The following is a 54,478-nucleotide window of genomic DNA, read 5'->3' as shown; positions in this document are numbered from 1 at the left end:
TCTCCGGAGCAATGGTGTTCCCGGTGCGGGCGGGAATGTTATAAAGAAAAAGCGGGACGCTCAGCGCGTCGGCGATCGCCGTATAGTGGTTAATCAGCTCTTCCTGCTTCAAGGGTACGAACCACGGGGTAATGGCCGATACCGCGTCAACCCCGAGGCGGGCGATCTGCTGGCCCAGCCGGCGAGTCTCACGGGTGGAAATCTCCCCGATATGCGCTACCACCGGCGCGCGTCCGGCGGCTTCTTCCACGCAGGTTCTGGCGACGGCGATCTTCTCCTCCTCATTGAGGACAAAAAACTCGCCATTGGTGCCGCCGCAGAAAATCCCGTTGCCTGCGGCGAGCTGGCGCTGCACCTGCTGGCGTAGCGCTGGCAGGTTAAGGGCTCCCTCGGCGGTAAAAGGGGTGACGATGGCGGTGAGTACGCCGCTAATGGCTCTCCTCATTTTCTTTCTCCTGTTAGGCATGTTCTGGAAACAGCGTTTGATAGATAGCCGCAATCTCTTCGCGGCTGACGCTGCAGGGGGCGTTGTTCATCAGGCGCTTGACGTTTTGCGCCGCTGCGCTGAGAGCAGGGATGCTCTCCCTGGGCACGCCGAGCGCGGCCAGGTTGTCCGGCAGGGGCAGTCGTTTCACCAGCGCCGCCAGCCACGCGACCAGCGCATGGGATTTCTCTTCCTCACTGAGCGTGCGATCTGCGTCGGGGATCAGATCCCAGACCTGAGCGAATTTTGCCACCGCGTAGGGGCGGACCACCCGCATGCAGGGCGCCAGCAGAATGGCGTTAGCCACCCCGTGCGGCAGGTGCCAGGTACCGCCAAGCGGATAGGAGAGCGCATGCACCAGATGGGTGCCGGCATGGTTGATCGCCGCGCCGCCGTACCACGAGGCCCAGAGCATCTCCAGCTTCGCCGTCAGATCCTGCGGCTGATCCACCGAGCGTTCGATATGCCGCACCAGCTTGTGTAAACCGATTAACGCCGCGTTGTCGCTCACCGGATTGGCGACGGTGGAGGTAAAGCACTCCAGCAGATGACACAGGGCATCGATGCCGGTCGACGCCGCGATGCTGGCCGGCATGCTGGTGGTCAGCTCCGGCAGCAGGGCGACATAGTCCGGCAGCAGCACCGGGGAGATGATCCCCACTTTGGTCTGCTGCTCGGGGATCGCCAGAATGGCGTTCGGCGTCGCTTCGGAGCCGGTGCCGGCGGTGGCCGGGATCAACAATGAGCTAATCCGTCGTTGCGGCAACTCGCCTGCCAGCATGGCCGTCAGAGAGGGCGCCTCAGTATGCAGGAGCACCGAGAGCAGTTTCGCCACATCCAGTACGCTCCCCCCGCCGATGCCCACGATCATCTGGGGCTGACTGGCGCCCAGTTGGCTGACAATCTGCGCCACATCGCGATGGCTGGGCTCTGCCGGTACTGTGTCAATGACCTCAACCTGACGCCCTTCGGCCGCCAGCAGGCGATGGATCGCCCGGGTCGCTTCCAGCGCGCCAACGTTCTGGTCGGTCACCAGCAGGATGCGGGTTTTACCTGACAACAGCGGGAGCAGGGCCGTTGAGGCGCCCGCCCCGCTGATGATTGTGCTGTGTATCGTCGCCACGCGTTTCTCCTTGGTAGTAATTGATTGAATTCAATCATTCATGAATCGTGTCACTCGTCTGGTGGGGAAAAGTTATAATTTATACGGCAGTTTAATAACTTGAGCTTGCTCACATTTAATCAAATATGATTGAATATAATCAGTTTCAGATTTTCATCGACCACAAGGCAGAACAATGAACGATGGTAATAACCAGGTGCTGGTGCTGGCAGATGACTTTACGGGAGCCAATGACGCCGGTGTCAGCCTCGCGGAGGCGGGCATGTCGGTGGAAGTGGCCTTCAGCGCCGGGCAACCATCAACCGCCCGGGCGTTAATTCTCAACAGCGACAGCCGGGCAATGAGCGCCGCCGCCGCGGCGGACAAGGTCACCGGTCTGCTGCGCGGCGCGGCAAGATTTGTCCCGCACTGGCAGGTAAAGAAGATCGACTCCACGCTGCGCGGCAACCTTGGCGGCGAACTGGAGGCAATGATGGCGGCGCACGGCTGCCGGCTGGCGGTGGTGGCCCCGGCGTATCCGGCGGCCGGGCGGCATACCCGGGACGGGCGCTGCTATGTGCATGGGGTGGCCCTCGATCAGACCGAATTTGCCAGCGATCCGAAAACGCCCGTGAGCCGGGCGGAGATTAGCGAAATTATCGCCATGCAGAGCCGTCTTCCCTGTCTGACGTTGAACGCTGCCCAGCTTCCGGAGGCATTAGCGACGGCGGGCGAGGAGAAGCGAGTGTTGATTGTCGACGCCTGGGAAGACAGCCATCTGGACCAGGTGATCGACGCCGTTGCACCCCATGCGCGGGAGACCCTGCTGGTCGGCTCGGCGGGACTTTGCGAGGCGCTGGCGCGCCGCCTGCGCCGCTGCGAGCAGGGGCCGCTACTGGCGCTGGTTGGTTCGATGAGCGAGATGGCGCAGCGCCAGGTCGCTGCGCTGCAGGCTCATTCCCGAGTGAGAAAGATCGAAATAGATGTCGAACAGGCCTTTAGCAGATCGCCGAAGGAGGAAGCCTCGCGGATCGCCGAGGTGCTGCGTGAGGGTCATCACTGCGTGGTGACCACCCGCCCGAATAACGCCGCCCGGCACGGGATTGAAGCCCAGTGTAACGAACGCGGTCTCAGCCGCGCAGCCTACGGGGAGCACATCTGCGCCTGGCTTGCCGACGTCACGGCGCAGGCGGTGGCGCTGTGCCCACCGGGCGCCCTGTACCTCTCTGGCGGCGATGTAGCCATCGCCGTCGCGCACGCGCTCGGCGCCACCGGATTTCAGATCCGTGGGCGGGTGGCGCAGTGTGTGCCTTACGGGCACTTTCTCGGCGGTCGCTGGTCACGGCCGGTGATGACCAAAGCAGGGGGATTCGGCACCGACACTACGCTGTTAAATGTTGTGAATTTTATTGAGGAGAAACTGAGTGTCTAACATGATTGCAGTGACAATGGGCGACCCGGCAGGGATTGGTCCGGAGATTATTATCAAATCCCTCGCCGAAGGGGCGCTGAGCGGCGCGCCGGTGGTGGTGGTGGGCTGCGCGCAGACGCTGCGGCGGATCCTGGCGCTGAATATTACGCCGCGGGCGGAGCTGCGCATCATTGACCATCCCGCCGAGGCGAGTTTTTCCCCAGCGACCATCAACGTTATTGATGAACCGCTCAGCGACCCGCAGGGGCTGCGCCCTGGCGAAGTTCAGGCCCAGGCAGGGGACCTCGCGTTTCGCTGCATCAGGCGGGCGACCGCGCTGGCGCTGGACGGCGCGGTCGCGGCCATCGCTACCGCGCCGCTAAATAAAGAGGCGCTGCATCTCGCCGGGCACGCTTTCCCCGGCCATACCGAACTGCTGGCCCACCTGACGCAGACCACCGATTACGCCATGGTGCTCTATACCGAGAAGCTCAAGGTTATCCATATCACCACCCATATCGCCCTGCGCCAGTTCCTCGATACCCTCAACCAGCCGCGAATCGAGACGGTGATTGGCGTGGCGGATCGGTTTTTGCGCCGCGTTGGCTATCAGCGTCCGCGCATAGCGGTTGCCGGCGTTAACCCGCACGCCGGGGAGAACGGCCTGTTTGGCGATGAAGAGATCCGCATCGTCGCCCCGGCGGTCGCCGCCATGCAGGCGCAGGGGATAGAGGTCACCGGCCCCTGTCCACCGGACACGGTGTTTATGCAGTGTCATGAAGGTATGTACGACATGGTGGTGGCGATGTACCACGATCAGGGGCATATCCCGCTGAAGCTGCTCGGGTTCTATGATGGGGTGAATATCACCGCCGGGCTGCCGTTTATCCGTACCTCAGCGGATCATGGCACCGCGTTTGATATTGCCTGGACAGGTAAAGCGAAGTCTGAGAGCATGGCAACCTCCATTGAGCTCGCCATGCACATCGCGCAGGAATAACATGAAGGGATATAACCGGTTAGAGCAGATTATGGACTTCCTGAAAAGCCATAATCTGGTGACAGTCGACCAGCTGGTGGCGGCGACCAACGCCTCGCCGGCCACCATTCGTCGCGACCTGATCAAACTCGATCAGGAAGGGGTGATCAGCCGTACACATGGCGGGGTGACGCTGAACCGGTTTATTCCTTCCCAGCCGACGACGCTGGAGAAAGCCCAGCGCAGTCCGCTGGAAAAGCAGGCTATCGCCAGCGCGGCGGCCGCGCTGGTGAAGGCCGGCGACGCGATTGTGCTTGACGCCGGCACCACCATGATTGAGCTGGCGCGGCAGATCACCCATCTGCCGCTGCGGGTGATCACCAGTGATTTACATATCGCGCTTTTTTTGTCGGAATTTAAGCAGATAGAAGTGACGATTATCGGCGGGCGCATCGATGACAGCAGCCAGTCGTGCATCGGCGATCACGGCCGCCGCCTGCTGCAGACCATCTGGCCGGACCTTGCCTTCGTCAGTTGCAACGGCTGGGACCTCGAGAAGGGGATCACCGCCCCAACGGAGGAGAAGGCTGCCCTGAAACGTGATCTGATGGCTAATGCCCGGCGGCGCATCCTGCTGGCGGACAGCTCCAAATACGGCGCCTGGTCACTGTTCAATATTGCCCCGCTGGAGTCGTTGACCGATATCGTCACCGACGCCCATCTGCCGGAGGCGACCCGCGAGGCGCTGGTGACCCTTTCCCCACAGCTGATCATTGCCAACTGACTTGCAGGCTGCCGTCAGGGCAGACGGGCGATATTGGCCTTGATCACTGTTATCGACTGACTGAACTTCGCCTGCTCCTCGGCGGCCAGCTGCAGTTCAATAATCTGCTCCACGCCACCCTGGGCCAGCACCGCCGGCACCCCAGCCGCCGCGCCGCTGACCCCGTATTCACCGTCAAGAATGCAGGAGACCGCCAGCGCGCGGTGGCTGCCGGTGAAGATATTGCGGCAGATCTCGGCGATGGTGCCTGCCACGCCATATTCAGTGCAGCCTTTACCCGCGTAGATCTCAAACCCCAGCTTTCGTACTTTTTCGGCCATTGCCTCGCGGTTGAGCGGGTGCCCGGTGCGCTGCTGGTAGAGGTCGGCGATCGGCGAGCCATACACCGAGGAGTGTGACCATACCGGAAACTGGGTATCGCCATGCTCGCCGAGGATAAAGGCGTCGATGCTCTGGGCGCCAATATCCAGCTCCTGCGCCAGCAGGCGACGCAGGCGGGTGGTATCCAGCCAGACCCCGGTGCCCAGCACCTGACTGCGCGGCAGGCCAGAGAGCTGCCATACCTGCCAGGTGATGATGTCGCAGGGGTTGGTGGCCACCAGAAAGATGCCGTTAAACCCGTTGGCCATCATCGTCGGCACAATGCTCTTCACAATCTTCGCCGTCGTGGTCAGTTCATCCAGCCGACTCTGACCGGGGCGCAGCGCACCGCCGGAAACGGTGATCACCGCGATATCGACATCAGCGCAGTCGCTGGCTTCCCGGGTGGAGATGGTCATCATCCCCGGCAGATAGGCCGCGGCATCGCTGAGATCCTGGGCATGGGCCTCGGCGCGCTGTTGGTTAAGGTCGACGAGGATCAGCTCCTCGCAAATGCTCTGGTTGAGGAGGGCGTAGGCCGCCGACGCGCCGACATTGCCGGCGCCAATAATCATCACTTTACGGGCTTTGGTGTGCATATTCAGATCTCAAGTACGAACGGCAGGGGATAAAATTACTGTGTTTCAGCGAGTTAGCGCAAGAGGTGGGCAGCAATATAAGTTAATGCTATGGCGGAAACGGGCCGAGGGCGCGCTACAGTGGCGTAAAAAAAGGAGTTCACCTATGTATACCGTTACCGACATCGCCCCCACCGACGCAGAATTTACCGCCCTGATTGCCGCTCTCGACGCCTGGCAGGAGACACTCTATCCGGCAGAGAGCAACCATTTGCTGGACCTCAGCCAGCTGCCGCCGCAGACGGTGATCGCCCTGGTCATCCGCAGCGCGCAGGGCGAGGCCGTTGGCTGCGGGGCTATCGTCCTCAGTGAGGAAGGTTTCGGCGAGATGAAGCGGGTCTATATCGATCCGCAGCACCGCGGACAGCAGCTGGGAGAAAAGCTGCTGGCGGCGCTGGAAGCGAAAGCGCGCCAGCGCGACTGTCATACGCTGCGGCTTGAAACCGGTATCCATCAGCATGCGGCCATCACCCTCTACACGCGCAACGGCTACCAGACCCGCTGCGCGTTTGCGCCGTATCAGCCCGATCCGCTCAGCGTGTTTATGGAGAAACCGCTGTTTGCCGATCTTCGTTCAGCAGCGCTATAAACGCCTCCAGCTGGCGGGTTTTGGCGCCCCGGCGCCACACCAGCCAGGTGGTTAACCAGCGCCACTCTTCGGCTAGCGGCCAGGCGGAAACCTGCTGATGACCGGGCATACTCTCCAGCATACTGCGCGGGATCAACGCCAGGCCCGCGCCGGCGATCACGCAGGCCAGCATCCCATGGTAAGACTCCATCTCGTGGATCCTGCCCGGGGTTGCTCTGTCGGCATGGAACCAGCTCTCAAAATGCCGGCGGTAGGAGCAGTTGGCGCGAAAGGCGTAAACGTTGGCCCCGTTCACTTCGCTGGCGCGGTCGATGGGCGCGTGGCCGTACGGGGCGACGATCATCATCTCTTCCGGGAACACCGGCAGCCCCTCCAGACCCGGATGCACCAGCGGGCCGTCAACGAACGCGGCGCTCAGGGCGCCCTCCAGCACGCCGTCGATCATCGTCCCGGAAGGGCCGGTGGAGAGCGCCAGGTGAATTTTCGGGTAGCGCTGATTAAAGTGGGCCAGGGTGGTGGGGATCCGTACCGCCGCGGTGCTCTCCAGCGAACCAAGAGAAAACAGTCCCTGGGGTTCATCGCCTGCCACCACCATCCGCGCCTCGTCCACCAGGGCGAGGATCTGCTGGCTGTAGCGCAAAAAGCTGTGTCCCGCAGGCGAGAGGCGCAGGCGCTGGTTCTCGCGGATAAACAGCTCTACGCCGAGGTCTGCCTCCAGCTGGCGGATGCGGGTGGTGAGGTTGGACGGCACGCGATGCACTTTCTGCGCCGCCTGGGTAATGCTGCCGGTGGTGGCGACAGCGTTAAACATCTCTAGCTGAGTCAGGTCCATACTATTCTTCTTTTGTGAATGCGTTGCTTAATATTATTCATTTTCAATGAATGGAAAGGTAAGCCAGAATACGGTTACTTCGCAAGCAACGAGAGAGAGAATAACGATGAATTTATCTGCAACGCACGCGGTTTCCGTCAACCCGACTACCGGTGAGGTGGTCTCCTCGCTGCCCTGGGCCAGCGAACGCGAGGTCGATGCGGCTATCGCTCTCGCCGCGGCAGGCTATCGCCAGTGGCGTCAGACGCCGCTCGCCGAGCGCGCTGATGCGCTGCGCCGCATCGGGGCCGCGCTGCGCGCCCGCGGGGAAGAGGTGGCCCAGATGATCACCCTCGAGATGGGCAAGCCGATCGCTCAGGCGCGCGGCGAGGTGGCGAAATCCGCCAACCTCTGCGACTGGTACGCCGAGCACGGCCCGGCGATGCTGGCGACGGAAGCCACCCAGGTGGAAAATAACCAGGCGGTGATTGAGTATCGTCCGCTGGGCGCCATTCTGGCGGTCATGCCGTGGAACTTCCCGGTCTGGCAGGTGCTGCGCGGCGCGGTGCCGATCCTGCTGGCCGGCAACAGCTACCTGCTGAAGCATGCCCCGAACGTGATGGGCAGCGCCCGCCTGCTGGGCGAGATTTTTGCCGCCGCCGGCCTGCCGGATGGCGTGTTCGGTTGGGTGAACGCCACCAATGACGGCGTTTCGCAGATCATCAATGATGACCGCATCGCGGCGGTGACCGTCACCGGCAGCGTCCGCGCCGGCAAGGCGATTGGCGCCCAGGCGGGGGCGGCGCTGAAGAAATGCGTGCTTGAGCTGGGTGGCTCCGATCCCTTTATCGTGCTCAACGATGCCGACCTGGATGAGGCGGTGAAGGCCGCCGTCACCGGTCGCTATCAGAACAGCGGCCAGGTGTGCGCCGCGTCGAAACGCTTCATCCTCGAAGCTGGCATTGCCGACGCGTTCACCCGCAAATTCGTCGACGCCGTGGCGGCGCTGAAGATGGGCGACCCGCGCGATGAGCAAAACTACGTCGGGCCGATGGCGCGTTTCGACCTGCGCGATGAACTGCACCAGCAGGTAACGGCGACCCTTGATGAAGGGGCAACTCTGCTGCTGGGCGCGGAAAAAATCGAAGGGGCGGGCAACTACTATGCGCCAACGGTGCTGGGCAATGTCACCGCCGGGATGACCGGTTTTCGTCAGGAGCTGTTTGGTCCGGTAGCGACCCTCACCACCGCTCGCGACGCTGACCATGCGCTGGCCCTCGCCAACGACAGCGAGTTTGGCCTGTCGGCAACGGTCTACACCACCGACGAGGCGCAGGCCCAGCGCTTCGCCCGCGAGCTGGAGTGCGGCGGCGTCTTCCTCAACGGCTACTGCGCCAGCGACGCCCGCGTGGCCTTCGGCGGCGTGAAGAAGAGTGGTTTTGGTCGCGAGCTGTCGCATTTTGGTCTGCACGAGTTCTGTAATGCGCAGACTGTCTGGAAAGACCGTCGCTAATCAACGTTAGCCCCCTGACGACCGTCGCCCACGTCTGCTATACTCGCCCACCAAATTTCGATGGTGGGCAAGGAGCTGCATGTGGCGGCGGTGATCAATAACGCAATGCTGGAAGCCATTCTGGCAGAAATCAGGCCGCTGATTGGCCGCGGTAAAGTGGCGGATTACATTCCGGCGCTGGCCAGCGTCAGCGGCGATAAGCTTGGCATTGCGATCAGTACGGTAGACGGGCAGCACTTCGCCGCCGGCGATGCGCATGAACGTTTTTCCATCCAGTCTATCTCCAAGGTATTGAGCCTGGTGGTGGCCATGAACCACTATCAGGAAGAGGAGATCTGGCAGCGGGTGGGCAAAGATCCCTCCGGCCAGCCCTTTAACTCCCTTTTGCAGCTGGAGATCGAGCAGGGCAAACCGCGAAACCCGTTTATCAACGCCGGGGCGCTGGTGGTCTGCGACATGCTGCAGAGCCGGCTCAGCGCCCCGCGTCAGCGGATGCTGGAGATTGTCCGCCGCCTGAGCGGCGTGGCCGATATCGCCTACGATCCGGTGGTGGCCCGCTCTGAGTTCGAGCATTCGGCGCGCAACGCCGCCATCGCCTGGCTGATGAAATCCTTCGGTAACTTCCATAACGACGTCGCCACCGTGCTGCAGAACTATTTCCACTACTGTTCGCTGGAGATGAGCTGCGTTGAGCTGGCGCGAACCTTCCTGTTTCTCGCCGATCGCGGTATCGCCCCGCACCTGGAGGCACCGGTTATCGCGCCCATTCAGTCCCGTCAGGTGAATGCCCTGATGATGACCAGCGGCATGTACCAGAACGCCGGCGAATTCGCCTGGCGCGTTGGCCTGCCGGCGAAATCGGGCGTCGGCGGCGGAATTGTGGCGATTGTGCCGCAGGAGATGGCGATCGCCGTGTGGAGCCCGGAGCTTGATGACGCCGGGAACTCGCTGGCCGGCGTGGCGCTGCTGGAAAAACTGACTCAGCGGATGGGGAGGTCGGTGTTCTGATGGTTGAGCAGGATCGGTTGTTTGCCCGTCTGGCGCGCTCGACGTTTCGTTCACGCTTTCGACTCGGGGTCAAAGAGCGGCAATACTGTCTTGATAAGGGGCCGGAGATCATCGACCAGCACGCTGCGGATTTTATCCGCCAGCGGCTGGCGCCCGCCGAACCGATGAACGACGGTAAGCAGACGCCGATGCGCGGCCATCCGGTATTTATCGCCCAGCATGCGACCGCCACCTGCTGCCGCGGCTGTCTGGAAAAATGGCACGCCATTCCCCACGGCCGCGCGCTGAGCGAGCAGGAGCAGCGCTATGTGGTGCAGGTGATCCATCACTGGCTGGTGCTGCAGATGAACGGCCCGTCTGTGCGGTAATCTGCATTTGATCGGCGCCGGAGTATGCCTGATAAATATTCTCATGTTATGATAATCCGCTAACTAATTATTAACATAATAATTGCCTGAAACAATTAGACGGATAATTACTGAATGTCTTCACTGTCGATTCGGTCATTTACGCTGTTTCGTGAAGAGCAGCCCGTGCGCGACGCACTGGTATTATTCACGTTAACGCTACTACTGCATTTTCTGGGGGCTATGCTGCGCCTGGTGCAGGAGCTCTCATTCTTCTGGCCGCTCAATGCCGTGATGGCCGGGATCTTTGCGCGCTATGTCTGGCTTAATCGCAGCTATTTTTATGCCGTCTGTTTTGCGGCAATGCTGGTTTATGACGGACTCACTTCGCGCTGGGGGATGGGCTTTGCCTCATTGCTGATTAATTTCTCCAATATTGTCTTTATTGTGGTGCTGGCGCAGCTGGTGCTGTGGGATAAGCGACGCGCCGACTCCATGCCCGGCCCGATTAATGCGCTTAATTTATTCTGTTTTTGCCTGTTTGCCGCCTTATTGTGCGCCGCCGTCGGCGCCCTGGGGTCGGTGGATGTTGAACGCGCCACCTTTATTCCCCAACTGGCAGACTGGTTTAGCGAACAGTTCTCGACAGCGGTGCTGATCCTGCCGTTTATTCTGACCCTGACGTTGCCTTCGGCATTAAGCGGTTTTCGTTTTCGCCAGCTGCTGCCCGCGCTGGCGCTGGTGCTGTCGATAGCCCTCGGCGTGGCGGTGGGCGGCGCCGGCAGCATTACCTTCCCGTTGCCGGCCCTGATCTGGTGCGCCGTTCGTTATCCGCTGCCGCTGACCTGCCTGTTAACCTTTCTCACCGGCATCAGCGAGATATTGCTGGTCGCCAACTCGTTAATTCACTTTTCGCCGGATGCGCGAATGCAGCCGTGGCAGCTGTTCTCCACCCGCCTCGGCATTGCCGCTATGCTGATTAGCCCGGTGATTGTCGCTTCCAGTGTCGAAGCGATTAACACGCTGGTGAAACAGCTGGCCCTGCGCGCCGATTTTGATTTTCAGACCCGGGTGTATTCCCGTTCCGGACTGAGCGAGGCGCTGAAGCGTCAGGCGTTGCCCGCCGATAAGCTGCTGACTGTGATGGTGCTGGATATCGATGGCTTCAAACGGGTGAATGATGCTCTGGGCCATGAAGGCGGCGATTGCGTATTGACCCAGTTTGCCCAACAGGTTCGGCAGCTGGTGGACGAGCAGGGGATGGTTGCCCGCATTGGCGGTGAAGAGTTTGCGGTGGCGGCGGTCGTCGACAGTACCCAGCAGGGCTATTTACTGGCGGAAAAAATCCGCCACGGGGTGGAGTCGCAACCCTTCGGCCTGGGGCAGAATCCAATCCATCTGACCATCAGCATGGGGCTGGAGACGCGCGAGGTGGGACACGCTCGCATCACGGAGCTGTTTAACCAATTGCTGATGGCGGCAGACGAGGAGATGGTCAAAGCCAAACAGACCGGTCGCAATCGCATCTGTATGCCAGCGCTAACCGAAAGTGCACCATAAGAAAATCCTATACGGAATCCGCTTGTGTTAATTTTTGGTTAAAAACATAGTGATGTGGTCAATTACAGGGAGCTTCCATGACCACATCCTTTTCACTGCGCACGCTGTCGCGTGACGATATTCTGCACCACCTCCCGGCATTAAGCGATATCCTGGCAAGCTGCGTCAACGGCGGCGCCTCGGTAAGTTTTATGCTGCCCTTTAGCGCGCAGACGGCCACCACTTTCTGGCAACAGACCGCCGACAGCGTGGCGGCCGGCGAGCGCATCGTACTGGTGGCCCTCGACGCCAGCGAGCAACCCATCGGTACCGTGCAACTTATTACCCGCCAACCGGAAAACCAGCCCCATCGTGCGGATGTCGCCAAACTTTTGGTTCACCAAAATGCCCGTCGCCAGGGGATTGCCAACGCGCTGATGAGCGAGCTAGAGCATGTTGCCCGACAGGAAGGGAAGACGGTGTTGGTGCTGGACACGGCAGCCGGTAGCGGGGCGGAGCAGTTCTATGTCCGCTGTGGCTGGGAAAAAGTGGGGGAAATCCCGCGCTATGCGCTGATGCCTGACGGAGAGATGACCGCCACCTCACTGTTCTATAAGTTTTTGCCCTGACGGCCGCTATTGCAGAATGCTTTGATCAAAACGGGGTTTCACTGGTAGAAAAACCTGATAACTTATTGGACCAATTACTCAGGTTGTATGACTACTATTAGAGGGAACCCATTGTGAAAACATTAAACCGTCGTGATTTCCCCGGCGCGCAGTACCCTGACCGTATCATCCAGTTTGGTGAAGGCAATTTCCTGCGCGCATTCGTTGACTGGCAGATAGATCTCCTCAACGAGCATACCGACCTGAATGCGGGCATCGTGGTCGTCCGTCCTATTGCGACGGATTTCCCGCCTTCACTGAGCACCCAGGACGGCCTTTACACCACCATTATTCGCGGTCTGAACGAGCAAGGTGAGGCGGTGAGCGACGCGCGCTTGATCCGCTCGGTCAACCGGGAGATCAGCGCTTACGCTGACTTCGACGCTTTTTTACGTCTGGCGCATAACCCGGAGATGCGGTTTGTCTTCTCCAATACCACTGAGGCGGGCATCAGCTATCATGCCGGGGATCGTTTTGACGACGCGCCGCCGGTCAGTTATCCGGCGAAACTGACGCGTCTGCTGTTTGAACGCTACCAGCATTTCGCCGGTGCGGCCGACAAGGGATGGGTGATTATTCCCTGCGAACTGATCGATTATAACGGCGAGGCGCTGCAGGCGCTGGTGCTGCGCTATGCTGCTGAGTGGCAGCTGCCGCAGGCTTTTATCCGCTGGCTGACCTCGGCGAACACCTTCTGTTCAACGCTGGTGGATCGCATCGTAACCGGCTATCCGCGTGATGAAGTGGCGGCCCTTGAGGCACAGACTGGCTATAAAGATGCCTTCCTTGATACCGCCGAGCATTTCTACCTGTTTGTGATCCAGGGGCCTGCCTCGCTGGCGGCCGAGCTGCGTCTCGATAAACTGCCGCTGAATGTGCGCATTGTGGACGATATCAAGCCGTATAAAGAGCGCAAAGTGGCGATCCTCAACGGGGCGCATACCGCGCTGGTGCCGGTGGCCTTCCTGGCCGGGATCGACACCGTGGGTGAGGCGATGAACGATGCGGAGATTTGCGCGTTTGTCGAAAAAGCGATTTATGACGAGATTATTCCGGTGCTGGATCTGCCGCGCGATGAGCTTGAGTCATTTGCCAGCGCCGTGACCGGGCGCTTCCGTAACCCGTATATTAAACATCAGCTGCTCTCGATTGCGCTCAACGGCATGACCAAATACCGCACTCGCATTCTGCCGCAACTGCTGGCAGGGCAGCAAAAGAGTGGGCAACTGCCGCCGCGGCTGACTTTTGCCCTGGCAGCACTGATCGCCTTTTACCGGGGAGAGCGGGAGGGTGAACGCTATCCGGTACAGGATGACGCCGAATGGTTGACGCGATATCAGACGCTGTGGGCCCGGCATCGCGATCGCCAGATGAGCACCCGCGAGCTGGTGACTGCGGTACTCAGCGTAGAGGCTCATTGGGAACAGGACTTGAGCCAGATCCCGGGTCTGGTGGAGCAGGTGACTGCCGACCTCGATGCTATCCTGTCCCGCGGTATGCGCGATGCTGTACAGCCTTTGTGCTGATAGCGGACGTCATTCACCCGGCTGCGGCCGGGTTTTAAAGCTACCTCATTAGTTACAACATACTTTTTATCATAGTTAACAAGCCGGTCTGTTACTCCGCTGCGAAAAAAGCCTTTTAGTGCCAAATCGCCCCTTCAGGGAGAGAATTGCCGCTAAGCCGCTTGAACATATGCCTGTGCAGGAAAATAATGGTTTGAACCCATTTTCCCTGCCAATGTTCGCAGGCTAATTCATTCATCTGTAAGGAAACTCGCATGGTCATCGATATCCGGGAAATACGGCCGCACGACAAAGCCGAATGGCTTAATCTCTGGGAAGGCTATACCCGCTTCCATGGCAGCCCGCAGCCGGAAGAGGTGACCGAATGCACCTGGCAGCGAATGCTGGACGAGAACTCCCCGGTGCTGGGCAGGGTGGCTGTGGTCGATGATACGGTGGTGGGGTTCGCCATCTGCATTCTTCACGAGGGAACCTGGGTCACCACGCCCATCTGCTATCTGGAGGATCTGTTTGTCGATCCTGCCTTCCGTGGACAAGGCATTGCCAGAACAATCATTAAGTCGCTGCAAACCGAAGGGGCAGACAAAGGCTGGTCGCGGCTGTACTGGCATACGCGCCGTGATAATCCCGCCCGTCATCTGTATGATGAGTTTACCCCGGCTGACGATTATGTGCGCTACAGGATCACGCTTGGGTCCTGAAGCGGTAAGAGGTTGTTAAGCTTTTCCCGCTATAACAGGGGAAACCGGCTCAGGAGAAGCAACGATGGAAAAACGTCTCGACACAGTGGTCAATCTGATTATGTTTCTTTCACTATTGGCTACGGCCTGGGATCTCTCACTGGTGCATCATCTCGCCTGGTAGCAAATAATATAGTGCTGAAACGCGGCGCCTCATGCGGCGCCGCCGGCGTTATTCAATAGACATCCTCCCTGCGCTAAAACTCCAGTCCTCCTGCTGATTAAACTGGATAACCACCATCACGTCCTGCGGGCTGACCGCCATCTCATCGGCTAACCGCGCACAGAGCCGACGATAAAGCCTCTGTTTCTGCGCCCGGCTGCGCGGTTTACCGGCGAAAATATGAAACAGCACGAAGCGGGCGCTGCGTCCGTCGCTGAGGTAGTTCGGGTCGTAAATGCGCTGCTCGTCGGCGGCCTGCTCGATAAACTGAAATTTATCTGCTGACGGCACGTCGAACTCTGCCACCAGACACTCATGAAAGAGCGCCGACAATTGAGCAAACTCCGTGGGACGCCAGGCCGTGCCAAGCGATATGCGGGTCAGGGGCATGGTGTCTCCTGCTCATTCAGACAGGTCAGGGCGCTGGCCGCCGCTGGCCAGCCGGCATAGAACGCCAGGTGGGTGAACAGCTCGACGATTTCGGCCTGGCTCAGGCCATTTTGATAGCCGAGAGCGATATGCCACGGCAGTTGCTGGGTTTTACCCAGCGCCGTCAGGGCAGAAAGGGTGATCAGGCTCCGTTCGCGGGGCGACAGATCGCGGCGAGCCCAGATATCACCAAACAGTACCGTTTCGGTCAGTTCGGCCAGTTTTGGCGCAATGGCGGCCAGGGTGTTGCGATTAACAGCGCTATTTTCCACAGTGACTCCCGTTATTGGGTGTTGAGATGGCAATCACTGTCGCATGCCGGGAAAGAGGTTGAATATCGCAATGTTCAGGATGTTTCATCCTGATAAGCAGGACGATTTTTCGCCCTGTTTTCCATACCCATTACCACGCTTACGAGCTCATTCCGGTTAGACGTCGATTTTTCGCGCCACGATAAACAACCTGGGGAATCGCAGGAGCACCTTTCCGTTACACTGTAACGGATAGTGTTCGGCCAGTAGTTCGACATAGCGTGTCAGAAATGCGTTTCTGGACTGCTCGTCCAGGCCGGCCAGATAGGGACGCAATCCGGTCCCCTGCAACCAGTCGCTTATCGCCTGATGGGAAGCGAGGGGATGAAAATAGGTGGTGCGCCAGATATCAACTTCACAACCCTGACGGGTCAGCATGTCATACCAGGCGTCCGGCGGGAGTAAGGGCTGGCGCCCGCGGTCCGGTAATCCCTGCTCGTCGGCGACCTTGCGCATCAGGGTATGCGAAGGTTCCTGCCAGTTATCCGGCATTTGCACGGCCAGCGTTCCGTTGACGGCCAGCTGCGCCACCAGATGTGGAAACAGCGTCTCATGATCCGCCAGCCACTGCAGAGAGGCGTTCGCATAGATCACGTCTACCGGTTGCGCAGGCCGCCAGCGGGCAATATCGGCGTCGATGAACTCACAGTCGGGTAAGGCCTGTGCCGCCTGAGCCAGCATGGCCGGGGAGTTATCGATACCGGTGATTGCCGCCAGCGGCCAGGCGGCGCGCAGCAGGCGGGTGCTGTTTCCCGGCCCGCAGCCAAGGTCGACAACGTGCTCAACCTGCAGATGGGCAATACGCGAGAGCAGGTCGGCCGCGGGGCGGGTACGTTCAGCGTCAAATTGCAAATACAAAGAAGGGTTCCAGTCAGCCATAGCGCGGTCCTGTGTGAGGGAAGACTGGGCAAAGCATAGAACGCCACAGGCAGCCTGTCAGCCGCCGAATGTTACCAGCGGTAACCCACTTCGTGACAGTGTCACAAAAAGAATAAACATCAGTGGGGTTTTCGCGTCTGGTCGGTACGCTCAGGGAAGCGGTGGGATGGACAGACACTGCGCCCGCTACGGGCGCAGTGTCTTATTCGGCGTTCTTGAGCGCTTCAGCGCGGCTGGCGGTGGCGTAAACAAAATCCAGCATCGGTTCGAGATCGGTGTCGTAACCGGCCTGAATGATTTTACCTCGCAGCCATTCAATTTCGCTGGTGATATCGGGCGGGAAGATGTTGTTATCCTGCGCCCGGCGCAGCCATTTCAGCAGAAAGTTATTCTTTCCTCTGATACCGCCCGATTTTTTCGACTTTCCGTGCATCTTCAGCGCGACCAGGACGCAGTAATAGAAATGAACGCGCTGATTAAAACTTTGGTGCATGTCTGTGTTTCCCGCCAGAATCAGGAATTCACCGTGTGGGTCAGTGATTCGGATTGGACTACGGCGCCGGGCTGGATCGTTGTGCGATCTCTGTTGTTCTCCGCTACCGTCCTTGCATCTGTTGTCAGACGCTGAGGAGGATGTTGGCATGGAAGCCGAATCGTCGTCAATTGCCGATTCGTTTTTTGCCCGCGGCGATCCGCGGGCCAGGCCTGACTACGTTCCTGAGACGGCTCGCTGTTGTCGCTGGACGCGTAAAATGAGCAGGAAAGCGAACACCACGACAATCGCCGCCAACAGATATAGCGTGGCGAGGTCGTAGAAGCCGGCGACCCATCCGGCCAGCGGCCCGGTGAGTCCCAGCGCCAGGTCAAGAAACGCCGAGTAGGTGCCGAGGGCGGTCCCCTGGTTTTGCTCTTCCACCTGTTTGACTGCCTCGACCCCTAGCGCCGGGAAGACCAGGGAAAAACCCGAGCCGGTGAGAAAGGCGCCGACGCCAGCCACCCAGGCTGACGGCGCCAGCCAGATCAGCAGCAGGCCGAGACACTCGATCACAAAGCAGACCAGCGAGACCGGGACCCCGCCATAGCGGGTAATGGTATTTCCCAGCACCAGGCGGACGCAGATAAAGCCGACGCTGAACAGGGAGAGGGTAAACGCCGCGCCCTGCCAGCTGTGCGCCGCAAAATAGAGGGTGATGAAGGTGGCGATAACGCCGAAGCCAACGGTACCAAAGGCCAGCCCCAGGCCATAAGGCCAAATTTTTCGTACCACTGCGTGAAAGGGCGCTCTGACACCGGCAGTCACGCTGACATCCTGGCGGGTGCGGGCAAACAGCAGGCCGATGACGGCCACCACCACCACCACCGTGGCAAATCCGCTAATGCCGAAATAGTGGTTAAGAGTGACCCCCAGCGGCGCCCCGATCGCCATGGCGACATAGGTCGCCACGCCATTCCAGGAGATCACCCGCGAGGTATGGATCGCGCCGACGGTTTTGATCCCCCAGAGCGTGGCGCCGGTCGCGGTAAAGCTCTCGCCGACACCAAGAAACACCCGGCCCGCCAGCAGCGCGGCGATGGCCAGCATCGGCGTCGCCTGCAAAAGCACCGCCAGCAGGGTGAATGCTCCGCTCAGCAGACAGCAGATGATCCCGAGACTGACCACTTTTTTCGGGCCCCAGATATCGGTATAGCGCCCGGCGTGCGGTCGACTGATCAGCGTTGAGATGTATTGCAGGCTGATCACAATCCCGGCGACAAAGGTGCTGTAGCCCAGCTGATAGTGAATGTATCCCGGCAGTACGGCCAGCGGCAGGCCGATGGAGAGATAGCAGATACAGGTGAAGACAACGATCGAAATGATGCGCAAATTGAGTTGCGTGGTGCTGACGGAAGTGCTCATAGGGATAAGTGATTAATACAAGGGATGTTTAGCATAGCGCGCCGCGAGGACGCTGGCGAGTCGCGAGGGCGTTTTATCTGTCACCGATGAAGTCGCCGTCTGTCCGAAGGGGCGCAACGGTCTGTACCGTCGATGATGTTGTGCATGCGCCCGCCATTAATCGGGTTTGCCGCTGGCGCCTGCGTACGGGCATGATGGCGTTAGCTTACCACCGCGTTCAGGAGAGAACATGTCCCACGATTTCGCTGATATTGACGTTTTGTTCATTGCGGGCTTCGGTCCCATCACCCGCAGCACGTCGCAAAGCCGTGACTTCTATTGTCAGGCGTTGGGTTTGCCGCTAAAGCCGATGCCGGGTAACGAGGCGTATCTCCTCAGCGAGCAGGATGCCATCGGCGGGGTGAAACATTTCGCGCTGTGGCCGCTGGCGCAGGCGGCGCAGTCCTGTTTTGGTCAGGACCAGTGGCCGGAGACGGAGCCGGTGCCGCAGGCATGGATTGAGTTTGAGGTCCGCGACCTTACTGCGGCGACGGCGCGGCTGCAGCAGCAGGGATACCGCCTGCTCGTCGCGGCGCGCGACGAACCGTGGGGACAGACGGTCACCCGATTGCTCAGTCCGGAAGGGCTGCTGGCCGGGCTCACGGTGACGCCGTGGCTGCGGGCGGAAGAGCCATAGCGCCCGCGCCGGACACGGCGCAGGGCATATAGGGGAAGTTATTGATTCTCCTCGTGATCGGAAGCGCTTCGTACTTCTCCCCAGGCGCGGTTTTGCAACACGGTGCGATAGCCGTCGCGGTCGACGAAAGTGATGCCATTGACCTCCCAGTAAGGGTTAAACGCCGTAACCCGCAGAAACCCGGCGGCGTCCATGGCGGCGCACTGTGCTTGCCATTCCGCCTGCTGTGGGTAATACAGCACCAGCAAATCTTCATCTCCTGGCGAGGGAGTGACGGGATGGTGGCGACAGTGGGTGAATTCCAGATGCCAGCCCGCGTCGGGCGCGCCGAGCATAATCCCGCTGAATCCTTCATGATCGGTAAAGCTGCCGAGTTGCTGAAGCCCCAGCCCGGCGCAATACATGCTGGCGGTGGCGTCTAGTTCACTGACCGGTCTGGCAATACGCATATGGCTGAACAACATAATGGCTCCCGTAAGCAAAAGCTCAAGTTGATACTGTACCGGTAAATCGGCCCGGCGTGTGTTAAGACGTGCCCGGGCGCCATTTTCTCTCTGTCAATACCATAGCGGATTAACGTCCGCCTTGCGCCGACATTCTCTCTTAATCATAATAAAAAAAGAATTATAAAATACTATTGTTCTTAATATGAGAATCATTGTGAGGTGGTGGATGAATAACAGATCGCGCCAGGCCATATGGCTGGCACTGGCTGGGTCGATAGTACTGATGATCGGCATGGGCTACGGGCGCTTTGCCTTCACCGGCGTGCTGCCGCTGATGCTTAATGAAGGTCTGTTGACCCTGCACCAGGGCAATCTCGCCGCGTCGGCCAATTACGCTGGTTATCTGGTCGGCGCGTTGCTGCTGGCGCGGGTACAGCCTGGGGCCGCCAGCCGACTGAGCATTATCTCCGCCGGGTTGACCATCGCCAGCCTGGCGCTGCTGGCCTGGGTGAGCTCGCCGTGGACCATTATTGCGCTGCGCGCCGTCGCCGGCGCGCTGAGCGCGATAACGCTGATTGCCGGTTCGCTGTGGCTGCTGGAACATATGGGCCATCATCACGGGGCGCCGTTGCTGTATGCCGGGGTGGGGCTGGGGATATTTATCTCTGCGGAGGGGATCGCCCTTGGACATGCCCTGAGCCTCACCAGCCAGCAGATCTGGCTGCTCTGCGCATTATGCGCCGGTCTGCTGCTGGCGCTGGCGATCCGTTGGCTGCTGACTCCGCCGGCTGCACTGGTGAGGGTTTCCCATGTTGAGACCTCCTTGCCTGAGGCCGGGAGCGATACGCGTCGCGCGGCGTGGCGACTATTGATGGTTTACGGCCTGGCGGGCTTCGGCTATATCATCACCGCCACTTATCTGCCGTTGTTTCTGTCCGGTTCGCTGCAGAGCGTTGACCCGGTCCATCTGTGGGCGCTGTTTGGTCTGGCGGCCGCGCCGTCCTGCCTTATCTGGCATAAGCTGGTGCTAAAGTGGGGGTACCGGCAGGCGCTGACCCGCAACCTGATCGTCCAGGCGCTTGGCGTGATCCTTCCAGCCTGCAGCGCTTCACTGCTGTTTTGCGTGCTAAGCGCGCTATTGGTGGGCTTTACCTTTATGGGCACCGTCACCATTGCGCTACCGAAGGCGAAAAGTCTCAGCCATCAGGTGAGCTTCAATATGATTGCCGCGATGACTGCACTGTACGGCGTGGGACAGATTGCCGGGCCGCTTATCGCCGGCGCGCTGTATCAGATCGCGGCTTCATTTAACCCGGCGCTCTATGCTGCGGCGCTGGCGCTGCTGATTGCCGCAGGGCTGGTCTTTACCGAACGCCGGGCTTAGCCAATCGCCACGCTTTGCAGCAGCTTGCGCCACTCGCTCAGAGCGGGGGCGTTCAAGCCGCTGCGCCAGATAAGCTGGGTGGTCGCCTCGCACAGCGGTTCGCTAAGGCAGTTTTCGGGAAGCGTCATCTGCGACAGCACGCTCTGCGGCAGCAGGCAGGCGTAGCGTCCGGAAGCCACGCAGGCGAGCATGCTGTGATAGGAGTTGACCTCATGCACCTCGACGGCCGCCTGCTGCTCCGCCAGCCAGCGTTCGCCCAGCGCGCGGTAGCTGCAGCCGCTGGCGAATGCCGCGAACCGCAGCGGGCCCGGGGTCTGCGGACGGACCAGCATCAGCGTTTCATAAAACACCGGGGTGCATGCCAGCTCGGCGGGACAGGCCGGTTGACCATCGGCCCCAGGCGGCAGGCAGACCAGCGCGGCATCGAGGGCGGCGGTTAACACTCCCTCGGTTAACTGGCGGGTCGGTTGGGTGATGAGGGTGATATCCACCTGCGGGCACCGTTGTTGAAAGCGGGTTAGCAGCGGCGGCAGCCGGCTGGCGGCGGTCGCCTCCATCGCGCCCAGACGCAGACTGCCGCCTGGGGTTGTCGGATGCAGAGCCTGCTTTGCCTCTTCCGCCAGGCTCAGGATCCGCCGGGCATAGCTGAGAAACTGTACGCCTGCCGGGGACAACACCATTTTTTTGTTGCCGCGAACGAAGAGCTCAACGGCAAGCTCCTCTTCCAGCTGCTGAATGCGGGTCGTGATATTGGACTGTGCGCGGCCCAGCCGTTTTGCTGCCTGGGTGACGCTCTGCGTTTCTGCCACCTGAATGAAGATCTCTAGTGTGCTGTGGTTCATATTTTTCTTCTCAATACGATAATGATGTTGATCTTACCATCTTTAAAGGAGATGGTAAGCCTCCGGCACCGCTAATGCATGAGGAAACCATGAGCAACCCGCTGCTTTCGCTTATTGATATTGATTATCCCCTGATTCAGGCCCCGATGGCGGGCGTCTCCACCCCCGCGCTGGCTGCCGCGGTAAGTCATGCCGGCGCGCTGGGCTCGCTGGGGCTGGGTGCTTCAACCGTTGCCCAGGCGGAAGCGATGATAGTCGCCACCCGCCAGCTGACGGACCGTCCGTTCAATGTCAATCTGTTCTGCCATGCGCCGCCCCGGCGCGACGCCCGGCGGGAAGCCGACTGGGCAACAACTTTACGACCCCATTTTGCCCGCTATGGCAGTACGCCACCGGATTCGTTAAGCGAGATCTACCAGACATTTATCGGTCATGCGCCGATGCTGGAGCTGCTTCTCGACCTGTCGCCGGCGGTGGTGAGTTTTCATTTTGGTCTTCCTGAACGTGAGACGATCCAGCGTCTGCGACAGCAGCGGATTGTCACCCTGGCGACGGCAACCTCGCTCCAGGAGGCGCTGCTGATTGAACAGCAGGGGATCGACGTAGTGGTCGCTCAGGGCTATGAGGCGGGCGGGCACCGGGGGATCTTTGCTCCGCAGGAGCCTGATGCCCAACTGAGCACCTTCACCCTGGTGCAACTTCTGCGGCGTCGGCTAACCATCCCGGTGGTAGCCGCCGGGGGCATCATGGACGGGGCGGGGATCACCAGCGTAATGCAGTTGGGGGCGCAGGGCGTTCAGCTCGGTACGGCGTTTTTACTGTGTCCGGAATCCGCCGCCGACGCCGGTTATCGCGCGGCGATCAACAACAGCATTGACGGACGTACGGTGCTGACCTCCGCGATATCCGGGCGTCCGGCACGCTGTCTGGCGAATGCCTTCTGTGCGCTGGGGGAAGCCTGTCCGGCGAGCGCCGTGCCGGATTATCCGCTGGCGTATGATATCGGCAAAGCGCTGGCCGCCGCCGCGAAAGCCCAGGGCGTTCATGAGTATGGCGCCCACTGGGCCGGGCAGGGTGTGGGGTTGATCCGCGAGTGTGACGCCGCCAGTCTGGTTCGTCAGCTGGCGGCAGAGTGCGGCTGGAACTAGTGTCTGACGGTTAGCGACGGTGGGCCAGGCTGCGCACCAGCCGATCGCCGGCCATTTGCACGCCCTGGACCATCGCCACCAGGATCAGCACCGTGCCAAACATGACTTCATTATTAAACCGCTGATAGCCGTAGCGGATGGCGAGGTCGCCGAGTCCACCGCCGCCGATCACACCGGCCATGGAGGAGAAACCAATCAGCATCACGATGGTCAGCGTGATCCCGGCCAGCAGCGTTGGCAGGGCTTCCGGCAGCAGGGATTTAAAAATCACGTGCCAGACGTTACCGCCCATCGACAGAATGGCTTCGATTCTCCCGTAGTCCACCTCGTCGAGCGCGTTTTCCGTCAGACGGGCAAAGAACGGAAAGGCGCCGATGGTCACCGGCACGATGGCGGCGGTGCTGCCCAGCGTGGTGCCGACGATCAGGCGGGTAAAGGGGATCAGGGCGATCAGCAGCACGATAAACGGCAGCGACCTGCCGATGTTGATCACCGCGCCTAACAGCGCGTTCAGTTTCGGCATCGGCGCCAGCCCGTTGGCGCGGGAAATAAATAACAGCACGCCGGTGGGCAGCCCGATCAGAACGGTAAACAGGGCCGCCAGGCCCACCATATAAAGCGTATCCAGCGTGCCGTCGAGTAATAACGGCCACAAATCTTCCCAGCTCATGCTACTCCGCATAATGGCCTCCCCTGAACGCCGTGACGGGTAAGAAAATCTTGTTCAGCCTGCGGGTCGTGCAGCAACGACTGGCGCAGCCGCGACCATGGGGTCACCAGCAGGTCGGCGAGTTTACCGCTCTCGACAATCTCGCCCTGTTCCAGCAGCGCCGCGTGGTCACAAATGGTTTTCACCACCTCCAGCTGGTGCGTAATCAACACGATGGTCAGATTGAGGCGCTGGTTAATATCCGCCAGCAGGGCCAGCACCGAGGCGGTGGTCTCGGGATCCAGCGCACTGGTCGCCTCATCGCACAGCAACACTTCCGGCCGGGCGGCCAGCGCCCGGGCGATGCCGACGCGCTGTTTTTGCCCACCGGAAAGCTGCGACGGGAAGGCGGCGGCCTTTTCGCTGAGATCCACCAGCTCCAGCAGTTCGCGCACCCTGGCCTCGCGAGCGGCCCTCGGCACTCCGGCAATCTCCAGCGGCACCGCGATGTTGTCAGCGACGGTGCGGGCATGCAGCAGATTGAAGTGCTGGAAAATCATCCCGGTGCGCAGGCGATAATCCCGCAGCGCCGCCTTGTTCAACTGGGTAATATCCTGTCCGTTCACCAGAATGCGGCCCGAGGTGGGCCGCTCCAGTAAATTGAGACAGCGGATGAGCGTACTTTTGCCGGCGCCACTGCGCCCGAGAATGCCGTATATTGCCCCTTTCGGTATCTGCAACGCGATATCGTTCAGCGCCGGTCGGCCGGTTCCGGCGTAGGTTTTGCTCAGCCCTTCGATGGTTATCATGACTGAGGGGCCACCGGGATCACCGAGCCGTTGTAGGTTTTACGGATAAACTCCGCCACCTGCGGTGACGTCAGATCTTTCGCCAGCGCCTTAATGCGCGGGTCATTCGCCAGGGCTGGGGTGGTCACCAGAATATTGGCGTACGGATTATGCTCGGCGCTTTCCAGCCCCAGGGCATCTTTCGCTGGCACCAGGCCGGCTTCCAGCGCGTAGTTACCGTTAATCACCGCCAGGTCGACATCGTCGAGGGAACGCGGGATCTGCGGTGATTCAATCTCCAGAATCTTCAGGTGTTTCGGGTTCTCGACAATATCCTTCGGCGTCGCCAGGGTGGTGGCCGGGTCGGTAAATTTGGGATCCAGCTTAATAAGCTTCTGCGCCTGCAGCAGGAACAGCGCCCGGCTCAGGTTGGTGGTGTTATTCGGCACCGCCACGGTGGCGTTTTCCGGCAGTGATGAGAAATCTTTATGCTTATGCGAGTAAATTCCCAGCGGCTCAATATGCACGGTGGCCGCGACGGCAAAGGTTTTACCCAGCGCTTTTTCCTGATCCTTCAGATAGGGAACATGCTGGAAGTAGTTGGCATCCACATCGCCACTGGCCAGCAGTTCATTGGCGTTGACCCCGCTGGTCAGCTCCACCACCTTCAGATCGAGGCTGGGATCGATTTTTTTGATGTAGTTGAGGATCTCCGCGTGGGGAACCGGGTCCGCGGCGACGCGCAGCGCGGCAGCCTGGGCAGACGTCCATGCCAGAGAAAGAGACAGTGCGACCCCTGCCAGTTTAAAAGCGGCATATTTCATGGTGTGTTCCTTTTTAGTTATGGTTAAACGATCAATTGCTCGGCGCGTTCGCGAAACACGTCCTGATAGTAGCGTTCCGCCACGTCCGGATGGGAACGCAGACGGCCCTTGAGATAATTCCAGCCGACATCGCGTAGCAGCGGATTGTGCGGGTCGCTGTCCGGACCTCGCGCTTCACGCGCCAGCTCGGGCGGCAGGGTGTAAACCGGCACCACCGCGTCAAGCTGGGCGCCGAGGAAGAAAGCGATGGAGAGGCGCTGCTGCTGCGCCGGCGGCGACACCACGCGATGGACGGTGGCGCGCAAATACCCGTTGGTCGCCAGCTCCAGCAGTTCGCCAATATTGACCACAAAGCTGCCGGCCAGCGGCACGGCGTCGATCCATTGTCCAGGCGCGACCTCTACCTGCAGTCCTTTCTGTTCGTCCTGCAGCAGGAAGCTGAGGAAACCGGAATCTTTATGGGCGCCGACGCCCTGGCTGCTTTGGGTCTCCTGCTGGCCGGGATAGCGGATCAGTTTGATATGCTCGTTGGGTTTCTCGCCGTAGAGCCGGTCAAAGGCATTCTCCGGGAGCTGCAGGGCTTCGGCAAAAGCGCGCAGCAGGCGGATGCCCACCTGGGTCATCTGCTGTTGCCAGTGAAGTAACACCGGTTTAAGCGACGGCAGGGCGGCAGGCCACAGATTCGGACCCTGCAGGCGCTGCCAGCGCGGGGCGTCGTCGCTGAGGGTCAGCGCCGGACGTTCGGCGCCGATATCAAACTGCTCTCGCCAGTCAGGCTGGCCGCGCGTCAGCTCTGAGGCCGCGCGGTTATAGCCGCGAAAATGGGGGGAGTGGATCATCGCCACCTGCTGTTTCTGCGCCTCATCGAGAGCAAAAAAGCGTTGAGACTGGCGCTGAACTTCATACTGAAGCGCGTCGTCGACACCGTGATTGATCAGATAGAAGAAGCCGATGTCGCGGGCGGCGTGACGCAGGTCGGCCAGAAAGGCCGCTTTATCCGCGGGGTCCGCGTAGCGGGCCAGGTCGAGAATCGGCAGGGTGGTCGCGTTCATTGTGTTCTCCGAAAACGGGGTAATAAGTTATGGGTTGATTCAGGTTCAGGGTTCGGGCACAACAGCAGCGCATGGTGATTTCCTCTGTCCGGGGCTGAACACAGCTTGCCTCAAGGCCAAATAAGCAACCAATAACGTTATTTTCTAATTTATGACCGCGCGGGGTTCAGTGCTTTTGCGTTAAATAGATATAGGCGCGAAGCGCGTAATGAAGCCGGTTGCGCCCGTCGGTCAGAGCCAGTAAGGTAGGCGCACTTTTTTAATGCGGAACGGACGTATCGTAATGTACAGCTCGAAAGATCCCCTGCACGGCGTGACGCTGGAAGCGCTGCTCAATGCCCTGGTGGCGCGCTATGGCTGGGCGGAAATGGCCCGCCAGGTCAACATTAACTGCTTTAAAAGCGATCCCAGCATTAAGTCCAGCCTCAAATTTCTCCGCCGGACGCCGTGGGCGCGCAAAGAGGTGGAGGCCATGTATCTCGCCTCCCTTGATGATGACGCGCCGGTGGAGAAAGCGGATCCCTGGGCAAACTGGCAGAAAAAATAACCCTTACCACAGGACACCATCATGCAGAGCTGGAGCAGTAAAGATTTCACCGCCGACCGCGCGTGGGGCGCGCTGGATATCGCCAATTTTTCCGGGACCACCGTGCGTCTGCACTGGACCGACCAACCCTATATCTGGCACATCAACGATGGTCAGGAGGTGTTTGCCGTGATGGATGGTCAGGTGGCGATGCATGTGAAAGTCGACGGCGAGGAGCAGGTCATCATGCTGAACGCCGGCGATATCTTCTACGCCGAAGTGGGATGCGAGCATGTCGCCCATCCGCAGGGGGCGGCGCGTATTCTGGTGATCGAGAAAGAAGGGTCGGTCTGATCCCTCCGGCGGGCGGTTCTTAGCCCGCCGTTTCATCACCGGTTAGACTCAACATACCGCGTTGATATAAATCACTTATCCAGCTTTCGATATATTTAATTCTTGTTTGCCATTCCCTTCACCCCAGCACTATCTTTTGCCGCAGGCGCCTGAACAGGCACAATCGCGGGAGAGATCATGGCAACCTTGCAGTGGGACCACGCAGTACAGTTTGTGAATCAGCCGGAAGCGGCCATTCAGACCTTTGCCGACCAGCAGCTGCGGGCGGTGGCCGGAGGGCGACATCCGGGGTGGGGAACCCGCAATGCGCTGAGCTATTTTGGCCTGACCTATATCGAATTCCTCGCCATTTCCGACCCGGACGAACTGCGCGCCGCGACGGACAGGTTCCTGCTTTCGCGGGATGCCGAGCGGTTGCTGCCGGAGAACGAAGCGCTGTTTCGGGTGGCGCTGCGCAGCGACGACATCGAGGCCACTCATGACCAGTTGCGTCGCAAGGGGTTGGCGGTATCACCGATTGTCGATGGTCAGCGCAACGATCCGCAGGGCAATATCATCCGCTGGCGGATCTTCACCATCGATGGCGACACTGACGGGCTGGTCTATCCATTTGTGCTGCAGTGGGGAGAAGACGATACCACCCGGCTGGCGCGGCTGCGCGCTCAGGAACTGGACGTGCCGCACCCGCTGGGCGACATTGCGCTTGAGCAGGCGGTGTTCGAGGTGGTCAATCCGCAGGCGGTACGCGATCGCTGGCAGGCGCTGCTGGGCTTCCCGCCACAGGGGGAGCAGGGACTGGACGTGGGCGGCCAGTGGTTTACTTTCCGCGAAGGACCCGCTAACCAGCTGACCGAACTGGTGTTTCGCGTCGCCAACCCGGCGCTTAAGGGGCAGCGCTTTCGCGTCGGCAACGGCGTGTATCGCTTTACATAAAAGCTGAATCTAGCGTGCTGTGGCGCGCAGGGCCCCCGGCGGCTGGCCGGTGATGCGTTTGAAGGCCCGGCTGAAGGCCGCCAGCGATTGATACCCGAGGCTGAAGGCGACCGTTTCCAGCGCCTGGCCTTCGTGGGTGATGTACTGCACCGCCAGCCGCATACGCAGCTCGGTCAGATAGCGGGCGGGGGTGGTGTCTGTCGCGGCGAGAAAACGTTCCGCGAACAGCGAGCGTGAAAGCCCCGCCTCCCGCGCCAGATCTTCCACTTTCCAGTTGACCCCCGGGCGCTGATGCATGGCATAGATCGCTTTTGCCAGCCGGGGATCGCGCAGGACCTGTACCCAACCGGTGGCGTTGCCACATCCGCACTCTACCCAGCCGCGGACAATCAGCGCGGCCACCACGTCCGCCAGCCGGGCGAGGATCCCGGCATAGCCTACCTGGCGGGTGAGGGATTCCCGCTCCATTGCTACCAACAGCGGCTGGATCTCCGGCCAGGTGTTTAGCAGGCTGCTGACCCGCATCACCTCGGGCATGGCCTTCACCAGCGGCTGCATGCCGCCGAGCTCAAAATCCATACAACCGCTGAAAATGACGGCGCGCTCCGGGCAGTCCGGGCGGCCGCCGGCGTTGATACAGCTTACCGTGCTGCACACCGTTTCGCTGGGCAGCTGGGCCACATTGACCACCGTGGCCTGCGGATCAGAAAGCAGGGCGTGCCCGTCGCCGTTGGGAATAAACAGTGCATCGCCGCTCTCGAGGGTGAACTGTTCTCCGCTGGCCATGCGCAGCAGCACCGGCCCGCGGCTGATGAAATGGAACTGGGCTTTACCCGCCACGGCGCTAAAGCCGACGCCGAACGGGCGTGCGGTTTCGATGCGCCGGTAGTTAACGCCGGAGAGGCGCATCCCGCGCAACAGTTCGCTGGTCAGGTCGATGCCAGGCTGGCTCATGGTAATTCCGGACGAATAATCAATAACTGAAGAGTATGCATCATATATCGTCCAAAGGTAAGGCCCTAAGATGACCAGGATGTTAATAAAACTGGAGAGATGTATATGAGTTCCTGCATAGCTGCTGACGCGAGCCTGTCACCCGCCAAACCTGCCTGGCGCGCCGTCTATGCCCTGGCCCTCGGGGTGTTCGGCCTGATCGTGGCCGAGTTTCTGCCCGCCAGCCTGTTAACGCCGATGGCCAGCAGCCTCGGGGTCAGTGAAGGGATGGCCGGACAGGCGGTCACCGCGACGGCGCTGGTGGCGTTAGTCACCGGCCTGCTGATCGCCACCGCCACCCGCAATATCGATCGCCGCTGGGTGCTGATGTTCTTTTCCGTGCTGCAGATAGTCTCCAGCCTGATGGTCGCTTTTGCCGATTCGCTGGCGTTTCTCCTGCTGGGCCGTCTGCTGCTGGGGGTCGCCATCGGCGGCTTCTGGGCGATGTCCACTGCCACGGCGATGCGTCTGGTGCCGGCGGCCCATGTGCCGAAGGCGCTGGCGATCATCTTTTCCGCGGTGTCTGTCGCTACGGTGGTAGCCGCGCCGCTCGGCAGCTATCTTGGCGAGCTGATCGGCTGGCGCAACGTATTTATTCTCTGTGCGATACCCAGCCTGCTGGCGCTGCTCTGGCAACTGTGGGTGCTGCCCTCCATGCGTCCGGAGAGCGTCGGGACCTTCTCCACGCTGTTCAGGGTGCTGCGCCGTCCCGGTATGCTGGGCGGCATGCTGGCGACAATCCTGATTTTTAGCGGCCATTTCGCCTTCTTTACCTACCTGCGGCCGTTCCTTGAGACCGTGGCGCAGGCCAGTGTCGAAGGGGTCTCGCTGATATTGCTCGGCTTCGGTATCGCTAACTTTATCGGCACCTCGGTGGCGAGCTATCTGCTGAGCCGTAGCCTGCGCCTGACCCTGGCGCTGGTGCCGTTGATGATGAGCGTTCTGGCGCTGCTGATGGTGACGTTTGGCCATCTGACCATGCTGGACGGGCTGCTGGTCGCCCTGTGGGGATTTGCCTTCGGTCTGGTGCCGGTGGCCTGGTCCACCTGGCTTGCCACCACCGTGCCGGATGAAGCAGAAAGCGCGGGCGGTCTGCTGGTCGCCTCTATTCAGCTGGCCATCAGCGCCGGGGCCGCCGGCGGCGGGGCGGTGTTTGATTTGCACGGCGCCAGCGGCGTCTTCACCGGCAGCGGTCTGCTGCTGTTGAGCGCGATGGTGATTGTTTTCGCCGCCGTGCGGGTGAAACCGGTCGCCAGCGCTGACCGGCCGGAGACGGGCCGCTTATCCCGCGAGATCGATAACTAAATTGGCCGACAGGCTGCGGGAGCAGCACAGCGCAATATGCTGCTCTGCGGCCTGTTTTTCCGCCTCCGACTGCACGGTATCCCGGTGGTCGACGGTTCCCTCCCGCACCGGCGTCAGGCAGGCGCCGCAGATCCCCATCTCGCAGGAGAGCGGCACCGCGACGCCATGCTCCTGTAGCACCTGGGCGATGGTTTTGTCCCCCGGGACCGGCCAGCGTTCCCCGGTGGAGGCGAGGGTGATGGTGAAGGTTCCGTCCGCCGCTGACGCTGCCGTCGGGGCGGGCGGCTGGAACGCTTCGCTGTGCAATTGCGCCTCCTCCCATCCGGCCGACCGCGCGGTATCGCGAACCCGGGCCATAAATCCGGGCGGACCGCAGAAGTAGACCCGGGTGTCGGCGTCCGGAGCCCCCAGATCCTGCGCCAGCCGCTGGCGCGGACTCTGCCCCTCGTCTGAGCAGTGGATCTGGCAGATTCCACCGGTTAGCTGGCGGGCGATCTCGGTGGCGAAGGCGGCCTCCTGCGCACGGCTAACGTAATAGTGCAGCGTAAAGCTGGCGCCGGACGCCGCCCGGGCGTGGGCCATCGCCAGCAGCGGCGTAATGCCGATCCCGGCGGCGAGAAGCACCACATGGCCGCCCTCGTGCAGCGGAAAGTGGTTGCGCGGGGCAGAGATCATCAGCGGTTGTCCCGGGCGCAGGGTGTCGTGGACATAGCCTGAGCCACCGCGGGACTGCGCCTCGCGGGCGATGCAGAGCAGATAGTGATCCCGTTCGGCCGGGCTGCCGGTCAGGGAGTACTGGCGGATCAGCCCGCAGGGAAGATGGAGATCGATATGGGCGCCGGGTGTCCACGCCGGCAGCGGTTGCCCCTCGGCGCTCACCAGACGAACGGCCAGATTTTTCGCGCCCTGACGCCACAGGCCATCGACCACCACGGGGAATATGTCGCGCATATGACCTCCACTCATACCAGAAAGAAATCGCCAAAACCCATTTTCTTCAGCCCGCGCCGGTAGGCGATGGAGCTACGGTCTGCCGGAATATGCGCCTCAAGGGTCAGATCCAGAGGCAGCCGCTCCGGACGCTGGGTTTCTACCATCAGGCGGTCCTCTTCGAACACCCGCAGGTTGAACGCATGTACGTCTTCCACCGGCACGTGCAGATCGAAATTGCGGGCAATAGGGGCAAACATCCGCGTCACCCGTGACGACACCGGCGAGGCGGCGTTCATGATCACCAGCCTGGCGTCGGCGGGAAAATGGATGGTCAGCGTAGCGGTGAACGGCAGATGCATTTCAAAGTGACGCAGCCACTGGAACCCTTCCGGCGCGCGGAAATCGGAGCTGGCCGGGTAATTGCCCACCGAGCTCCAGTAGTCGGCAACAAAGCCGAACGGCGTCTCCTGCGGGGTGTAGTCCGGCACCTGCTGGTTGTCCGGATCGGCGAAGGTGTCGGTGTGGATCCACGCGAAGTGGGCGACATCGAGAAAGCCTTCGACCTGGCGGCCGGCAAATCCCTTCACCTCGAAGGCCGGGCAGTTGATTTGCTGAAATCCCGCGTCGTCCCAGTGCGGCATGGTCGGTAACGGCGGCGGATTGTCCGGATCGCAGGCCAGGCAGGTCCAGATCAGCCCGTAGCGCTCCTCCACGGCGAAGCTGGTGAGATGCAGTTTGGCCGGAATGGGTTGCCCCGGACTGGAGGGGATACGGTTGCAGCGGCCATCCTCGCCAAAGCGCAGGCCATGATAGGGGCAGACGATACCTTCCTCTTCATGAAACCCCAGGGTCAGCGGCACCCCGCGGTGCGGGCAGACGTCGCGGGCGACCACCACCTGGCCTTTAATACGGTAGATAACCAGCTGTTCGTCCAGCAGGGTGGCTTTCACCGGGGCGCCGGTAATATCGCAGGCGCGGGCCACCGGGTGCCAGCAGCGGGCCAGCCGCAGCCAGTCCTCTGGATCAAAGGTGCAATGGGCGGGGGGCGTGGGGGTGATTGTCTTCATGATTTCTCTTCCTGCTCACATCGGTGATTGTTTTATTGTTGTGAGATTATTGTTGTCATATTAGGGTGTTCACATCCATCACCATTAATTCACTCTGCTGTTGCAAAAAAGAGTACAGGGGTGCCATGAGTCCTTTTTCCCGTTTCGCCCACTATTTTATCGCCGTGGCCCGCTGCGGCAGCTTGCGCCGGGCCGCCGAGCAGCTGCATATCTCCGCCTCGGCAATTAACCGCCAGATCCTGCAGGCCGAGGAGGCCTTCGGTACCCCGCTGTTCGAGCGCCTGCCGGAGGGACTGCGGATGACCACCGCCGGTGAACTGCTGTATGACAATCTGCTGCGCTGGCAAAAGGAGTTTCGCCAGACCCGGCAGAAATTTGATGAGCTGCAGGGGATGAAGCGCGGGAGCGTCAGCGTTGGGATGGTGCAGGCGCTGGCGGAAGGGGGCTTCGCCGCCGCGCTGGCGGAGATCATCGCCAGCTGGCCGTGGCTGGAACTGGATCTGCAGGTGGCCGACAGCCACACCGTCAGCCAGAAAGTGCGTCAGGCGGACCTGGACGTCGGCCTGATCCTCGATCCGCAGGGGCAGGCCGGACTCAGCGTGCTGGCCTTTGCCGAACTGGAGGTGGGGATTGTGATGCGCCCGGACCACCCCCTGGCGGGGGCGAAAGCGCTGTCATTGGGCGAGCTCAGCCTGGAGCGGCATATCGTGCCCGGCGCGCCGCTGATCGTCCATGAGCGGGTGGCGCTCCTCTATCGCCACCATGACTTTGCGCCGGAGAATACCATCAGCTGCAATGATATCCGGCTCATCAAGTCGCTGGTGCTGCGCGGCAGCGGCGTGACGCTCCTCAGCCTGCTCGACGTGCTGGACGAAGTCCAGCGCGGACAGCTGGCCTTTATCCCGCTGCGCAGTACGCTGCTGCGACCGCTGACCCTGGCGTTGTGCACCGCGCCCTCGCGTCAGCTTTCGCGGCCCGCGCAAATGGCCATTCAGACGCTGAGTGCGGTGATTGAATCCATGGCGACGGTCAGCCCAGCGGCCCGCTGAGGATGGTGTCGCACATGCCGTTGATAATGCGCTCCCCGGTCTCCTCGCGCAGCTCCTGGTACCAGGCTTCGGTGAGCTGCATATCCTTCCCGTGGGTAATATCGCAGCGCTTGCGCGCCTTCAGCACCAGGTCACGAACCCGGTCGCAGCGCTGGGCCTCGTACTCGCGCAGCGCGGCCGCAATATCGTGGGTCTGGCGGAAAACGGCGCCCAGCACCACCGCATCTTCCATCGCCGCGCAGCCTCCCTGGCCAATATCCGGGGTGGTGCTGTGTCCGGCGTCGCCGAGCAGCGCGACGCGGCCGCGCACCAGGCGGCTGAACGGCTCGATATCATGGATTTCAATACGGTTGGTGGTCTGCGGGTCGAGGGTGGCGATAAGCTGCTGCACCGGCGGCGCCCAGCCGGCAAAATAGCGGCTGAGGTCGGCGCGCAGAGTGTCGCGATCCTCCGCCAGACCCGCCGGCAGCGGCACATCAAAGAAAAAATAGAACCGGCCGGCGGAGACCGGCATCAGCGAGACGCGCTTGCCTTCGCCGACAAAGGTGGTCCACTGGTCGCCGGGCGCCAGCGCTTCATCTATTTCCACCAGACCGTTCCAGTTGACGTACCCGGCGTAGCGGCGCTGCGGGGTAAAGCCCAGCACCCACGGACGCAGTGCGGAATGGCTGCCGTCGGCGGCAATCAGCAGATCGCCGCTGGCGCTGCTGCCATCGGTAAACCACACCTTCACGCCGTCGGCATCTTCCTCACAGCGGGTGACGCGTTTGCCGAACTGCACGCTTTCCCGTCCCCAGAAATCCAGCATTTCCCGCTGCAGCTCTGCCCGGGAGACCGGGCAGGGGCGGCTGCCGGTGCGTTCGATCAGCGGGGCGAGACTGAACTGGGTCATGTTCTCGCCGCTGCGGAAATCACGATACGCCATCCGGCGCAGCGGCCCGCCGAAAGTCTCCATGATGTCACCCATGCCGAGGTGGGCCATGCACTTCACGCCGTTGGGCCACACGGAAATCGCCGCGCCGACCGGTTTGATCTCTTTCACCGCTTCATAGACGTCGCAGTCGATCCCCGACTGTTTGAGCGCCACTGCCGCACTTAAGCCGCCGATGCCGGCCCCAATCACGATTGCTTTCATTTTTTTCTCCTTCTCCCGATGTTGTGACTGACTACAGCAATTTGCGTACCAGTTCGCCGGAGGGAGGAAAACCGCCTGCCAGAGGCACAGAGACAGGTCATGACGCACCGCATCGGTGCAATGTGAGGTATTGGTTGCCTTTTTATGAATCAAAAGTTTCTCAATGTCGCATTGAGAATCTATCGTTTCATCACTCTGGTTCAGCATCGGTGGGGAGGTATAGGTAAATAGAGTAATTTAAGTTAATGATTTTGCAGCATTAATGAAATTTTCTGGTCGCTTTTGTCGTCTCTGGCCTGCTTTGTGCACTAGCCCATGCACTTCTCTTTGCTATGGGATTACACCATGTCTGACGAACATTACAGTGGCTTGCTTTACGGCCTTGAACAGCGGATCCCACCGCTTCCAGCCTTTTTCAGCGCTCTCCAGCATGTGCTGGCGGGCCTGGTGGGGATCATCACGCCGCCGCTGATCATCGGCGCTACCCTCGGGCTTGGCGACTGGCTGCCGTATCTCATCAGTATGTCGCTGCTGGCCTCGGGCATTGGCACCTTTCTGCAGTCCAATCGGGTATGGGGCGTTGGCGCCGGGATGATCTGCATGCAGGGCACCAGCTTCGCCTTCCTCGGCGTGACGGTGGCCGGAGGGATGTGGGTAAAAGCGCAGGGCGGCGGGCCGCAGGATATGATGGCGATGCTGTTTGGCGTTAACTTTGTCGCCGCTCTGGTGCCGGTGATTGTCAGCCGTTTTATTGAGCCGCTGAAGAAAATCTTTACCCCTATTATTACCGGCAGCGTGATTGCGCTGATCGGCATCAGCCTGATCAAGGTCAGCGTCATCAACTGGTGCGGTGGGGAAAAGGCCGAGGATTTCGCCAGCATGAGCAATATCGCGCTCGGGGCGGGCACCCTCGGGGTTATCGTCCTGCTGAGCTGCGCCAAAAACCGCTGGCTGCGGCTCTCCTCGGTGGTGGTGGGCATTGCCGTGGGCTGCGTCGCGGCAGGGCTGAGCGGTCAGTTCCATCTTCACCCCCTGGGCGACACTCTGTTTCGCCTGCCGACGCTGTTTCCGTTCGGCTTTCAGTTTAACAGCGCGATATTTCTTCCGGTCGCCCTGGTGTCGCTGGTTTGTATTCTGGAGGCGGTGGGCGATCTGACAGCCAACTCGCTGATTTCGCAACAGTCTATTGATGATCACGCTTTTCGTAACCGGCTGAAGGGCGGTATCCTGGCGGACGGTGTCAGCTGTATGGTGGCCGCCATGCTCTGTGCTTTTCCGAACACCACCTTCGCGCAGAACAACGGCGTGATCCAGATGACCGGGGTGGCCAGCCGCTATGTCGGACGCTACATTGGCGTGATTCTGATCCTGCTTGGACTGTTTCCCCCGGTGGGCGAACTGCTGCGGCAGATCCCGGCGCCGGTGCTGGGGGGCGCCACGATGGTGATGTTTGGCTGTGTAGTGGCGGCCGGGATCCGGATTATTACCCAGACCCCGCTGAGCCGTCGCGATGTGCTGATTGTGGGGCTGGCGTTTGGTGCTGGCCTTGGCGTGGAGTCAGTGCCGGCGTTTCTCAGCCATTTTCCGCCGATGGTCGGCGATCTGTTCGGTTCGGCGGCCACCAGCGGTGGGCTGGTAGCGATAGCGCTGAACCTTATTCTGCCGCAGGAGCAGGCGGCGACGAAAACGATAAGGAGTCAGGATGATCGCGCTGAGTCAGTTTAACGGCCTGAGTAAAGATGAGGCAGTGGGGCTGCTGGCCCCCTGCGTGGCGATCCCGGCCTGGGGCGAGACGCTGGTGAACTTGCGACCTTTTGCCAGCCGTCATGCGCTACTGCAGACTGCCCGTGAGGCGATGGATTACTGGGGAGAGGACGAGCTGAACGCGGCGCTCAGCGCCCATCCACGGATCGGTGAAAAGCCGACCGGCGGCCAGGCGCACGCGGCGCTGTCGCGCCAGGAGCAGTCGGCGGTGGACAGCGAGAATGAGCGGCTCGCGCAGGCCCTGCAGGAGGGCAATGCCCGCTACGAGGCCCGTTTTGGCCGGGTGTTTTTAATCCGCGCCAAAGGGCGCAGCGGCGAAGCGATTTTACAGGCGCTGACGCGCCGACTGCAGCATACCGCCGACGAAGAAGTGACTGAGGCGCTTGCCCAGCTGCGAGAGATTACGATGTTAAGACTGGAAGGAGTGATTGGCGAATGAGTACCCTGAGCACCCATATTCTGGATATTTCCACCGGCAGGCCGGCGGAAGGCGTGACGGTCAGCCTGAGTCGGGAGGGCGAGACGCTGGTGACCCTGGTGACCAACGCCCAGGGGCGTATCGCCACCTTTAGCGCCGCACCGCTGCCGGCGGGGAGCTATTGCTTAACGGCGGAAACCGGGGCGTGGTTTGCCCGCGCCGGGCGGGAGAGCGTCTTTACCCGGGCGCAGATTGATTTTGTTATCGGCGAGGCGGCAGATGACCATTTCCATCTGCCGTTTCTCATCGCCCCGGGCGGGTGGTCGACCTACCGCGGCAGCTAAACCCGGCTGCCGATGCCGGGCGGCGCTGCGTTTGCCCGGCCTGGATCGTTACGGCGCGGGCAGAGACAGCTCGTAGGCCCGGTAAGGCGCAGCCGTCACCGGGCATGTAAAGGTGTCTCTGGCCACCATCCTTCCTGTTTTATCCCCACTCAAGGATAATTACCCACCTATCCCCACCAGGGTATAATCTTGACATTATCCCCTGCGGGGTATAAAACCAAATTTATCCCGATAGGGGGATAAATGATGGTGAGGAACAAGGCGATGAATTCCCCGCAGATATACAGTCCCGTGCAGCTGGCCAATTATCTGAAGCTGCTGCGCCAGCAGAACCACTGGACCCAGGATGCGCTGGCCAGGCGGATCGGCATTAAGCAGGCCACACTGTCCAATTTTGAAAATCACCCCGACAAAACCACCTTAACCACGCTGTTTAAGATCCTCCAGTCGCTAGGGGTGGTGATGACGCTGAACGCCAAAGCCACAGAGACGGCGCCGGCTCCCGATAACAACACGGACCTTGACTGGTAATGGCGACGCTTACCACCTGGATGAACAATGTGCGCGTGGGCACCTTAACCCGCCAGGCTAACGGGGCGCACAGTTTTCGCTATGACGAAGAGTGGCTGCGCAGCCCGCGCGCCAGACCGCTCTCCCTCTCGCTGCCGCTGCAGTATGGCAATATCACCGCCGACGCGGTGTATCACTATTTTGATAACCTGCTACCCGACAGCCCGCAGGTCCGCGATCGGATCGTCAGGCGCTATCAGGCGCGCTCGAAGCAGCCGTTCGATCTGCTGGCCGAAGTGGGACGGGATAGCGTAGGGGCGGTGACTCTGCTACCGCCGGGGGAAGAGGCGCACCTCGAGGGGTTGCGCTGGCAGACGCTGGACGAGGCGCAGCTCACCGCTTTGCTGACCGCCTACCAGTCGGATATCCCTCTCGGGATGATTACCGGCCAGGATGATTTCCGTATCTCGGTGGCCGGCGCCCAGGAGAAAACGGCGCTGCTGCGGATGGGCGGGCACTGGTGTATTCCGCAGGGCACCACGCCGACCACGCATATCATTAAACTGCCCATCGGCGAGATAAAGCAGCCTAATGCGACGCTGGATCTGCGTGAAAGCGTGGATAACGAGTTTCTGTGCCTGGCGCTGGCCAGGGAACTGGGCCTGGCGGTGCCGGAGGCAGAGATTATCACCACGCCGCGGATCCGCGCGCTGGCGGTGACCCGCTTTGACCGGCGCTGGGCGCAGGAGGGACGGGTGCTGCTGCGTCTGCCGCAGGAGGATCTGTGTCAGGCCTTTGGCATCCCGTCGTCGATGAAATATGAATCTGACGGCGGGCCGGGTATTGCGGCAATCATGGCCTTTCTGCTGGGCTCCAGTGAAGCCCTGAAAGATCGCGCAGACTTTATGAAATTCATGGTTTTTCAGTGGCTGGTTGGGGCAACGGACGGGCATGCGAAGAACTTCTCGCTCTTTTTGCTGCCCGGCGGCAGCTACCGTCTAACGCCGTTCTACGACATCATTTCGGCGTTTCCGGTGCTGGGCGGCACGGGACTGCATCTGCGCGACCTGAAGCTGTCGATGGGGCTCAATGCCACAAAAGGGCGGAAAACGGAGATTAACGCCATCTATCCGCGTCATTTTCTGGCAACCGCCAAAGCGGTGAACTTTCCTGGGGAGCAGATGCTGGCGATCCTCCAGGAGTTTGCCGGGCATGTGCCGCAGGCTATCGAAAGCGCTCGCCGGACGCTGCCGGCGGACTTTTCCACCCACGTCTGGCGGGCCATTACGGAGAATATGCTGAAGCTGCACGCCCGCCTGCAGCAAGGGCTACAGGCGTTATAGCGAAGCCGGCTGGCGGTTAGCTCTGCGGTTGCCCCCAGCGGCTGCGCAGATAGTTGACCGCCTGCCGGGTTTGCGGCTGATTGAGATTGTTTTCGCGGAACAGGATCGTGCCCTGGATCTGCGGCAGAGTTTCATTGAGGTCGAGCTGCTTTTTCAGCTCCGGCACGCCGCCATCCACCGTCCAGTCAGGCTCATTTTTGGACGGCTCACCCACTTTGTACAGCGCCACGCCGATATACAGCCGGGTATGCGTCGGCTTAACCACCTCGGCCCACCAGTTGGCCAGCACATCATAGCGCGCGGCATCGCGGGCAAACGGCCAGTAGATCTGCGGCGCGATGTAGTCGAGCAGTCCCTGCTGCACCCAGCTGCGGGTATCGGCATAGGACTCATCATAGGCGGCCGCGCCACGGGTATCGGACCCCGCCGGATCGTGCGAGCGGTTGCGCCACACCCCGGCCGGGCTCACGCCAAACTCGACGTTCGGATTGAGCTTTTTGATAGTAGTGGAAACCTGGGCTATGAGCTGCTGGGTGTTATGCCGGCGCCAGTCGCCCTTCGAGGCGTAACCCTGTCCGTAACGGCGGAAGGTTTCATTGTCGTTAAGCGGGGAAGAGGCGGTTTCGGTGTAGAAATAGTCGTCGAACTGCACGCCGTCAATCGGGTAGTTCTGCACCACTTCAGCGACGATGCTAGTGATCCAGTCCCGTGCTTCGGGAATGCCCGGGTCGAGGACAAAGCGATCGCTGGCGGTGCGGATCCAGTTACGGTGCAGGACGAACACGCTGGCCGGCACCTGCGTGAGGGTGTTATTCAGCTCGGCAACGGTCGACGGTTTGGTGTTAACTGAGACACGATAGGGGTTAAACCATGCGTGAACCTTCATACCGCGCTTGTGCGCTTCATCCAGCATAAACTGCAGCGGATCGTAGCCGGGGTATTCGCCGATTTTGCCGGTCAGCATATCGGACCACGGCAGAATGTCCGACCGCCAGAGCGCCGTGCCGTCGGGTTTCACCTGGAAAAAGACGGTGTTGATACCCAGGCGCTGCAGGTTATCGAGTTTGGCGATCAGCGCCAGCTTCTGCTGCGTGATGCGGCTTTCCGGCGTGCTGGCGATAATCGACCCGACCGGCGGCCAGTCAAGGCGCGACACGGTTGTGAGCCACACGCCGCGTACCGGCTCCCGGTGCGTCTGGCTGGCTTTGACGGCGGTAGTGTTCGGTGTCGTGACAAGGGATTTAGGGGCCTTACTGGTGCAGCTGAACAGCATGCCCACGGCAATGACGGCCGCACCGGCCAGCGCCACTTTGCTGGCTAAGGGGAATCGACGAGAATGGCTGATGATGAACTCCCGTGTAATCAGATCGTCGCGTGTAGCGGCTATTCTCTTACGATTCGTGGGTCAGAGCAATTCCTTCATCCGTCGGTTCTCCATCGCCTAGTCATAATGTAAGGTATAGGTCGCGACGGCCGACACCTGACCGGCGGTGATCCGGGGACGGGTCTGGTAGTAGCGGGCCGTGAGCGGCAGGATAAACCGGCCCGCACTCGCGCTGCCCAGCGTCATCTCATGATTCAGGGAAACCGGCTGGCGATGGTAAAGCAGTTGCACACCAATACCCTGCGCCCGATCGTCCGTGGCGTCATTGCGCAGAACGCCATGCCCCCGGGCGGTGAGGGGCTCCGCGCCGTCAACACGCAGGGAAATAGTCACAGCGCTGTTGCAATCCAGTTGCAGCGCGAAAGGCGTGTCGCCGGTGGTTTTGCCGACGCCGCCGAAGTGGTCAAGCATCGCGGCGGGCAGCTTAATCAGCGCTGGCGTGGCGTCATTCACGGAACATCCCGCGGTGTTGACCCTGCCGCTTAAGTCTAACGCGGCCAGCGGGGTATGCTCTGCCATTAAAAAGTGCTCGCTGTGATACTCAAGCTCGCCCGGTGTCGCCGCGGGACCGGTTTTAATAAGCTCAATCGTCAGGCGGAAATAGCCCAGTTTCCACACCGCATCAGGCAATATGGCCGGATTGTTCACCCGTTGGCTAAACGGCGAGGGCGTCGGCCGGTCAGGAAAACCGCCATAGCCGCCGATAGCGCGCAGCGATACGCGAACGCCAATGCCGGCGAGATTGGTTTGATAAACCGTCGGTCGCGTCGCTCCCCCGGACAGCAAACTGTTCAGCTGTAGCGGCGACGGCCCACGCGGGTCGTCCGCACAGCGGATCCACTGTTCGCCGCCGTCGCTAAGGCGATTCCAGGCGAAACTTTTGTGATACAGCGGGGTGCCCGGTCTGGCGTCAGCCGGAACGGTGAGTTGACCTACGTTCAGCCGAAGGGTGGTGGCCTGGCCGCGGACAAACACCGGCGTACAGGCCCATCCGCTGGCGGGGGGTAACAGGGCGAGTAACAGCGTCAGGGTGGCCCGACGCAGGAGAGTTAAAAAGGACATGTTAACGTCTGCTGTAAAATGAGTGGATGGGGTGTCTGCGCCAGCGTCGGGGTGAGATCGTAGCGGGCAGTACAGTGCTGCTGAGGGCCTGGCCCCCATTGTGCATACAGGGTGCCTTTCGGCGCCAGGCCGGCGAGGTACACCTGACCCTCGCTGGCAACGATGCTGCTGGTGTCTTTGGCGTGCACTTCGCTGCCAAAGGGCAGCGGTTGTCCCTGCGACTGCAGCGTAAACAGCGCCTTATAACCAACGTGGGTGTGAAAATGCGCCAGCACCACCGCGTCCTTAGTGGGAACCCGCGTCACGGTGCTGTTGGCCAGATCCACATTCTCCGGCAGCGAGTGGCTGTCGAGGGCGACGTCGTTGCGGTGATAGGCGGTAGCGAAGGGCAGCACGGCATATCCATCGCGATTGGTGGCGATGGTTCTCTGGTTGGCGAGGGTCACACCGCCGGCGCCACCGGCGTCAATCAGAACGACAGCGCCATTCATTTCCGGCGTAAAGACCACCCCGTGGCGGTGAATCAGGATACCTCCGCTGGCGCCGTAGTTCAGGCGAGTGGCCTGTGAGTCACGGCTGTAGCCGAGATTCAGATCGCCTCTTCCACTGCTGTAGCTGGCCGTCAGGCTGCCGCTGTGCCCGTTTTGCTGATCGAGGGTTTGGCTGACGGCGTAGCTGAGCGCGTGATTATCCAGCATGGTGCCATTGAGACTGACCATCTGACTGTCGGCGCTGTGGCGGGAGGAGGTCAGGGTATAGCCGGCATAGCTCCCCGGTAGCAGGTGGCTCAGCGCTACTGAAAGTGACAATGTCACCACTTTATCGGAGTGCGGCACGTCATTCTCCTCGTCACCGTCGCTACTGTGCGCATCGCTGTAGCTGAGCGACCACGCGATACCGTGAACCTGGCTGCTGATCCCCATATTGGCGGTACGCTGTGTGGCGCCCCCTGACCAGTAGCTGTCCTGGTCGAGACTCAGATAGAGGGTGATATCGTACGGCAGGCTCTGGCTGGCGGTGATTTGCAGGGTCGTTTTTTTGTTGTCGTTATCCCGCGAGTCGTCGTCGGGATCCGGGCTGGAATACGCCTCGCTCAGCGTGGCATAGCGCTGATGCGAATAACGCCAGCCGGTGAAGGTGAATTGCGTGCCAAGACGATCAAAACCTTTGCTGTACTGGAGCTGCCAGGCCCGGCCATCGATCGGATCCTGCTGGTGCTGGTCGCAGGCGTTTAACAGCTGCAGCGAGAGCGCCCCGGCATCACCCAGCCCCTGTCCCGCGCCGAACGAGAGGTTATGATATTGCGCCGCGCTCTGCAGTCCGCCAAACAGCGTCAGGTTGTGGGCGAACCCGCGCATCAGCGACAACTGCATCATCAGCGGCCGCTGGCTGGCATCGTCGCTATGATAGCGCCCGGCGACCAGGTTGTATTTCAGGCTGCCTTCGCGTTGCATGCTGGTGACCGATGCATACGGCTGGGTGAAGCGGCGGATTTCGCCATCCGACTCTTTGACGGCAACCTCAAGATTGCCGCTACTGGCGGTGGGATAAAGATCGTCAATCACGAACGCGCCAGGGGTGACGTAGGTTTGATACAGCACGTAGCCATTTTGCCGAACCGTGACCTGGGCGTTGGTTCTGGCTATCCCACGGATGGTCGGGGCAAAACCTTTCTGCGAGTCCGGGAGCATCGCATCACTGGAGGCGAGGGCAATTCCCTGAAACTGTACCGCGTCGAACACATCGCCCGACGTGAAGGTATCCCCGAGCGTCAGTTCACTCCGCCAGCGCGTCAGATCGCGCTCAAGCCAGGCGCCGCTGGTGGTCCAGTGGGGCTTATCGTCGCTGTTGGCGGTCAGGCTGTTGCTGGCGCGCAGGCGCCAGGCGCCGGCGTTCACGCCACTTTTCAACATCAGATAGTTATCGCGCTCAGTGTTGCCCTCGCGGGTACGCTGGCTGGCGCCTGAATAGCGGTAATTGCTCTGAAAGGCGCTGATACCTTCATCCCACAGCGCAGAAGGAACATTATCCCTCGCCTGGCGCGTCATCAGCGCCTGGGGAAGGGTCATTGCCAGCCGCTGATGGGCAAAATCGAAATTGACCGTACTGCCCGGCAACAGCGTGGCGAGTTCGGGACATGAGCGGGAGGTTGCGCCGGACGCCTGGGATAGCACGGCCGGATTAACACCGCCCTGCAGCAGATCTTCCGGCTTAAGGCAGGGCGTCAGCTGCCCGCGGTCATTCTGGCGAAACGTGATGATCTTACGGGCATCCAGGGTGACGCCGTTGACCTGCCAGCTGACCGGATAGTCGCCAGGCGGCTGGCTCGTTTGCTGATTGAAGCGCTGCAGATCCACCGCCGGCAAATGGTCGTTTTTTTCCAGCAGATCCATATTAAAGGTCGCCTGGGCGTGCAAGGGCGCGCTCTGTCCGCCCAGCAGGATGGAGAGGCTGACGACGGTAACGGTATGAGCCGGGCCGTGGCGCATCGCGACATCAGGCTTTTAGTGCGCCGAAACGGGAGCGCTAAACGTCTGCACAGCGCCAAAATCATCCAAAATGCGCCAGCTCACCTGGCGGGTGCAGGCCTCGCCGGGCAGGGCGTACTCTTCACGGCTGTGAGGGGCAATCACGCTGTGCTCAAGCGGTGTTTTCTGGTTCTGGCCCGCGCAGGTGAGCGTGGTGATAGTCACATAATAGGGGGAGGCATTCTCCGCCTGCAGGTGGTTGCCACTGACGTGCCAGCGCAGGTGCTGCGCCGCGTCGAGCGCCGAGCCCGGGAGTCCTGCCGGGCGATAAATGAGCTTAAGTTGATTCTTAATAGCAAATTGCAGAATGTTCTCGCCAGCCGGCGCGGTATTGGCAGGAATCACTTTGATATTCAGGGTGAACAAACTTTCCCGATCGTTTGGCAGTTGCGCCGAGGTTAATAATACGCGCAGATCGTTGCTGTCTCCGGCGTCCAGACGGAACAATGGTGGGGTGACGATAAACGGTGATTTATTATTATCAGCCAGATCGTCTACCCAGCTCTGAATAAGTACCGGATCGTGAGGATTGGTGTTTTTTACCGTGATGTCGGCCTCATGGCTTTGTTCATTATAAATGACACGCGTGCCGGCAATGGCAACCCCGGCAGCAGACGCCAGGAGCGGACAAAAGAGAAGGCTCAGGAAAAAAGCCATTTTATAACACTGCATAATTGAGGATCCGGTCACGAGGAATGAAAATAAGGGCAGGGGATGCTGCCCTCGGTAAAAGCGGCAATCAGCACATTCTATTCATATACAATATCAATATTGGCCGTGGCATTAATATTGCCGGCGGTGACATCCAGGGAGGAATCGCTCTTCAGATCGGCAATAAAATTAAAGGCAATATCACCGTTTTCGTCGGCTTGCGAAACCGCCGTTTTGCTCTGTTTGTCAAAGGTCAACTGAGTGCCTTCCGTTGAGCCGTCAGGGGAAGAGAAGACTTCAATGCCCACCCCTTTGGCGGTATCCGCGGCATCGGAGAGCGCCAGCACGGCGGCGCTGGTGCCGTTAGCATTGGTGTCCGGGGTACCCTCCAGGCTAATGCTGATATTCTGCGCCAGCGGGCAGCCGGTCAGGTTGATGGTAAACGGTGTTTCTGCGGTTTTCGCTTCATGTGATTTCAGCGCCGACATATCGACGTTGCCAAAATCGACATTCACATCGCCACCGTTGTTGGCGATCTGGCACGACTCGTTAATAATTTTACCGGTGAAATTCAGTGTGCCCGCCGCGCGGGCGGGGGTCACAGTAGCCAGACTGAAGGCCAGCAGTGAACCCACAACCAGCAGGGTGCCTTTTTCTTTCATACTCAAACCTTATTAAATAATCACAAGTTAATTAAATCGTTTAACATTTTTAATGCATGTTTTTTATTTCTGTTCACAAAAAACGGTAAGCATCACTAATGTATACTGCCGTCGGGGGCGGGATTATACGGAGAACGTCGTAAAGGCCCATGGATAAGGTGTGTTAAGCTGTAACAATCTTTATTTTTTGGTGTAAGTATAATCTCATTTAATATTGTAATTGGGTTCTATATACAGAATGTATTATTTCCCGGGGACGCCTGTTTTGGCAAAGTTCTGGCAAAAAGTTGCTGTTATTCCCGGCAGTTGACCGGAGAGGGCAGAATAATCGTTTACGCTGCCGCTATTTTGCCGTAGCGTGAAGATCGCGGCAGGAAGCCGCAGGTTGGATGGCACAGAACGATTCTGTGCCGCGCAGTGTCACTCGCTATCAAGGAAGATTGCTATGTCTCCGCTCCGTCTCGCTCTAATATGTCTGTGTCTGGCACCGCTGGCGTCGTCTGCTGCGCTCTCCGGTCAGGTTCATTTTTCGGGACGTGTCATCAATCCGGCCTGTCTTATCGCGCCGCAGCGCAATCGTATCGATGTTTCGTGCCAGCACCGTTCACCGGAACAGGTCGCCTTGACAGACAACCCCCCTCGCTATGCCATGCCGGATGATCGCGGTGAGGTCAGTCTCCACTGGCGAAATGCACAGCACAGTGAAGCGGATGTCATTATTCGCTATCGCTAAGGTAAGAAAAACGCGGTGAAGGGTAAGCGGATGCAGGACGTAAAGGGTAACGCGGTGGGCGGTTTCAGCGCGCGTCAGCAGTGACTACTGGGGTGACGCGCACGTAGAGTACATTTCATGAAAACAATCCTTGCCGTCGTCCGACAGCAGAGTATCGCCTCAGTCGGGTTCCCAGGCGAGGATATCACCGGGCTGACATTCCAGCGCCTCGCAGATGCGGGACAGGGTATCAAAACGGATTCCTTTGACTTTTCCCGACTTGAGCAGCGACAGGTTCTGTTCGGTAATGCCTACAAAGGCCGCCAGCGCCCTGGACGTCATCTTTTTTTCCACCAGCAGTTTGTCCAGATTCACCACCACAGCCATCGTTAAATAAACTCCTTATTCTCTTCTTCAGCACGGATCCCGTGGAGCATGGCGTGAAATGTCACAAACAGCAAGCTTCCTGTCAGAAGCAGCCCCCCGTCGCTGAGCAGAAACACCACCTGATAATAAGGCTGCGGCCACCAGGCGAGCAGCGGGATCAGAAAGCGGCACACCGGCAACAGGATCCCCATGCCCACCATGGCCAGAGCGATGTAACGAACGCTGTGCGCCAGGGAGAGGCTGAGCACGCTGCGCTGGCGGACGCTACGGGTTACCTTCATGCCCTGCCAGATAGCGAACGCGAACAGCCCGGCCGGAAGATACAGCAGGGCCAGCAGCAGCAAACGTCTCGCCATCCCCGGCGCCTGGGCCGGGTTGTCGGTTAACGGCACTTCAGCAAAGTGCAGCAGGGTGGAAAGAAAATATCGTTCGCCGGTAAAGAAAATCCACAGCGGCACGATCAGGGCGAGCATAAAAAAGAGGGGCAGTATGCCGCTAATAATAGCCAGACTCAGCCGGGTTCTGGATTGCTTCACAATTTACCTTCCTGATTGATGAGAATAATTAAAGCACCAGCCGCGCCAAGCATGACATAAGGGCCACGGCGAAGACAACGCTCATCGCCCGGACGCCGCGACGACGGCTGGCAAACCACGGACAGGTCCAGACGCGGTAGAGGCTGAGGGTGATGAACGACGCCTGGATGGTCCAGGTCAGCATCCGAAACAGGTAGCCCATTTTGCCGAGATTCTGCAGGGTCTGGAAAACCTCGGCGAGATAAATAACCCCGGTCGCCAGCAAAACATAATTGAGCAGGCGTATTTTTCGCTGCGCCAGCCAGTCGCCGGAAATAAACAGGATCACCGACAACAGCGTTAACAGCGCCCAGAGGATGTCAATTCCGTTCATTACGCGCCTCCTGTTCATCAGGGGTGGCAGCCAGTAAGAGCTTGATGGCAGGTCCGATCACCGGCCAGGCGGTATCGGAGAGGATCACTACCGCGGTCTGTCGCTGTCGGTCGAAGGCCATCATTGCCGCAAAGCCGCCACTCTGCCCGTCATGCCAGACGATCTCCCGTCCGCGGACGCGGGTAGTGAACCAGGCATAACCCACCCGGGAATCGGGATCATCGGTGGCGAACAGGGAGTGCATGCCTTCACTGCCCGCCAGGTTTCCTGCCAGCAGCGCCTGGGCATATTTCGCCATATCGACAATCGTGGCGCGGACGCCGCCGGCGGGGGCGAAGGCGTCCATCACCCATGGCTGCTGAGGGAAACCAGAGGCTGACCAGCCCATGGTAAACGTCGGCGAGGCTGGAGTATTGTGCCGGGCCACTTCCGCGCCCTGCATTCCGGTGGGGGCAAAGACCCGTTGCGCCATCAGTGTGGCAAAATCGCGATGGGACGCCCGCTCCAGCGCCAGTCCGAGCAGGGCAAACCCGGCGTTGGAATAATCAAACCATTTCGTCGGCTGCAGGGTGGCCTGGTTCATCATCGCGATCAGCGCGGGTCGATCGTAGCGCCAGGGATTCTGCCGCCGGGCAATATCGCTCAGAATAGCCAGCCGCTGCCCAACCGACGCGGTGAGAGGTGGCAGTCCTGAACGGTGAGAAACCAGTTGCTCCAGGGTAACATCCCGCACCGGGCTGACAATCTCCGGGACCAGCGCCGACACCGGCGTCTGCGCGGTGACTTCGCCGCGGCGAATAGCCTCCAGCAGCAGGCTGGCGGTCATGGTTTTGCTCAGGCTGGCGATCTCATACTGTGTCGTATACTCGCTCCCCCACAGACCGTAGCGCACCCCCTGAGGCGTAATCAGCGCTGCGGCGACCTGTCCGCGGGCGCCATTAAGCAGGGGCGTTAATATCGAGACCAGCTGTTTATCCCCCGTCGTCCGGGAGCTGGGGGGATGAAAGCCGGGCTGCAGGGCGATCCCCGCCGCCACGATGACGGTAAAAACCAGCACGGCGGCAATGATCTGTCTGTCCCGGCGATAGCGGTTCCAGCGCATGTTTTCTCCTTAACGCGGTACGACATCCAGGTGAGGGAATACCGTTTCTCCCTGGTGTTAAAGTGAGCGCAGGTTAGCCTGGTGTTTATCGTTTTACAATAAATTTTTATCGTTTTATGATTAACTTTATGAGGAGTAAAGCAGACACTCCCGGCGCGGTGTGGAGAACGCGGGGGGCAATAGAGGCCAGGGAATAAAGTGCGCTGACGAAGAGAGGTACTCGCCAGCGAGAAATGTCGGCTATGCCGGGAGAAGAAAACTTAGCGGATCCGCGACTGCTCGTCGTCGCGTAGCGTCAGCACCTCAAATCCGTTGGCGGTGACGGCCACGGTGTGCTCCCATTGCGCGGAGAGTTTTTTATCGCGGGTGACGACCGTCCAGCCATCTTTTTTGGTTTTGATGCGGCTGTCGCCCTGGTTCACCATCGGCTCAATGGTGAACACCATTCCTTCGCGCAACACGGCGCCTTCCCCGGGGCGGCCGTAATGCAGCACCTGCGGTTCCTCATGCATTTCCTGGCCGACGCCGTGACCGCAATATTCTCTGACCACGCTGTAGCCATGGTCCTCGACCCAGCGCTGAATAGCGTGGCCAATATCGCCCAGCGTCGCGCCAGGTTTCACCACCTCAATGCCTTTCCACATCGCTTCATAGGTGGTCTTTACCAGCCGGCGGGCCAGCGGGGAGACGTCGCCTATCAGGTACATCTTGCTGGAGTCGGCAATCATGCCCGCTTTCTCCAGGGTGATATCGACGTTAACAATCATCCCGGCGCGCAGATGTTCGGTCGCTTTGGGGATCCCGTGGCACACCACATCGTTAATGGAGGTGTTCAACACATAGGGAAAATCGTATTGCCCCTTGCTGGCCGGGCGGGCATGCAGTTGGTTGACGATAAAATCTTCCACTCGATCGTTAATCGCCATCGTCGTTACGCCGGGAACGATAAAGGTATCCAGCATATCAAACACCGACGCCAGCAGCTGGCCGGCATGGCGCTGACGTGCGAGTTCATCGGCGGTTTTAATGATTATTGATGGCATTGATTACCTCCAGCAGACGGTCAGAGCCGGATTTCAGCATCAGCAGTTTGATCTGCTGGTGGTTAAGCTCGGGGTAGAGCTCGCTCATCATGCCCAGACGGATCCAGTATTCCGCCTGGGCATTGACGGAGCGGGACATAGCTTTGCTGGCATCACGAATATCATCGTGCAATAGATCGGAGATTTTGACGATTCCCATAGAGACAGTCCATATATGATTCGTATATGCATCGTATACAGACCGGCACGGGATGTCATGGGCATTTTGTGTCGTGACCGGGGGGGAGGCGAGAGGCCCACGCAAAAAAGCCCGACCAGCGGGCTTATTTTCAGCATTTTTTTCGGGTTAATCATTCGCGCCATTCACCATGGCGAAAATACCCATTAGATTATCGGTATGCAGAATGAAAATAACATGACGGCGGCGAAGCGCGGCGCATCAATATATTTAATGCAGGTGTTAATTTTGCGTATGAATATTCTCCCGTCAGGCCGGGAATCCGGGGGAGTTACAGCGCGTCAGTGAGTTTATCCACCACCACTTTACCCGCATTATCGAACTGCGTAATGCGAAAGCTGTCGCTCCAGGAGCGGCGGGTGGTGAAACGGTCGAACAGGGATACCCGACCTTTACGCTGACCATCTTTACTCAAAATAACCCATTCAGTCACCGCAGAATAATGCTGGCTATTGTCATGACGGCTCTGTTGTTCAACAAGCTGGTCTTCTTTTTCCACTTTTAAATAATCACGCAACATATTTAACCTCCATAGAAAGTATTATTAACATTACTCCTTTTATTTATTCTTTCAATCAAACTTTTTAATCAATAAAAGTAACTATTAGTGGGCGACCTAAGTGCAAAAATCGTCAGATTGTCATTACCCGGCGCAGTGGATTCCACTACGCTTAACAGAGCTGTCTGGCGCGCTATCTGCGGTTGCCAGGGCCAGAAAGGCGGCAACAAAACGTCTTAACCTTGTATTCATCATGGGCGTTGTTCTGCTATATCTAGTGCGTTTTGCCACGACCGAGCCACAGAGAGCGCTGTACCATGAGTAACGATCACCTGACGGATATCGCCTATCGTCACTTTATTGAAAGTGTTAAAGATTATGCCATATACATGCTGAGCACTGACGGTATGGTCATCAGCTGGAACGAAGGTGCCCGCCGGGCAAAAGGGTACCTGAGCGACGAGATCATCGGTTGCTACTTCGGTCTCTTCTATAGCGAAGCTGAGCAACTCTCCGGTGTACCGGCGAAAAACCTGGAAATCGCCCTGCGTAGCGGGCAGTTCGAAGGGGAAGGCTGGCGTTACCGCAAAGACGGCTCCCGATTCTGGGCGCATGTCATGATCGATACCATCCGCGATGAGCAGAACACCCTGCTGGGTTTTGCCAAAATCACTCGTGACATCAGTGAACAAAAAGCGATTAATGACCGCATCGCATGGATGGCGCGCTACGATGCGCTGACTGGTTTACCTAACCGGGTGGAGTTCTTTGAGCGGGTGGAAAAGCTGATCACCGGTAATGATGCCCGCCGCTTTGCCATTTTCACCATCGATTTAGACAAGTTTAAAGAGATTAATGACCTGCAGGGCCATCTGATTGGTGACCAGCTGCTGCAGCGTGTGGCAGGCGCCGTGCTGAAAACGCTGCAGAAGGAGGAGATGGTCGCGCGCTTTGGCGGCGATGAGTTTGTGGCCGTTAAACCTTTTGCCGATGAGGGTGAAGTGGATGCCTTTGCTGCGCGCCTCTGGCACTGCTTCAGCGGTAAGCAGACGTTTGCCGCGACGGAAGTGGTTCTCTCCGCCAGCATTGGCATCTCGGTCTACCCGGAGGACGGTACGGATATTAACACGGTACTGAGCAATTCCGATCTGGCCATGTATCGGGCAAAGAGCAGTCTCGACCACAAGATTTGCTGGTACGAACGTGAAATGGATGACAAGACGCGGCAGCGCAATATGATGGCCGCCGACATCCGGCGCGGTATTCACGCAGGAGAATTTTCGCTCCACTATCAGGCTATCCGCAACATCAAAGATCGCCGGATCACCGGTTACGAGGCGCTGCTGCGCTGGCAGCATCCGCAGCTGGGGCCGATCCCGCCTGACGTGTTTATTCCCATCGCCGAAGAGAGCGGCGCCATCGTGCCCTTAGGTTACTGGGTGCTCGAGCAGGTGTGTAACGAATCGCTGGAAAAGGGTCTCAACAGAAAAGTTTCGGTCAATATCTCGCCGGTGCAGTTGCGTCACCGCAGCTTTATTGAAAAAGTCCGCGAGATCCTGATGCGTACCGCCTATCCGGTCAGCCTGCTCGAGTTTGAAGTGACGGAGACGGCGTTCATCATCAATAAGCAGCTGGCCTTTAGCGTCCTGCATCATCTGCAAAAAATGGGGATCAGCATCGCACTCGATGACTTCGGTACCGGCTACTCCTCCCTGAGCATGCTGCGCGATTTTCATTTCGACGTGATTAAACTCGACCGCAGTTTTATGCTTGATGTGGAGAGTAATCCCCAGGTCCGCTCATTCGTGCGGGCCATCATTTCGCTAGGAAATTCAATTAATACACCGCTTATCGCCGAGGGGGTGGAAACCGCCGGGCAACTGCAGATCCTCGAAGAGGAGGGGTGTGACGAGATGCAAGGCTTTCTGTTCGGCGAGCCGGTGGATATTAAACACCTGCCTCCGTCGTCCTGATACGCCCACCGGCTGCGGGTGGGCGCTGCGTCATTACTGATGCGCCAGCGGAGCCTGCCCGGAAAGATGCAGCAGAGCCGACTGCAGCGAGACGTCAAACATCTGACCGTGCGTCATACCAGGGTAGCGCCAGAAAGCCACCGTCAGGCCTTTGTCGGCCAGCTGCTGCTGAGTGTGTCGCAACAGACTCAGGGAGGCCACGTGGCCGGTGGGTTCCCGGGCAGCTTTGCCATCACCTTCCAGCAGATACAGCGATTTCCCGATGAAGGCGGTGGCGCTTAAAGCTTCGCTGCCCTTCAGCGGAGATTCCTGCGCCTGGCCCAGCGACGGGCTGGCCGAATAATAGAGGTGAAACAGCGAGGTCTTCCGCCACGCGTCGAGCACAAACAGCCCGCCGTAGGAGTGGCCCCAGATCGCGCGCTGGTGGGGATCTATTTTCAGGTTAGCTTCCGTTTGCGGCACCATTGTTTCGGTCAGCAACTGACGAAACAGGTCATTACCTCCGGTTTTTCGCGGCGGCAGCGCGGGTTTCCCGACTTGCGGTTTGAAGGCCTTTAGCGGAGGAGTGTAATCCCAGGCCCGGGCGGCGGTATCGAAGGGCAGCGTTGTCTGGTAACCGATAGCGACGATCACCGGCGGGGAGCCGGCGGAGAGCTGCTGCAGAAGGGCGTCGTTAAGCTTATCCATCACCGCGTTACCATCCAGCATATACAGCACAGGATAGCCGGCGGCGGGCGGGGCTTTGTCCGGCACGGCAGTCCACACCCGGTAGTGGCGTTCGCCATCGGCGGAGTCATACTGACGTTGCGTAAAATGATAGTACGCTGACCCTTTATCGGCGATGTTTGGCCCCAGCGGCTGAAGATCCGGTCGGGCGGTGCTACCGCTACTGTAGAAGAGCACGCCAACCGCCAGCGTCAGCAGCCCGCGCGCCCGGATGCTCCTTGAATTCCGCTTCACCTTGTCTAACCCCCTGTATTCTTTGAGCTGTCATTTTGTTGGGCTGACACGGTAACACAGCTTGTTTGATAATGGTTCTCATTTCTTTTGTGCGCTTTGGATCTGCGTGGGATACCGGACGGGGCTGGTGGGGGGGCGAAGCGAAAACGCAGGATACATGGCCGCCTGTCGGCGGCCATCAGGACACGGTCAGGGATCGCCGTTGATGCTACGCAACAGCCTTTTTACCAGCGGGATGAGCGCAATAAGCACCAGCGCAATAACCACGATCAGTAACAGCGTCAGCCCTTTATGATGACTGATAAGCACCCACAGCATCGCCAGCGTCATGAGATGATCCTTGCATTAACAGCGTTAACCACCGCCAAGGTGAATGAAATTTAACAGAATGGTGATGACCACCCAGGCCAGCAGCATAAAGCGTCGTTTATCGCGTCGAGCTTCCAGCGCAGCGAAATAATTAGCGCTGTACCAGGTTGATATAATAATAGCCAGCGTGATGATGACCTGCCAGACCACTTCGCTAAAGCCCGTCACGATGCTTATCGCGCGAAAGCAAAGCACAATCGCGATGCCGTTAAGCGCGTTACACATCAACCATCCCCACAGGCTTGAGGGACGGCTAAAGAAATATCCAAGTCGTAAAACCAATGTCGTATACACCTTGCCAAAATAATCGCGCTGTAAAATGCAGTTTAATGCCCGACGAGGTATTGATATAAATCAAAATTAATGGAATAGCGCAGTAATCACTGGCATGCAGCGATCGCAGCATGGCAATGGAAAGGCGTAGAGAATGGTGGGTAAAAAAACGAAATCACTTGTTTTTATAGGTGTTTTTTAAAATTTATTGTGGCAGTGAAATATTCTCCATGGCCCATTTAACAATATGACGGTAATTTCCATTGTTATTATTTTATGTGGCTCTATCACCAGCTAAATTAAAACCTATTCACTATTCACCGCTGGCCGCTTGCGGGAGTGGTCTGAAACAGCCGGAGCCAAGGCTCCGGCTGGCGTCATACCTAATGAGGCAAGGCATTATGTTGCAGAATTTTCAGGAAGTCATTTTTGTCTGAAATTAATGACAGCGCGTTAGCGATCAGTTCATCGCTAAATATCGAGGCAATTTCTTTGAGCACATCAATATGCTCTTTTTCTTTCGCGATGACGCCGATGGCAATAAACATCACGTTGCTGCGATCCCAGATAACGCCATCAGGGAACTGAAAGATCTCAATGCCGGTTTTGAGAATGATATCCGTCGCGGATTTCGGCAAATGTGGCAAGGTGATGCCATTCCCCAAAAAAGTGGAAACCTGATGTTCACGCTCCAGCAGAAAGTGAACGCACTCCTGATTCACATATCCTTTGGCTTTACACTCCGCGCCAATCATAGCGATCACTTCCGCTTTATTACTGGCCTTGCAGCCGATATGCAGATTATCCAGCGTGATGTTATCGATCATAGCCAACCTCCCTGGTGAGACGCGTAGATTTTTTACCCTCATGATTCGCTGACAGCTCTTCTTCTAACTGCTCGAGCGATTTATTGGAGGTCTCCGGTAGGGCGAAGACCACGAACAGAATCGCTAAGTAGTTGATGGCTGCGAAGATGAAGAAGACCGGCCCAAGGCCCAGTTTCGCCTGCAGCAGCGGGAACAGGTAGCTGACCACCGCGTTCATGATCCACATGAAAAATACCGA

62 protein-coding genes (2 of these 62 running past the window's edge) are annotated in these 54,478 nt (G+C 59.5%); 26 read left to right on the top strand and 36 right to left on the bottom strand.

Features of this window, described 5'->3' with window-relative positions:
* Both DTA24_RS15080 and DTA24_RS15075 read right to left on the bottom strand, forming a co-directional pair.
* Positions 1–445: the 5' portion of a dihydrodipicolinate synthase family protein gene (locus tag DTA24_RS15080; RefSeq protein ID WP_008804958.1), read on the bottom strand. 440 nt of this gene lie to the left of the window's left edge; only the first 445 of its 885 coding nucleotides appear in the window; its start codon is at positions 443–445; its stop codon lies off the left edge, out of view.
* A 13-nt stretch (positions 446–458) separates the two neighbouring features.
* Positions 459–1,607 (bottom strand): iron-containing alcohol dehydrogenase, encoded by a 1,149-nt coding sequence (locus DTA24_RS15075; protein ID WP_123836922.1) that lies wholly within the window; start codon positions 1,605–1,607, stop codon positions 459–461.
* Between the two features lie 175 nt (positions 1,608–1,782).
* On the opposite strand from DTA24_RS15075, the gene dtnK reads away from it, so the two are divergent.
* From dtnK to DTA24_RS15060, 3 genes are read left to right on the top strand one after another with little or no spacing between them, the layout of a single operon-like run.
* Complete coding sequence (dtnK, locus tag DTA24_RS15070) at positions 1,783–3,018, top strand: D-threonate kinase (protein WP_008804956.1); 1,236 nt, start codon at positions 1,783–1,785, stop codon at positions 3,016–3,018.
* Positions 3,011–3,997, top strand: coding sequence for a D-threonate 4-phosphate dehydrogenase (locus DTA24_RS15065; RefSeq protein ID WP_012541770.1), 987 nt, complete (start codon positions 3,011–3,013; stop codon positions 3,995–3,997). Before dtnK ends, DTA24_RS15065 begins: the two co-directional genes overlap by 8 nt.
* Before the next feature lies 1 nt (position 3,998).
* Entirely contained in the window at positions 3,999–4,760 is a 762-nt protein-coding gene (locus tag DTA24_RS15060) for a DeoR/GlpR family DNA-binding transcription regulator (RefSeq protein ID WP_123836921.1), read from the top strand.
* 14 nt (positions 4,761–4,774) lie between these two features.
* On the opposite strand, the gene DTA24_RS15055 is transcribed toward DTA24_RS15060, so the two are convergent.
* On the bottom strand, positions 4,775–5,719 hold the full coding sequence (locus tag DTA24_RS15055) for an L-lactate dehydrogenase (protein WP_123836920.1): 945 nt from the start codon (positions 5,717–5,719) through the stop codon (positions 4,775–4,777).
* A 145-nt stretch (positions 5,720–5,864) separates the two neighbouring features.
* Here DTA24_RS15055 and DTA24_RS15050 point away from each other — a divergent pair, with 145 nt between their 5' ends.
* Complete coding sequence (locus DTA24_RS15050; protein ID WP_008804952.1) at positions 5,865–6,347, top strand: GNAT family N-acetyltransferase; 483 nt, start codon at positions 5,865–5,867, stop codon at positions 6,345–6,347.
* Here DTA24_RS15050 and ptrR read toward each other — a convergent pair.
* On the bottom strand, positions 6,301–7,179 hold the full coding sequence (gene ptrR, locus DTA24_RS15045; protein WP_008804951.1) for a putrescine utilization regulator PtrR: 879 nt from the start codon (positions 7,177–7,179) through the stop codon (positions 6,301–6,303). The genes DTA24_RS15050 and ptrR overlap by 47 nt on opposite strands.
* 106 nt (positions 7,180–7,285) lie before the next feature.
* Between ptrR and sad the strand changes: the two genes are divergently transcribed.
* The 7 genes from sad to DTA24_RS15010 all read left to right on the top strand — a co-directional run bounded on the left by sad (position 7,286) and on the right by DTA24_RS15010 (position 14,460).
* Positions 7,286–8,671 carry a succinate-semialdehyde dehydrogenase gene (gene sad / locus DTA24_RS15040; RefSeq protein ID WP_008804950.1) on the top strand — a complete coding sequence of 462 codons (1,386 nt, stop codon included), beginning with the start codon at positions 7,286–7,288 and terminating at the stop codon, positions 8,669–8,671.
* 81 nt (positions 8,672–8,752) lie between these two features.
* A complete protein-coding gene (glsB, locus tag DTA24_RS15035; protein WP_008804949.1) occupies positions 8,753–9,679 on the top strand; it encodes a glutaminase B in 927 nt (308 codons plus the stop codon).
* Complete coding sequence (locus tag DTA24_RS15030; RefSeq protein ID WP_008804948.1) at positions 9,679–10,047, top strand: DUF4186 domain-containing protein; 369 nt, start codon at positions 9,679–9,681, stop codon at positions 10,045–10,047. Before glsB ends, DTA24_RS15030 begins: the two co-directional genes overlap by 1 nt.
* Positions 10,048–10,161: 114 nt before the next feature.
* A complete protein-coding gene (locus DTA24_RS15025; protein WP_008804947.1) occupies positions 10,162–11,586 on the top strand; it encodes a GGDEF domain-containing protein in 1,425 nt (474 codons plus the stop codon).
* Positions 11,587–11,663: 77 nt separating this feature from the next.
* The gene (locus tag DTA24_RS15020) at positions 11,664–12,194 is read left to right on the top strand and encodes a GNAT family N-acetyltransferase (RefSeq protein ID WP_016160997.1); all 531 of its coding nucleotides are present in this window, start codon (positions 11,664–11,666) and stop codon (positions 12,192–12,194) included.
* A gap of 113 nt (positions 12,195–12,307) precedes the next feature.
* The gene (locus DTA24_RS15015; protein ID WP_008804945.1) at positions 12,308–13,759 is read left to right on the top strand and encodes a tagaturonate reductase; all 1,452 of its coding nucleotides are present in this window, start codon (positions 12,308–12,310) and stop codon (positions 13,757–13,759) included.
* 254 nt (positions 13,760–14,013) lie between these two features.
* Positions 14,014–14,460, top strand: a complete 447-nt coding sequence (locus DTA24_RS15010) for a GNAT family N-acetyltransferase (RefSeq protein ID WP_123836919.1) — start codon at positions 14,014–14,016, stop codon at positions 14,458–14,460.
* A gap of 211 nt (positions 14,461–14,671) precedes the next feature.
* On the opposite strand, the gene DTA24_RS15000 is transcribed toward DTA24_RS15010, so the two are convergent.
* From DTA24_RS15000 to DTA24_RS14980, 5 genes are all read right to left on the bottom strand, one after another.
* The gene (locus DTA24_RS15000) at positions 14,672–15,052 is read right to left on the bottom strand and encodes a tautomerase family protein (RefSeq protein WP_023340117.1); all 381 of its coding nucleotides are present in this window, start codon (positions 15,050–15,052) and stop codon (positions 14,672–14,674) included.
* Positions 15,043–15,363: a carboxymuconolactone decarboxylase family protein gene (locus DTA24_RS14995; RefSeq protein ID WP_008804942.1), complete on the bottom strand. Its 321-nt coding sequence runs from the start codon at positions 15,361–15,363 to the stop codon at positions 15,043–15,045. Before DTA24_RS14995 ends, DTA24_RS15000 begins: the two co-directional genes overlap by 10 nt.
* A gap of 156 nt (positions 15,364–15,519) precedes the next feature.
* Positions 15,520–16,281: a trans-aconitate 2-methyltransferase gene (tam, locus tag DTA24_RS14990; RefSeq protein WP_043875302.1), complete on the bottom strand. Its 762-nt coding sequence runs from the start codon at positions 16,279–16,281 to the stop codon at positions 15,520–15,522.
* Between the two features lie 202 nt (positions 16,282–16,483).
* Entirely contained in the window at positions 16,484–16,774 is a 291-nt protein-coding gene (locus DTA24_RS14985) for a hypothetical protein (RefSeq protein ID WP_008804940.1), read from the bottom strand.
* Between the two features lie 216 nt (positions 16,775–16,990).
* Positions 16,991–18,178 (bottom strand): MFS transporter, encoded by a 1,188-nt coding sequence (locus DTA24_RS14980; protein ID WP_023340119.1) that lies wholly within the window; start codon positions 18,176–18,178, stop codon positions 16,991–16,993.
* 229 nt (positions 18,179–18,407) lie between these two features.
* Here DTA24_RS14980 and DTA24_RS14975 point away from each other — a divergent pair, with 229 nt between their 5' ends.
* On the top strand, positions 18,408–18,854 hold the full coding sequence (locus tag DTA24_RS14975) for a VOC family protein (protein ID WP_012541761.1): 447 nt from the start codon (positions 18,408–18,410) through the stop codon (positions 18,852–18,854).
* Positions 18,855–18,892: 38 nt separating this feature from the next.
* Here DTA24_RS14975 and DTA24_RS14970 read toward each other — a convergent pair whose 3' ends face one another.
* Positions 18,893–19,318 (bottom strand): VOC family protein, encoded by a 426-nt coding sequence (locus DTA24_RS14970; protein WP_032733017.1) that lies wholly within the window; start codon positions 19,316–19,318, stop codon positions 18,893–18,895.
* Positions 19,319–19,526: 208 nt separating this feature from the next.
* Between DTA24_RS14970 and DTA24_RS14960 the strand changes: the two genes are divergently transcribed.
* Positions 19,527–20,684, top strand: a complete 1,158-nt coding sequence (locus tag DTA24_RS14960; RefSeq protein WP_008804936.1) for a YbfB/YjiJ family MFS transporter — start codon at positions 19,527–19,529, stop codon at positions 20,682–20,684.
* Here DTA24_RS14960 and DTA24_RS14955 read toward each other — a convergent pair.
* On the bottom strand, positions 20,681–21,526 hold the full coding sequence (locus tag DTA24_RS14955) for a LysR substrate-binding domain-containing protein (RefSeq protein WP_023340121.1): 846 nt from the start codon (positions 21,524–21,526) through the stop codon (positions 20,681–20,683). The two genes, DTA24_RS14960 and DTA24_RS14955, sit on opposite strands and share 4 nt — an antisense overlap.
* Positions 21,527–21,615: 89 nt before the next feature.
* Between DTA24_RS14955 and DTA24_RS14950 the strand changes: the two genes are divergently transcribed.
* Positions 21,616–22,674: an NAD(P)H-dependent flavin oxidoreductase gene (locus DTA24_RS14950; protein WP_012968253.1), complete on the top strand. Its 1,059-nt coding sequence runs from the start codon at positions 21,616–21,618 to the stop codon at positions 22,672–22,674.
* Positions 22,675–22,684: 10 nt separating this feature from the next.
* Here the strand turns inward: DTA24_RS14950 and DTA24_RS14945 are convergent, their stop codons facing one another.
* From DTA24_RS14945 to DTA24_RS14930, 4 genes are read right to left on the bottom strand one after another with little or no spacing between them, the layout of a single operon-like run.
* Positions 22,685–23,344: a methionine ABC transporter permease gene (locus tag DTA24_RS14945; protein WP_004217626.1), complete on the bottom strand. Its 660-nt coding sequence runs from the start codon at positions 23,342–23,344 to the stop codon at positions 22,685–22,687.
* The gene (locus DTA24_RS14940) at positions 23,341–24,132 is read right to left on the bottom strand and encodes a methionine ABC transporter ATP-binding protein (protein WP_008804932.1); all 792 of its coding nucleotides are present in this window, start codon (positions 24,130–24,132) and stop codon (positions 23,341–23,343) included. The genes DTA24_RS14945 and DTA24_RS14940 overlap by 4 nt, the downstream gene beginning before the upstream one ends.
* Positions 24,129–24,935, bottom strand: coding sequence for a MetQ/NlpA family ABC transporter substrate-binding protein (locus tag DTA24_RS14935; protein ID WP_002904638.1), 807 nt, complete (start codon positions 24,933–24,935; stop codon positions 24,129–24,131). The genes DTA24_RS14940 and DTA24_RS14935 overlap by 4 nt, the downstream gene beginning before the upstream one ends.
* 23 nt (positions 24,936–24,958) lie before the next feature.
* The gene (locus DTA24_RS14930) at positions 24,959–25,987 is read right to left on the bottom strand and encodes an isopenicillin N synthase family dioxygenase (protein WP_008804931.1); all 1,029 of its coding nucleotides are present in this window, start codon (positions 25,985–25,987) and stop codon (positions 24,959–24,961) included.
* A 283-nt stretch (positions 25,988–26,270) separates the two neighbouring features.
* On the opposite strand from DTA24_RS14930, the gene DTA24_RS14925 reads away from it, so the two are divergent.
* The 3 genes from DTA24_RS14925 (at position 26,271) to DTA24_RS14915 (ending at position 27,800) form a co-directional block, all read left to right on the top strand.
* Positions 26,271–26,534, top strand: a complete 264-nt coding sequence (locus DTA24_RS14925; protein WP_032739894.1) for a VF530 family DNA-binding protein — start codon at positions 26,271–26,273, stop codon at positions 26,532–26,534.
* Between the two features lie 21 nt (positions 26,535–26,555).
* A complete protein-coding gene (locus DTA24_RS14920; RefSeq protein WP_004205936.1) occupies positions 26,556–26,867 on the top strand; it encodes a cupin domain-containing protein in 312 nt (103 codons plus the stop codon).
* Positions 26,868–27,044: 177 nt separating this feature from the next.
* Positions 27,045–27,800, top strand: a complete 756-nt coding sequence (locus tag DTA24_RS14915; RefSeq protein ID WP_023297599.1) for a VOC family protein — start codon at positions 27,045–27,047, stop codon at positions 27,798–27,800.
* Positions 27,801–27,809: 9 nt separating this feature from the next.
* Here DTA24_RS14915 and DTA24_RS14910 read toward each other — a convergent pair whose 3' ends face one another.
* A complete protein-coding gene (locus tag DTA24_RS14910; protein WP_008804928.1) occupies positions 27,810–28,754 on the bottom strand; it encodes an AraC family transcriptional regulator in 945 nt (314 codons plus the stop codon).
* Positions 28,755–28,859: 105 nt separating this feature from the next.
* Here DTA24_RS14910 and DTA24_RS14905 point away from each other — a divergent pair, with 105 nt between their 5' ends.
* Complete coding sequence (locus DTA24_RS14905; protein WP_023340123.1) at positions 28,860–30,098, top strand: MFS transporter; 1,239 nt, start codon at positions 28,860–28,862, stop codon at positions 30,096–30,098.
* Here DTA24_RS14905 and hpxE read toward each other — a convergent pair.
* A complete protein-coding gene (hpxE, locus tag DTA24_RS14900) occupies positions 30,075–31,049 on the bottom strand; it encodes a molybdenum cofactor-independent xanthine hydroxylase subunit HpxE (protein WP_023340124.1) in 975 nt (324 codons plus the stop codon). The two genes, DTA24_RS14905 and hpxE, sit on opposite strands and share 24 nt — an antisense overlap.
* An 11-nt stretch (positions 31,050–31,060) precedes the next feature.
* Positions 31,061–32,098 (bottom strand): molybdenum cofactor-independent xanthine hydroxylase subunit HpxD, encoded by a 1,038-nt coding sequence (hpxD, locus tag DTA24_RS14895; protein WP_004148366.1) that lies wholly within the window; start codon positions 32,096–32,098, stop codon positions 31,061–31,063.
* A gap of 125 nt (positions 32,099–32,223) precedes the next feature.
* Between hpxD and hpxR the strand changes: the two genes are divergently transcribed.
* On the top strand, positions 32,224–33,147 hold the full coding sequence (gene hpxR / locus DTA24_RS14890; protein WP_008804925.1) for a LysR family hpxDE operon transcriptional regulator HpxR: 924 nt from the start codon (positions 32,224–32,226) through the stop codon (positions 33,145–33,147).
* Here the strand turns inward: hpxR and hpxO are convergent.
* Positions 33,128–34,282: an FAD-dependent urate hydroxylase HpxO gene (hpxO, locus tag DTA24_RS14885; RefSeq protein WP_123836918.1), complete on the bottom strand. Its 1,155-nt coding sequence runs from the start codon at positions 34,280–34,282 to the stop codon at positions 33,128–33,130. The two genes, hpxR and hpxO, sit on opposite strands and share 20 nt — an antisense overlap.
* A 345-nt stretch (positions 34,283–34,627) precedes the next feature.
* On the opposite strand from hpxO, the gene DTA24_RS14880 reads away from it, so the two are divergent.
* The 5 genes from DTA24_RS14880 (at position 34,628) to DTA24_RS14860 (ending at position 38,661) form a co-directional block, all read left to right on the top strand.
* Complete coding sequence (locus tag DTA24_RS14880; RefSeq protein ID WP_023340125.1) at positions 34,628–36,007, top strand: nucleobase:cation symporter-2 family protein; 1,380 nt, start codon at positions 34,628–34,630, stop codon at positions 36,005–36,007.
* Positions 35,985–36,485, top strand: coding sequence for a 2-oxo-4-hydroxy-4-carboxy-5-ureidoimidazoline decarboxylase (gene uraD / locus DTA24_RS14875; RefSeq protein ID WP_008804922.1), 501 nt, complete (start codon positions 35,985–35,987; stop codon positions 36,483–36,485). The genes DTA24_RS14880 and uraD overlap by 23 nt, the downstream gene beginning before the upstream one ends.
* Positions 36,482–36,808 carry a hydroxyisourate hydrolase gene (gene uraH / locus DTA24_RS14870; protein WP_008804921.1) on the top strand — a complete coding sequence of 109 codons (327 nt, stop codon included), beginning with the start codon at positions 36,482–36,484 and terminating at the stop codon, positions 36,806–36,808. Before uraD ends, uraH begins: the two co-directional genes overlap by 4 nt.
* A 264-nt stretch (positions 36,809–37,072) precedes the next feature.
* Positions 37,073–37,339 carry a type II toxin-antitoxin system antitoxin HipB gene (gene hipB, locus DTA24_RS14865; RefSeq protein WP_008804920.1) on the top strand — a complete coding sequence of 89 codons (267 nt, stop codon included), beginning with the start codon at positions 37,073–37,075 and terminating at the stop codon, positions 37,337–37,339.
* On the top strand, positions 37,339–38,661 hold the full coding sequence (locus tag DTA24_RS14860; protein ID WP_008804919.1) for a type II toxin-antitoxin system HipA family toxin: 1,323 nt from the start codon (positions 37,339–37,341) through the stop codon (positions 38,659–38,661). Before hipB ends, DTA24_RS14860 begins: the two co-directional genes overlap by 1 nt.
* Positions 38,662–38,677: 16 nt before the next feature.
* On the opposite strand, the gene DTA24_RS14855 is transcribed toward DTA24_RS14860, so the two are convergent.
* From DTA24_RS14855 to DTA24_RS14835, 5 genes are all read right to left on the bottom strand, one after another.
* On the bottom strand, positions 38,678–39,970 hold the full coding sequence (locus DTA24_RS14855) for a glycoside hydrolase family 10 protein (protein WP_012968243.1): 1,293 nt from the start codon (positions 39,968–39,970) through the stop codon (positions 38,678–38,680).
* Between the two features lie 132 nt (positions 39,971–40,102).
* A complete protein-coding gene (locus DTA24_RS14850; RefSeq protein ID WP_123836917.1) occupies positions 40,103–41,107 on the bottom strand; it encodes a fimbrial protein in 1,005 nt (334 codons plus the stop codon).
* The gene (locus DTA24_RS14845; RefSeq protein WP_123836916.1) at positions 41,095–43,596 is read right to left on the bottom strand and encodes a fimbria/pilus outer membrane usher protein; all 2,502 of its coding nucleotides are present in this window, start codon (positions 43,594–43,596) and stop codon (positions 41,095–41,097) included. The genes DTA24_RS14850 and DTA24_RS14845 overlap by 13 nt, the downstream gene beginning before the upstream one ends.
* A 15-nt stretch (positions 43,597–43,611) precedes the next feature.
* Positions 43,612–44,307 (bottom strand): molecular chaperone, encoded by a 696-nt coding sequence (locus DTA24_RS14840; RefSeq protein WP_008804915.1) that lies wholly within the window; start codon positions 44,305–44,307, stop codon positions 43,612–43,614.
* 77 nt (positions 44,308–44,384) lie between these two features.
* Positions 44,385–44,948 carry a fimbrial protein gene (locus tag DTA24_RS14835; protein ID WP_012968240.1) on the bottom strand — a complete coding sequence of 188 codons (564 nt, stop codon included), beginning with the start codon at positions 44,946–44,948 and terminating at the stop codon, positions 44,385–44,387.
* Positions 44,949–45,393: 445 nt separating this feature from the next.
* Here DTA24_RS14835 and DTA24_RS14830 point away from each other — a divergent pair, with 445 nt between their 5' ends.
* Positions 45,394–45,681: a type 1 fimbrial protein gene (locus tag DTA24_RS14830; protein ID WP_008804913.1), complete on the top strand. Its 288-nt coding sequence runs from the start codon at positions 45,394–45,396 to the stop codon at positions 45,679–45,681.
* Positions 45,682–45,840: 159 nt separating this feature from the next.
* Here the strand turns inward: DTA24_RS14830 and DTA24_RS14825 are convergent, their stop codons facing one another.
* The 7 genes from DTA24_RS14825 to DTA24_RS14795 form a co-directional block, all read right to left on the bottom strand.
* Positions 45,841–46,047 (bottom strand): helix-turn-helix domain-containing protein, encoded by a 207-nt coding sequence (locus DTA24_RS14825; RefSeq protein WP_004205917.1) that lies wholly within the window; start codon positions 46,045–46,047, stop codon positions 45,841–45,843.
* A 2-nt stretch (positions 46,048–46,049) separates the two neighbouring features.
* On the bottom strand, positions 46,050–46,583 hold the full coding sequence (locus DTA24_RS14820; RefSeq protein ID WP_046619755.1) for a DUF2975 domain-containing protein: 534 nt from the start codon (positions 46,581–46,583) through the stop codon (positions 46,050–46,052).
* A gap of 28 nt (positions 46,584–46,611) precedes the next feature.
* On the bottom strand, positions 46,612–46,956 hold the full coding sequence (locus tag DTA24_RS14815; RefSeq protein WP_022066170.1) for a hypothetical protein: 345 nt from the start codon (positions 46,954–46,956) through the stop codon (positions 46,612–46,614).
* The gene (locus DTA24_RS14810; RefSeq protein ID WP_064170228.1) at positions 46,943–48,058 is read right to left on the bottom strand and encodes a serine hydrolase domain-containing protein; all 1,116 of its coding nucleotides are present in this window, start codon (positions 48,056–48,058) and stop codon (positions 46,943–46,945) included. Before DTA24_RS14810 ends, DTA24_RS14815 begins: the two co-directional genes overlap by 14 nt.
* Positions 48,059–48,318: 260 nt before the next feature.
* Positions 48,319–49,101 carry a type I methionyl aminopeptidase gene (map, locus tag DTA24_RS14805; protein WP_008804909.1) on the bottom strand — a complete coding sequence of 261 codons (783 nt, stop codon included), beginning with the start codon at positions 49,099–49,101 and terminating at the stop codon, positions 48,319–48,321.
* Positions 49,082–49,300, bottom strand: coding sequence for a ParD-like family protein (locus DTA24_RS14800; protein WP_002904808.1), 219 nt, complete (start codon positions 49,298–49,300; stop codon positions 49,082–49,084). Before DTA24_RS14800 ends, map begins: the two co-directional genes overlap by 20 nt.
* Before the next feature lie 310 nt (positions 49,301–49,610).
* A complete protein-coding gene (locus DTA24_RS14795; protein ID WP_008804908.1) occupies positions 49,611–49,859 on the bottom strand; it encodes a hypothetical protein in 249 nt (82 codons plus the stop codon).
* A 296-nt stretch (positions 49,860–50,155) separates the two neighbouring features.
* Between DTA24_RS14795 and DTA24_RS14790 the strand changes: the two genes are divergently transcribed.
* On the top strand, positions 50,156–51,811 hold the full coding sequence (locus DTA24_RS14790) for a putative bifunctional diguanylate cyclase/phosphodiesterase (protein ID WP_047666564.1): 1,656 nt from the start codon (positions 50,156–50,158) through the stop codon (positions 51,809–51,811).
* A gap of 33 nt (positions 51,812–51,844) precedes the next feature.
* Here the strand turns inward: DTA24_RS14790 and DTA24_RS14785 are convergent, their stop codons facing one another.
* The 5 genes from DTA24_RS14785 to DTA24_RS14770 form a co-directional block, all read right to left on the bottom strand.
* On the bottom strand, positions 51,845–52,771 hold the full coding sequence (locus DTA24_RS14785) for an alpha/beta hydrolase (RefSeq protein WP_072125995.1): 927 nt from the start codon (positions 52,769–52,771) through the stop codon (positions 51,845–51,847).
* Between the two features lie 189 nt (positions 52,772–52,960).
* The gene (locus DTA24_RS28210) at positions 52,961–53,101 is read right to left on the bottom strand and encodes a hypothetical protein (RefSeq protein WP_012541739.1); all 141 of its coding nucleotides are present in this window, start codon (positions 53,099–53,101) and stop codon (positions 52,961–52,963) included.
* Positions 53,102–53,125: 24 nt separating this feature from the next.
* Entirely contained in the window at positions 53,126–53,365 is a 240-nt protein-coding gene (locus DTA24_RS14780; RefSeq protein ID WP_012541738.1) for a hypothetical protein, read from the bottom strand.
* A 431-nt stretch (positions 53,366–53,796) separates the two neighbouring features.
* A complete protein-coding gene (locus tag DTA24_RS14775; protein ID WP_008804904.1) occupies positions 53,797–54,240 on the bottom strand; it encodes a PTS sugar transporter subunit IIA in 444 nt (147 codons plus the stop codon).
* Positions 54,230–54,478, bottom strand: partial view of a sugar porter family MFS transporter gene (locus DTA24_RS14770; protein WP_123836915.1) — the 3' end only. It continues 1,197 nt past the right edge of the window; 249 of the gene's 1,446 nt are visible here — the last part of the coding sequence; its start codon lies off the right edge, out of view; it ends in the stop codon at positions 54,230–54,232. The genes DTA24_RS14775 and DTA24_RS14770 overlap by 11 nt, the downstream gene beginning before the upstream one ends.

This window comes from Klebsiella sp. P1CD1, from assembly GCF_003790505.1.
GTDB lineage: Bacteria > Pseudomonadota > Gammaproteobacteria > Enterobacterales > Enterobacteriaceae > Klebsiella > Klebsiella variicola.
The sequence above is the reverse complement of the archived record's forward strand: the minus strand, read 5'-3'. Positions and strand labels throughout refer to the sequence as shown.

Excerpts from the sequence above, each read along its gene's own strand:
- dtnK (WP_008804956.1), top strand. The coding sequence starts at position 1,783 with ATGAACGATGGTAATAACCAGGTGCTGGTGCTGGCAGATGACTTTACG.
- DTA24_RS15060 (WP_123836921.1), top strand. The coding sequence starts at position 3,999 with ATGAAGGGATATAACCGGTTAGAGCAGATTATGGACTTCCTGAAAAGC.
- DTA24_RS15055 (WP_123836920.1), bottom strand. The coding sequence starts at position 5,719 with ATGCACACCAAAGCCCGTAAAGTGATGATTATTGGCGCCGGCAATGTC.
- DTA24_RS15050 (WP_008804952.1), top strand. The coding sequence starts at position 5,865 with ATGTATACCGTTACCGACATCGCCCCCACCGACGCAGAATTTACCGCC.
- ptrR (WP_008804951.1), bottom strand. The coding sequence starts at position 7,179 with ATGGACCTGACTCAGCTAGAGATGTTTAACGCTGTCGCCACCACCGGC.
- sad (WP_008804950.1), top strand. The coding sequence starts at position 7,286 with ATGAATTTATCTGCAACGCACGCGGTTTCCGTCAACCCGACTACCGGT.
- DTA24_RS15030 (WP_008804948.1), top strand. The coding sequence starts at position 9,679 with ATGGTTGAGCAGGATCGGTTGTTTGCCCGTCTGGCGCGCTCGACGTTT.
- DTA24_RS15025 (WP_008804947.1), top strand. The coding sequence starts at position 10,162 with ATGTCTTCACTGTCGATTCGGTCATTTACGCTGTTTCGTGAAGAGCAG.
- DTA24_RS15020 (WP_016160997.1), top strand. The coding sequence starts at position 11,664 with ATGACCACATCCTTTTCACTGCGCACGCTGTCGCGTGACGATATTCTG.
- DTA24_RS15010 (WP_123836919.1), top strand. The coding sequence starts at position 14,014 with ATGGTCATCGATATCCGGGAAATACGGCCGCACGACAAAGCCGAATGG.
- DTA24_RS15000 (WP_023340117.1), bottom strand. The coding sequence starts at position 15,052 with ATGCCCCTGACCCGCATATCGCTTGGCACGGCCTGGCGTCCCACGGAG.
- tam (WP_043875302.1), bottom strand. The coding sequence starts at position 16,281 with ATGGCTGACTGGAACCCTTCTTTGTATTTGCAATTTGACGCTGAACGT.
- DTA24_RS14985 (WP_008804940.1), bottom strand. The coding sequence starts at position 16,774 with ATGCACCAAAGTTTTAATCAGCGCGTTCATTTCTATTACTGCGTCCTG.
- DTA24_RS14980 (WP_023340119.1), bottom strand. The coding sequence starts at position 18,178 with ATGAGCACTTCCGTCAGCACCACGCAACTCAATTTGCGCATCATTTCG.
- DTA24_RS14975 (WP_012541761.1), top strand. The coding sequence starts at position 18,408 with ATGTCCCACGATTTCGCTGATATTGACGTTTTGTTCATTGCGGGCTTC.
- DTA24_RS14970 (WP_032733017.1), bottom strand. The coding sequence starts at position 19,318 with ATGTTGTTCAGCCATATGCGTATTGCCAGACCGGTCAGTGAACTAGAC.
- DTA24_RS14960 (WP_008804936.1), top strand. The coding sequence starts at position 19,527 with ATGAATAACAGATCGCGCCAGGCCATATGGCTGGCACTGGCTGGGTCG.
- DTA24_RS14955 (WP_023340121.1), bottom strand. The coding sequence starts at position 21,526 with ATGAACCACAGCACACTAGAGATCTTCATTCAGGTGGCAGAAACGCAG.
- DTA24_RS14950 (WP_012968253.1), top strand. The coding sequence starts at position 21,616 with ATGAGCAACCCGCTGCTTTCGCTTATTGATATTGATTATCCCCTGATT.
- DTA24_RS14945 (WP_004217626.1), bottom strand. The coding sequence starts at position 23,344 with ATGAGCTGGGAAGATTTGTGGCCGTTATTACTCGACGGCACGCTGGAT.
- DTA24_RS14940 (WP_008804932.1), bottom strand. The coding sequence starts at position 24,132 with ATGATAACCATCGAAGGGCTGAGCAAAACCTACGCCGGAACCGGCCGA.
- DTA24_RS14935 (WP_002904638.1), bottom strand. The coding sequence starts at position 24,935 with ATGAAATATGCCGCTTTTAAACTGGCAGGGGTCGCACTGTCTCTTTCT.
- DTA24_RS14930 (WP_008804931.1), bottom strand. The coding sequence starts at position 25,987 with ATGAACGCGACCACCCTGCCGATTCTCGACCTGGCCCGCTACGCGGAC.
- DTA24_RS14925 (WP_032739894.1), top strand. The coding sequence starts at position 26,271 with ATGTACAGCTCGAAAGATCCCCTGCACGGCGTGACGCTGGAAGCGCTG.
- DTA24_RS14920 (WP_004205936.1), top strand. The coding sequence starts at position 26,556 with ATGCAGAGCTGGAGCAGTAAAGATTTCACCGCCGACCGCGCGTGGGGC.
- DTA24_RS14915 (WP_023297599.1), top strand. The coding sequence starts at position 27,045 with ATGGCAACCTTGCAGTGGGACCACGCAGTACAGTTTGTGAATCAGCCG.
- DTA24_RS14910 (WP_008804928.1), bottom strand. The coding sequence starts at position 28,754 with ATGAGCCAGCCTGGCATCGACCTGACCAGCGAACTGTTGCGCGGGATG.
- DTA24_RS14905 (WP_023340123.1), top strand. The coding sequence starts at position 28,860 with ATGAGTTCCTGCATAGCTGCTGACGCGAGCCTGTCACCCGCCAAACCT.
- hpxE (WP_023340124.1), bottom strand. The coding sequence starts at position 31,049 with ATGCGCGACATATTCCCCGTGGTGGTCGATGGCCTGTGGCGTCAGGGC.
- hpxD (WP_004148366.1), bottom strand. The coding sequence starts at position 32,098 with ATGAAGACAATCACCCCCACGCCCCCCGCCCATTGCACCTTTGATCCA.
- hpxR (WP_008804925.1), top strand. The coding sequence starts at position 32,224 with ATGAGTCCTTTTTCCCGTTTCGCCCACTATTTTATCGCCGTGGCCCGC.
- hpxO (WP_123836918.1), bottom strand. The coding sequence starts at position 34,282 with ATGAAAGCAATCGTGATTGGGGCCGGCATCGGCGGCTTAAGTGCGGCA.
- DTA24_RS14880 (WP_023340125.1), top strand. The coding sequence starts at position 34,628 with ATGTCTGACGAACATTACAGTGGCTTGCTTTACGGCCTTGAACAGCGG.
- uraD (WP_008804922.1), top strand. The coding sequence starts at position 35,985 with ATGATCGCGCTGAGTCAGTTTAACGGCCTGAGTAAAGATGAGGCAGTG.
- uraH (WP_008804921.1), top strand. The coding sequence starts at position 36,482 with ATGAGTACCCTGAGCACCCATATTCTGGATATTTCCACCGGCAGGCCG.
- hipB (WP_008804920.1), top strand. The coding sequence starts at position 37,073 with ATGAATTCCCCGCAGATATACAGTCCCGTGCAGCTGGCCAATTATCTG.
- DTA24_RS14860 (WP_008804919.1), top strand. The coding sequence starts at position 37,339 with ATGGCGACGCTTACCACCTGGATGAACAATGTGCGCGTGGGCACCTTA.
- DTA24_RS14850 (WP_123836917.1), bottom strand. The coding sequence starts at position 41,107 with ATGTCCTTTTTAACTCTCCTGCGTCGGGCCACCCTGACGCTGTTACTC.
- DTA24_RS14845 (WP_123836916.1), bottom strand. The coding sequence starts at position 43,596 with ATGCGCCACGGCCCGGCTCATACCGTTACCGTCGTCAGCCTCTCCATC.
- DTA24_RS14840 (WP_008804915.1), bottom strand. The coding sequence starts at position 44,307 with ATGCAGTGTTATAAAATGGCTTTTTTCCTGAGCCTTCTCTTTTGTCCG.
- DTA24_RS14835 (WP_012968240.1), bottom strand. The coding sequence starts at position 44,948 with ATGAAAGAAAAAGGCACCCTGCTGGTTGTGGGTTCACTGCTGGCCTTC.
- DTA24_RS14830 (WP_008804913.1), top strand. The coding sequence starts at position 45,394 with ATGTCTCCGCTCCGTCTCGCTCTAATATGTCTGTGTCTGGCACCGCTG.
- DTA24_RS14825 (WP_004205917.1), bottom strand. The coding sequence starts at position 46,047 with ATGGCTGTGGTGGTGAATCTGGACAAACTGCTGGTGGAAAAAAAGATG.
- DTA24_RS14815 (WP_022066170.1), bottom strand. The coding sequence starts at position 46,956 with ATGAACGGAATTGACATCCTCTGGGCGCTGTTAACGCTGTTGTCGGTG.
- DTA24_RS14810 (WP_064170228.1), bottom strand. The coding sequence starts at position 48,058 with ATGCGCTGGAACCGCTATCGCCGGGACAGACAGATCATTGCCGCCGTG.
- map (WP_008804909.1), bottom strand. The coding sequence starts at position 49,101 with ATGCCATCAATAATCATTAAAACCGCCGATGAACTCGCACGTCAGCGC.
- DTA24_RS14800 (WP_002904808.1), bottom strand. The coding sequence starts at position 49,300 with ATGGGAATCGTCAAAATCTCCGATCTATTGCACGATGATATTCGTGAT.
- DTA24_RS14795 (WP_008804908.1), bottom strand. The coding sequence starts at position 49,859 with ATGTTGCGTGATTATTTAAAAGTGGAAAAAGAAGACCAGCTTGTTGAA.
- DTA24_RS14790 (WP_047666564.1), top strand. The coding sequence starts at position 50,156 with ATGAGTAACGATCACCTGACGGATATCGCCTATCGTCACTTTATTGAA.
- DTA24_RS28210 (WP_012541739.1), bottom strand. The coding sequence starts at position 53,101 with ATGACGCTGGCGATGCTGTGGGTGCTTATCAGTCATCATAAAGGGCTG.
- DTA24_RS14780 (WP_012541738.1), bottom strand. The coding sequence starts at position 53,365 with ATGTGTAACGCGCTTAACGGCATCGCGATTGTGCTTTGCTTTCGCGCG.
- DTA24_RS14775 (WP_008804904.1), bottom strand. The coding sequence starts at position 54,240 with ATGATCGATAACATCACGCTGGATAATCTGCATATCGGCTGCAAGGCC.